The organism is uncultured Tateyamaria sp., assembly GCF_947503045.1.
In the GTDB taxonomy this organism is placed as follows: domain Bacteria; phylum Pseudomonadota; class Alphaproteobacteria; order Rhodobacterales; family Rhodobacteraceae; genus Tateyamaria.
The window spans coordinates 226,068-282,364 of sequence record NZ_CANNCF010000004.1 but is presented as its reverse complement, the minus strand read 5'-3'; the positions used below and the strand labels follow the sequence as shown (position 1 = coordinate 282,364).

52 protein-coding genes and 1 tRNA gene (1 of these 53 only partly in view) are annotated in these 56,297 nt (G+C 61.4%); 26 read left to right on the top strand and 27 right to left on the bottom strand.

All coding sequences use genetic code 11. The features are described from left to right. From Q1A89_RS17605 to pyrH, 9 genes are all read right to left on the bottom strand, one after another. Positions 1 to 79 carry the start of an OmpH family outer membrane protein gene (locus Q1A89_RS17605; protein WP_299731354.1) on the bottom strand. It extends 491 nt beyond the left edge of the window, so 79 of the gene's 570 nt are visible here — the first part of the coding sequence; its start codon is at positions 77 to 79; its stop codon lies beyond the left edge, outside the window. A gap of 3 nt (positions 80 to 82) precedes the next feature. Next, a complete protein-coding gene (gene bamA, locus Q1A89_RS17600; protein ID WP_299731351.1) occupies positions 83 to 2,458 on the bottom strand; it encodes an outer membrane protein assembly factor BamA in 2,376 nt (791 codons plus the stop codon). 104 nt (positions 2,459 to 2,562) lie between these two features. Further along, entirely contained in the window at positions 2,563 to 2,688 is a 126-nt protein-coding gene (locus Q1A89_RS17595; RefSeq protein ID WP_299731348.1) for a hypothetical protein, read from the bottom strand. Positions 2,689 to 2,786: 98 nt separating this feature from the next. After that, positions 2,787 to 4,136, bottom strand: a complete 1,350-nt coding sequence (gene rseP / locus Q1A89_RS17590; RefSeq protein WP_299731345.1) for an RIP metalloprotease RseP — start codon at positions 4,134 to 4,136, stop codon at positions 2,787 to 2,789. A 4-nt stretch (positions 4,137 to 4,140) separates the two neighbouring features. Continuing rightward, a complete protein-coding gene (gene dxr, locus Q1A89_RS17585) occupies positions 4,141 to 5,307 on the bottom strand; it encodes a 1-deoxy-D-xylulose-5-phosphate reductoisomerase (protein WP_299731342.1) in 1,167 nt (388 codons plus the stop codon). Next, positions 5,304 to 6,089, bottom strand: a complete 786-nt coding sequence (locus tag Q1A89_RS17580; RefSeq protein WP_299731339.1) for a phosphatidate cytidylyltransferase — start codon at positions 6,087 to 6,089, stop codon at positions 5,304 to 5,306. The genes dxr and Q1A89_RS17580 overlap by 4 nt, the downstream gene beginning before the upstream one ends. Beyond that, a complete protein-coding gene (gene uppS / locus Q1A89_RS17575) occupies positions 6,086 to 6,826 on the bottom strand; it encodes a polyprenyl diphosphate synthase (RefSeq protein ID WP_299731966.1) in 741 nt (246 codons plus the stop codon). Before uppS ends, Q1A89_RS17580 begins: the two co-directional genes overlap by 4 nt. A 102-nt stretch (positions 6,827 to 6,928) precedes the next feature. Beyond that, positions 6,929 to 7,492 carry a ribosome recycling factor gene (frr, locus tag Q1A89_RS17570; RefSeq protein WP_299731337.1) on the bottom strand — a complete coding sequence of 188 codons (564 nt, stop codon included), beginning with the start codon at positions 7,490 to 7,492 and terminating at the stop codon, positions 6,929 to 6,931. Positions 7,493 to 7,585: 93 nt separating this feature from the next. Further along, positions 7,586 to 8,317: a UMP kinase gene (gene pyrH / locus Q1A89_RS17565; protein ID WP_299731334.1), complete on the bottom strand. Its 732-nt coding sequence runs from the start codon at positions 8,315 to 8,317 to the stop codon at positions 7,586 to 7,588. 75 nt (positions 8,318 to 8,392) lie between these two features. Here pyrH and miaA point away from each other — a divergent pair, with 75 nt between their 5' ends. From miaA to Q1A89_RS17540, 5 genes are all read left to right on the top strand, one after another. Beyond that, on the top strand, positions 8,393 to 9,271 hold the full coding sequence (gene miaA / locus Q1A89_RS17560; RefSeq protein ID WP_299731963.1) for a tRNA (adenosine(37)-N6)-dimethylallyltransferase MiaA: 879 nt from the start codon (positions 8,393 to 8,395) through the stop codon (positions 9,269 to 9,271). A gap of 103 nt (positions 9,272 to 9,374) precedes the next feature. Then, a complete protein-coding gene (locus Q1A89_RS17555) occupies positions 9,375 to 10,142 on the top strand; it encodes an AraC family transcriptional regulator (protein WP_299731331.1) in 768 nt (255 codons plus the stop codon). Between the two features lie 369 nt (positions 10,143 to 10,511). Then, positions 10,512 to 11,597, top strand: a complete 1,086-nt coding sequence (locus Q1A89_RS17550) for an ABC transporter permease (protein WP_299731328.1) — start codon at positions 10,512 to 10,514, stop codon at positions 11,595 to 11,597. A gap of 16 nt (positions 11,598 to 11,613) precedes the next feature. Beyond that, on the top strand, positions 11,614 to 13,065 hold the full coding sequence (locus Q1A89_RS17545; RefSeq protein ID WP_299731326.1) for an ABC transporter permease: 1,452 nt from the start codon (positions 11,614 to 11,616) through the stop codon (positions 13,063 to 13,065). Positions 13,066 to 13,272: 207 nt separating this feature from the next. Further along, positions 13,273 to 15,360 (top strand): ABC transporter ATP-binding protein, encoded by a 2,088-nt coding sequence (locus Q1A89_RS17540; RefSeq protein ID WP_299731324.1) that lies wholly within the window; start codon positions 13,273 to 13,275, stop codon positions 15,358 to 15,360. Here Q1A89_RS17540 and Q1A89_RS17535 read toward each other — a convergent pair. From Q1A89_RS17535 to Q1A89_RS17525, 3 genes are all read right to left on the bottom strand, one after another. Next, the gene (locus Q1A89_RS17535; RefSeq protein WP_299731322.1) at positions 15,341 to 15,856 is read right to left on the bottom strand and encodes a hypothetical protein; all 516 of its coding nucleotides are present in this window, start codon (positions 15,854 to 15,856) and stop codon (positions 15,341 to 15,343) included. The two genes, Q1A89_RS17540 and Q1A89_RS17535, sit on opposite strands and share 20 nt — an antisense overlap. 156 nt (positions 15,857 to 16,012) lie before the next feature. Continuing rightward, positions 16,013 to 16,522, bottom strand: coding sequence for a hypothetical protein (locus tag Q1A89_RS17530; protein WP_299731319.1), 510 nt, complete (start codon positions 16,520 to 16,522; stop codon positions 16,013 to 16,015). Positions 16,523 to 16,694: 172 nt separating this feature from the next. Continuing rightward, positions 16,695 to 17,282, bottom strand: coding sequence for a lytic transglycosylase domain-containing protein (locus tag Q1A89_RS17525; protein WP_299731315.1), 588 nt, complete (start codon positions 17,280 to 17,282; stop codon positions 16,695 to 16,697). A 170-nt stretch (positions 17,283 to 17,452) separates the two neighbouring features. Between Q1A89_RS17525 and ssb the strand changes: the two genes are divergently transcribed. Then, positions 17,453 to 17,953 carry a single-stranded DNA-binding protein gene (gene ssb, locus Q1A89_RS17520; protein WP_299731312.1) on the top strand — a complete coding sequence of 167 codons (501 nt, stop codon included), beginning with the start codon at positions 17,453 to 17,455 and terminating at the stop codon, positions 17,951 to 17,953. Positions 17,954 to 18,041: 88 nt separating this feature from the next. Here ssb and aroB read toward each other — a convergent pair whose 3' ends face one another. Together aroB and Q1A89_RS17510 are read right to left on the bottom strand one after the other, a co-directional pair. Continuing rightward, positions 18,042 to 19,154, bottom strand: a complete 1,113-nt coding sequence (aroB, locus tag Q1A89_RS17515) for a 3-dehydroquinate synthase (RefSeq protein ID WP_299731309.1) — start codon at positions 19,152 to 19,154, stop codon at positions 18,042 to 18,044. Further along, positions 19,147 to 19,743: a shikimate kinase gene (locus tag Q1A89_RS17510; RefSeq protein WP_299731307.1), complete on the bottom strand. Its 597-nt coding sequence runs from the start codon at positions 19,741 to 19,743 to the stop codon at positions 19,147 to 19,149. Before Q1A89_RS17510 ends, aroB begins: the two co-directional genes overlap by 8 nt. A 92-nt stretch (positions 19,744 to 19,835) precedes the next feature. Here Q1A89_RS17510 and Q1A89_RS17505 point away from each other — a divergent pair, with 92 nt between their 5' ends. The 4 genes from Q1A89_RS17505 (at position 19,836) to Q1A89_RS17490 (ending at position 23,913) form a co-directional block, all read left to right on the top strand. Then, entirely contained in the window at positions 19,836 to 19,985 is a 150-nt protein-coding gene (locus Q1A89_RS17505) for a hypothetical protein (protein WP_299731305.1), read from the top strand. Then, positions 19,975 to 21,510 (top strand): hypothetical protein, encoded by a 1,536-nt coding sequence (locus Q1A89_RS17500; protein WP_299731303.1) that lies wholly within the window; start codon positions 19,975 to 19,977, stop codon positions 21,508 to 21,510. Before Q1A89_RS17505 ends, Q1A89_RS17500 begins: the two co-directional genes overlap by 11 nt. After that, complete coding sequence (locus Q1A89_RS17495; RefSeq protein ID WP_299731301.1) at positions 21,510 to 22,478, top strand: site-specific tyrosine recombinase XerD; 969 nt, start codon at positions 21,510 to 21,512, stop codon at positions 22,476 to 22,478. The genes Q1A89_RS17500 and Q1A89_RS17495 overlap by 1 nt, the downstream gene beginning before the upstream one ends. A gap of 124 nt (positions 22,479 to 22,602) precedes the next feature. After that, on the top strand, positions 22,603 to 23,913 hold the full coding sequence (locus Q1A89_RS17490; RefSeq protein WP_299731299.1) for an HlyC/CorC family transporter: 1,311 nt from the start codon (positions 22,603 to 22,605) through the stop codon (positions 23,911 to 23,913). A gap of 3 nt (positions 23,914 to 23,916) precedes the next feature. Here Q1A89_RS17490 and Q1A89_RS17485 read toward each other — a convergent pair whose 3' ends face one another. From Q1A89_RS17485 to Q1A89_RS17475, 3 genes are all read right to left on the bottom strand, one after another. Next, the gene (locus tag Q1A89_RS17485; RefSeq protein ID WP_299731297.1) at positions 23,917 to 24,747 is read right to left on the bottom strand and encodes a LytTR family DNA-binding domain-containing protein; all 831 of its coding nucleotides are present in this window, start codon (positions 24,745 to 24,747) and stop codon (positions 23,917 to 23,919) included. Between the two features lie 136 nt (positions 24,748 to 24,883). After that, complete coding sequence (locus Q1A89_RS17480) at positions 24,884 to 27,304, bottom strand: FAD-dependent oxidoreductase (RefSeq protein WP_299731294.1); 2,421 nt, start codon at positions 27,302 to 27,304, stop codon at positions 24,884 to 24,886. Between the two features lie 110 nt (positions 27,305 to 27,414). Further along, complete coding sequence (locus Q1A89_RS17475; protein WP_299731291.1) at positions 27,415 to 28,701, bottom strand: DUF2254 domain-containing protein; 1,287 nt, start codon at positions 28,699 to 28,701, stop codon at positions 27,415 to 27,417. A 135-nt stretch (positions 28,702 to 28,836) separates the two neighbouring features. On the opposite strand from Q1A89_RS17475, the gene Q1A89_RS17470 reads away from it, so the two are divergent. Next, positions 28,837 to 31,254: an FAD-dependent oxidoreductase gene (locus Q1A89_RS17470; RefSeq protein WP_299731288.1), complete on the top strand. Its 2,418-nt coding sequence runs from the start codon at positions 28,837 to 28,839 to the stop codon at positions 31,252 to 31,254. A 12-nt stretch (positions 31,255 to 31,266) separates the two neighbouring features. Next, positions 31,267 to 31,863, top strand: coding sequence for a nucleotidyltransferase family protein (locus Q1A89_RS17465; protein ID WP_299731285.1), 597 nt, complete (start codon positions 31,267 to 31,269; stop codon positions 31,861 to 31,863). Here the strand turns inward: Q1A89_RS17465 and Q1A89_RS17460 are convergent. The 3 genes from Q1A89_RS17460 to Q1A89_RS17450 all read right to left on the bottom strand — a co-directional run bounded on the left by Q1A89_RS17460 (position 31,856) and on the right by Q1A89_RS17450 (position 38,124). After that, complete coding sequence (locus Q1A89_RS17460) at positions 31,856 to 33,718, bottom strand: Hint domain-containing protein (RefSeq protein WP_299731282.1); 1,863 nt, start codon at positions 33,716 to 33,718, stop codon at positions 31,856 to 31,858. The two genes, Q1A89_RS17465 and Q1A89_RS17460, sit on opposite strands and share 8 nt — an antisense overlap. 320 nt (positions 33,719 to 34,038) lie before the next feature. After that, a complete protein-coding gene (locus tag Q1A89_RS17455) occupies positions 34,039 to 37,116 on the bottom strand; it encodes a Hint domain-containing protein (RefSeq protein WP_299731280.1) in 3,078 nt (1,025 codons plus the stop codon). 922 nt (positions 37,117 to 38,038) lie between these two features. Beyond that, positions 38,039 to 38,124 (bottom strand) — tRNA-Leu (locus Q1A89_RS17450). A 58-nt stretch (positions 38,125 to 38,182) separates the two neighbouring features. Here Q1A89_RS17450 and Q1A89_RS17445 point away from each other — a divergent pair. Then, positions 38,183 to 38,884 carry an exopolysaccharide biosynthesis protein gene (locus Q1A89_RS17445; protein ID WP_299731278.1) on the top strand — a complete coding sequence of 234 codons (702 nt, stop codon included), beginning with the start codon at positions 38,183 to 38,185 and terminating at the stop codon, positions 38,882 to 38,884. A gap of 61 nt (positions 38,885 to 38,945) precedes the next feature. Next, a complete protein-coding gene (locus tag Q1A89_RS17440) occupies positions 38,946 to 39,404 on the top strand; it encodes a disulfide bond formation protein B (RefSeq protein ID WP_299731275.1) in 459 nt (152 codons plus the stop codon). Here the strand turns inward: Q1A89_RS17440 and Q1A89_RS17435 are convergent. Continuing rightward, a complete protein-coding gene (locus Q1A89_RS17435) occupies positions 39,401 to 39,826 on the bottom strand; it encodes an Lrp/AsnC family transcriptional regulator (protein WP_299731273.1) in 426 nt (141 codons plus the stop codon). The genes Q1A89_RS17440 and Q1A89_RS17435 overlap by 4 nt on opposite strands. A gap of 105 nt (positions 39,827 to 39,931) precedes the next feature. Here Q1A89_RS17435 and rocF point away from each other — a divergent pair, with 105 nt between their 5' ends. After that, the gene (gene rocF / locus Q1A89_RS17430; RefSeq protein WP_299731271.1) at positions 39,932 to 40,855 is read left to right on the top strand and encodes an arginase; all 924 of its coding nucleotides are present in this window, start codon (positions 39,932 to 39,934) and stop codon (positions 40,853 to 40,855) included. A gap of 24 nt (positions 40,856 to 40,879) precedes the next feature. After that, positions 40,880 to 41,932: an ornithine cyclodeaminase gene (locus Q1A89_RS17425; RefSeq protein ID WP_299731268.1), complete on the top strand. Its 1,053-nt coding sequence runs from the start codon at positions 40,880 to 40,882 to the stop codon at positions 41,930 to 41,932. Between the two features lie 207 nt (positions 41,933 to 42,139). Here the strand turns inward: Q1A89_RS17425 and dksA are convergent, their stop codons facing one another. After that, positions 42,140 to 42,562, bottom strand: a complete 423-nt coding sequence (gene dksA, locus Q1A89_RS17420) for an RNA polymerase-binding protein DksA (protein WP_299731265.1) — start codon at positions 42,560 to 42,562, stop codon at positions 42,140 to 42,142. Positions 42,563 to 42,745: 183 nt separating this feature from the next. On the opposite strand from dksA, the gene Q1A89_RS17415 reads away from it, so the two are divergent. The 6 genes from Q1A89_RS17415 to Q1A89_RS17390 all read left to right on the top strand — a co-directional run bounded on the left by Q1A89_RS17415 (position 42,746) and on the right by Q1A89_RS17390 (position 47,837). After that, on the top strand, positions 42,746 to 43,585 hold the full coding sequence (locus Q1A89_RS17415) for a MoxR family ATPase (protein ID WP_299731262.1): 840 nt from the start codon (positions 42,746 to 42,748) through the stop codon (positions 43,583 to 43,585). A gap of 284 nt (positions 43,586 to 43,869) precedes the next feature. Then, positions 43,870 to 44,325 carry a GNAT family N-acetyltransferase gene (locus Q1A89_RS17410; protein ID WP_299731259.1) on the top strand — a complete coding sequence of 152 codons (456 nt, stop codon included), beginning with the start codon at positions 43,870 to 43,872 and terminating at the stop codon, positions 44,323 to 44,325. A gap of 5 nt (positions 44,326 to 44,330) precedes the next feature. Then, the gene (locus Q1A89_RS17405) at positions 44,331 to 45,689 is read left to right on the top strand and encodes a DUF2927 domain-containing protein (RefSeq protein ID WP_299731960.1); all 1,359 of its coding nucleotides are present in this window, start codon (positions 44,331 to 44,333) and stop codon (positions 45,687 to 45,689) included. Between the two features lie 34 nt (positions 45,690 to 45,723). Beyond that, a complete protein-coding gene (locus Q1A89_RS17400; protein ID WP_299731256.1) occupies positions 45,724 to 45,894 on the top strand; it encodes an apolipoprotein acyltransferase in 171 nt (56 codons plus the stop codon). A 1-nt stretch (position 45,895) separates the two neighbouring features. Further along, complete coding sequence (locus tag Q1A89_RS17395) at positions 45,896 to 47,083, top strand: VWA domain-containing protein (protein ID WP_299731253.1); 1,188 nt, start codon at positions 45,896 to 45,898, stop codon at positions 47,081 to 47,083. Positions 47,084 to 47,147: 64 nt separating this feature from the next. Beyond that, a complete protein-coding gene (locus tag Q1A89_RS17390; protein WP_299731250.1) occupies positions 47,148 to 47,837 on the top strand; it encodes a M48 family metalloprotease in 690 nt (229 codons plus the stop codon). Here Q1A89_RS17390 and Q1A89_RS17385 read toward each other — a convergent pair. From Q1A89_RS17385 to Q1A89_RS17365, 5 genes are all read right to left on the bottom strand, one after another. After that, entirely contained in the window at positions 47,834 to 48,382 is a 549-nt protein-coding gene (locus tag Q1A89_RS17385; RefSeq protein WP_299731247.1) for an RSP_2648 family PIN domain-containing protein, read from the bottom strand. The genes Q1A89_RS17390 and Q1A89_RS17385 overlap by 4 nt on opposite strands. Continuing rightward, positions 48,379 to 49,596, bottom strand: a complete 1,218-nt coding sequence (locus Q1A89_RS17380; protein WP_299731244.1) for an RSP_2647 family RNA methyltransferase — start codon at positions 49,594 to 49,596, stop codon at positions 48,379 to 48,381. Before Q1A89_RS17380 ends, Q1A89_RS17385 begins: the two co-directional genes overlap by 4 nt. A 39-nt stretch (positions 49,597 to 49,635) precedes the next feature. Beyond that, positions 49,636 to 50,295: a DUF6778 family protein gene (locus Q1A89_RS17375; RefSeq protein WP_299731242.1), complete on the bottom strand. Its 660-nt coding sequence runs from the start codon at positions 50,293 to 50,295 to the stop codon at positions 49,636 to 49,638. Positions 50,296 to 50,419: 124 nt separating this feature from the next. After that, on the bottom strand, positions 50,420 to 50,698 hold the full coding sequence (locus Q1A89_RS17370; protein ID WP_299731239.1) for a hypothetical protein: 279 nt from the start codon (positions 50,696 to 50,698) through the stop codon (positions 50,420 to 50,422). Then, the gene (locus Q1A89_RS17365) at positions 50,695 to 53,466 is read right to left on the bottom strand and encodes a glutamine-synthetase adenylyltransferase (protein WP_299731236.1); all 2,772 of its coding nucleotides are present in this window, start codon (positions 53,464 to 53,466) and stop codon (positions 50,695 to 50,697) included. Before Q1A89_RS17365 ends, Q1A89_RS17370 begins: the two co-directional genes overlap by 4 nt. Before the next feature lie 78 nt (positions 53,467 to 53,544). Here Q1A89_RS17365 and Q1A89_RS17360 point away from each other — a divergent pair, with 78 nt between their 5' ends. The 4 genes from Q1A89_RS17360 to Q1A89_RS17345 all read left to right on the top strand — a co-directional run bounded on the left by Q1A89_RS17360 (position 53,545) and on the right by Q1A89_RS17345 (position 55,959). Beyond that, on the top strand, positions 53,545 to 54,012 hold the full coding sequence (locus Q1A89_RS17360) for a YbaK/EbsC family protein (protein ID WP_299731233.1): 468 nt from the start codon (positions 53,545 to 53,547) through the stop codon (positions 54,010 to 54,012). Positions 54,013 to 54,153: 141 nt separating this feature from the next. Then, positions 54,154 to 54,561, top strand: a complete 408-nt coding sequence (locus Q1A89_RS17355) for a DUF2852 domain-containing protein (protein WP_299731230.1) — start codon at positions 54,154 to 54,156, stop codon at positions 54,559 to 54,561. A 77-nt stretch (positions 54,562 to 54,638) separates the two neighbouring features. Beyond that, positions 54,639 to 55,073 (top strand): RDD family protein, encoded by a 435-nt coding sequence (locus Q1A89_RS17350; protein ID WP_299731227.1) that lies wholly within the window; start codon positions 54,639 to 54,641, stop codon positions 55,071 to 55,073. Positions 55,074 to 55,140: 67 nt separating this feature from the next. Beyond that, positions 55,141 to 55,959, top strand: coding sequence for an arginyltransferase (locus Q1A89_RS17345; protein ID WP_299731224.1), 819 nt, complete (start codon positions 55,141 to 55,143; stop codon positions 55,957 to 55,959). Positions 55,960 to 56,297: the final 338 nt, after the last annotated feature.

The following is a 56,297-nucleotide window of genomic DNA, read 5'->3' as shown; positions in this document are numbered from 1 at the left end:
CGCTGGTGAACGCAACCGGACCGGCCACCGCCCCCGATAGGGCGATCGCCAAACACAGCCTGCGCAGCCAATCGCCCATCGCTCAGAACGTGGTCGAAATGGTCAGATCAAAGGACTGCTCTCGGTCGAAGTCTTCTTTCTTGATCGCGTTGGAAAAGTTCAGACGCAGCGGACCAATGGCGGTGTCCCAGAAGATCGAGAATCCAATCACGTGGCGGAAGGACCCGCCCTCGCCCACGACATTGCCGCCCGTCAGATCCACATCGTCCAGATCCCAGAGGTTGCCCACATCGTAGAAGACGCCGCCGGTGATCCCAAGCTCTTCGGGCAGACCCAGCGGGAATTCCGCCTCGAAACGGGCTGCGAGATAGAGATTGCCGCCCAGCGGGTCAGAGTCACCCGGCGCACTCAAATCGCGCGGGCCAATGCCTCCAGGCTCAAATCCGCGCAGGATACGTGGGCCAACATTGAACCGATCCACAGTGCGGTTTGTGCCATTTCTCCACGTCAAAAGGCCGCCTTCGAGTGTGGCCCGCAGGGTCACTTCGTTGCTGAACGCCAAGCGCTGACCAATAACCTTTGCGGTCGTCCGGATATATTCGCTATCCCCGCCCAAGCCCGCGAAATCCTGACCAAATTCAAACAGCCATCCGGCATCCGGGTTCAACCCGCCAGTGCGTGAATCGTAGGTGTAGGTATAGCCGAGTGACGTGGTTGACTGTGCTCCGGAATTGATTTCGTTCTGTACGACAGCGCCGTTTTCAGATGGGTCACGCGCCTGCATTTCCACATCTGAATAACTAAATCGAACATTCAGACGCCCACGTTCGCTGACCGGAAAGGTCAGGCTGGGGACAAATTGAAAAGACTCCGCGTCAAAATTCGCAAAGCTGGAATCGCTTTCGCTGTAGCGCAGGTTCAAACCAAAGGCGACGTCGCGCCCGAGAAAGGCGGGTTCGACAAAGCTAATGCCATATTGTTCGCTTTCCTCGGCGGAGGAAAATTCAAAGCCCAGCGTCTGACCGCGTCCCAGAAAGTTGCGCTCGGTAAAGCTGACCACGAGGCCGAAACCGTCGTCAGCCGAGAACGCACCACCAAAGTTCAGCGACCCCGTTGGTTTTTCCTCGACGTCCACATCGACAACAACCTGATCTGGGCGAGATCCTTCGCGCGCATTTACGTTCGAGGTGGCGAAAAAATCGAGCGCACGGATGCGTTCAGCTGAATCGCGGATTTCGCGCGGGTTGAACGGGTCACCTTCTGCGATCCGGAACTGGCGGCGCACAACGCGGTCGAGCGTGGTTGTGTTGCCTTCGATGTCGATGCGTTCGACAAAGACGCGCGGTCCGCGGCTGAGTACCAGTTCGACGTCCAGCGTCAGATCACGGTCATTGCGCACCACGCGAGGCTCTACCCGCAGGAAATCGACGCCATCGCGTTGCCCCTGCCGTTCAAGACGTGTGATTTCCTCGTCCACCAGCGTCGGCGAATAGACAACGCCGGGGCGCGCCTTGACCAGACCCTGATAGAAATCGACGTCGATCTCGGGCAGGTCACTGCTGACCGTGACTTCGCCGAATTTGAATTGCTGGCCTTCCTGTACGTTGAAGACGAGGAAAAAGCCGTCGCGTTCTTCGGTCAGTTCGGCATTGGTGCCCAGCGTGCGGAAATCCACGTAGCCGCGAGAGAAGTAGAAATCGCGCAGCACCTGTTTGTCGAACTCGATCCGGTCCTCGACCAGCGTGTCGGTGCGGATCAGGGTGCGGAACAGGCCCGCCTGTTTGGTCTGCAGCACGCGGCGCAGACGGCGGTCGGAATAGACGCGGTTGCCGACAAAGCTGAGGCGCTCGATCTCGACCACGTCACCTTCGAAAATCTCGAATACCAGATCGACGCGGTTGTCAGAGCGGCGAATGATGCGCGGTGTGACGCGCGCGGCGATCCGGCCCTGACTGCTATAGGCCTCGGCCAGCCCGCTGGCGTCACGATCAACCTGTGCGGGGTTCAGAACGCGACGTTCCTGACTTTGGATGATTTCGGCAAGGGCGGCATCGTCGATCCGGCGGTTTCCTTCAAAGGAGATGCGGTTGATCGTCGGCAATTCGACCACGGTGATACGCAGTGTTGAGCCTTGCGGTTCGACCCGTACGGTCTCGAACAATCCGCTGGTTTGCAGGTTCTGCAAAGCGTCGTTCACCTGCCCTGCGCTGACCGTTTGGCCGGGGGCGATTCCTGCCCGCGTCAGGATCGCGGCGTCGCCGATCCGTGTGTTGCCGTCGATTATGATCCGGTTGAACTGGAAATTCTGCGCCTGAACCGGGCTTGAAAACCCTGTCCAACCCACTGAAACCAGTGTGATAATCAAAACCGCCCTCAGAACCCGTCGAAAGCCGGTTTCAGCCATCAGACGCGCGCCACTCATCCCCAGTCCCATGGTGTTCCCCACGTGTTCAGACATACATTATCAATGGGAGTAACGGCATTGCGGCGCGTTGTCAAAAGCACAAAACCCGCGACGTTGCGCGGGCATGGCTACTACATCTGTAAAAAGGTGTCGAAAACTCAGAGGCTGCCGATCCACGCACCAGCGGCCAGCGCCGTGGCACAGGTGGCAACATAAAGCACGCGATCCCAGTTCAGCATCATGATGAGGCTCAGGCCGCGATATCCGCTTTGAATCGTCTGCATTGGTCCATCCTTTTCCTGAATGGAGATATAGCCCGCGATTGCGGCGCGAAATTGGACCAAATGTGGCAAAATCTGGGCGCAGCGCCGTTAGATGCTCTTTATGGGCAGAAAATGTCGTTTCCGAGGGCAAAAATCATCAGGGACAACACCAGCGCAAGGCCCACGGCCATCAGGATGCGCAAGGCACCGTCACTGGGCGGTTTGCCAGTCACAGCCTCATAGGCGTAAAACACCAGATGACCGCCATCGAGCGCCGGAATCGGAAAGAGGTTGAGCAGACCGACGGCTGTCGACAGGACAGCGATGAACCAGATAAAGCTCTCCAGCCCCTGGCTCGCCATTGTGCCCGACACCTGCGCGATGCCGATGGGCCCGGAGAGGTTGCAGGTGCTGATTGCGCCTGTGACCATATAGCCGAGCCCCGAAATCGAGCCCGAAATGATCCGCCAGGTCTGCGCGACACCTCCCGTGATGGCCTCGCCCACGCCGGGGGCTTGCGTTGCGGGTTCAAATGCGTTGCCGCTGGCAATCCCGATGCGCCACTGGGTGGCAAAGCCGCCCTCGGGCTGGGGTTCGTCCACGCGTTTTGGGGTCAGCACCTTTTCGCTGACTGTCCCGTTACGCCAGACGGTGAGGTTCAGGCTGCGCCCGTCCGAGCCTTCCACGGCCTCCTTGATTTGCCCGAAGGCAAAGATCGGTGCGCCGTCAACTGCCGTGATCACGTCGCCGCGTTCCAGATCGGCGGCAACGGCCGCACTTTGCGGGCTGACGCCGCTGACCAGTGGAGGGCGCAAGTAGGGGCCGGTGACCACGCGTTCGGCCCCGTCCCGCTCGACCGTGTAGGCCAGCTGCGGTTTCTGGGGCAGTTCGTTCATGAAATCGCCGTAAGCGGCGTCGTTGATGCTGGGCACGGTCTGCCCTTCGATGGCGAGGACCACGTCCCCCGATTGCAATTCCTGCACTTCGGCAGGCAGCGGGCGCAATTCACCCACCGTGAGGGGGTCACGGATCACGCCATTGGAATAGCCCACAAGAGCAAAGACCATGATCGACAGCGCGAAATTGAATACAGGGCCTGCAGCAACGGTCGCCGCGCGCGCCCAGAGCGGGGCGCCATGCATGGTGCGGCGCAGGGCGGCGGGGTCGTCGGCGACCTCTTGCATCGCCTCTTCGTCCTTGCCGGAGGCCGCGTTGGCGTCGCCTGCAAACTTGACGTAACCGCCAAAGGGCAGTGCGGCGATCTGCCAGCGGGTTCCGCGCTTGTCCATACGGCTCCACAAGATGGGCCCAAAGCCAATCGAGAACACATCCGCCTGAATGCCCGACCAGCGCCCGACGATGTAATGCCCGTATTCATGGATCGCGACGATCACGCTGAGGGCAACCACGAAAAAGAAAATGGTCCATGCCGTGCCGCCAAAGGCGGAGATAAAGGCCGAAATATCCAAAGTTTTATCCTGTTTTTTGCTCGATGACGCGCGCTGCGGCTTGTCTCGCCATGTGGTCCGCTTGCATCACGTTATCAAGGGTCATTTGGGCATCAATATGGCTGGGGTCCAGCGAATTGAGCACATGATCCACCACTTCGGCCATCTGGGGAAAGCGCAAATGGCCGTCGATAAAGCCACTGAGGGCCGTTTCCTTGGCCGCGTTGAAGACGGCACCCGCCAGCCCGCCGCGTTCCATCACTTCGCGCGCAAGGCGCAAGGCGGGCCAGCGCACCTCGTCCGGGGGACGGAAGGTGAGCGCGCCGATGGCCGCGAGATCAAGCCGTTCGACCGGCAGGGCGCGCCGTTTGGGCCAGTGCAGCGCATAGCCGATGGCGTGGCGCATATCGGGTGGCCCAACATGGGCCATCAGCGCGCCATCCTTGAAACCGACCATCGCGTGAATCATGGATTCCGGGTGCACCAGCACCTCGATCTGTTTCGGTGAAACGCCAAAATACTCACGTGTTTCAATGAGTTCCAAGGCTTTGTTGAACATGGAGGCCGAGTCGATCGTGATCCGTTGACCCATGTCCCAGTTGGGATGGCAGGAGGCCTGATCCAGCGTCGCATGGGCCAGATCCTCAAGCGGCCAGTCGCGGAAGGCCCCGCCGCTTGCGGTGATGATGATCCGCTCGACCGCATCCATGTCCTCGCCCACCAGCGCCTGAAACACAGCGGAATGCTCGCTGTCCACGGGCAATAGCCGCGCCCCATGTTGCTTTGCGGTGCCAAGGATCAGCGCGCCTGCGCAGACCAGCGATTCCTTGTTGGCGAGCGCCAGTGTCGCGCCCTGTTCCAGCGCGCAGATGCCCGGTTGCAGACCTGCCGCACCAACGATGGCCGACATCACCCAATCGGCGGGACGCTGCGCGGCCTCGATCAATGCGCCCTGCCCGGCTGCGGCGTCGACGCCGCTGCCTGCAAGGGCCACGCGCAACTCCTCCAGCCGGTCCTCTTCTGCGGTGACGGCCACATTAGCCTTGAGGCGGATCGCATCGGCGGCCAGCTGCGCGATGTTGCTGGCCCCGGTCAGCGCCACCACGTCATAGGCATCCGGATCGCGCGCAATCAGATCAATGGTGTTCTGCCCGATAGACCCCGTCGCCCCGAAAATCGACACCCGCCTCATAGGGCAAGCCACGGAAAGCCGAACAGGAATTCGATCATCAGGAACGCGACCGACGCGCCCAGCATCCCGTCAAAACGGTCGAGCACGCCGCCATGGCCCGGGATCAGGTGCGAGGAATCCTTCACACCCATTTTGCGCTTGATCGCGCTTTCGGCGATGTCGCCCATCTGGCTGGAAAAGGACAGCACGATCGAGGCGAGCATCACGGCGCCCCAAACCCCTGAATTGATGGCGAAAATCGCACCTACAATGGCCGCGCCGATCCAACCTGCGGCGGTGCCGGACCACGTCTTTTTCGGGCTGACCTTGGGCCAGAACTTGGGCCCGCCCAGCATGCGCCCTGCGAAATAACCCGCCACATCCGTGACCACCACGATCAGCACTAGCCACACCAGCCACGCAAATCCCAGATCATCGCGCACATGCATCATGCCGTAGCTTGCGGCCAGCACCATGACCGTGAAAGCGCCAAACAAGAGGCGATGTACCTTGAGCTGGCTCGCCCCGACAAAGGCGGGCGCGACCAGCAAGGGGGCCGCGTAGATCACCGGCAGATAGATCGCCATTAGAACGGCCAGTGCCGCCACGCCGCCCAGTTGCACAGCCAAACCGGGCGCATCGGGCGCGAACATCCGCGTGAGTTCCCAGATCATCAGACCGCAAATCAGCGCGACCACGACGTGAAACACATCCCCGCCCAACCAGATCGCCAGAATGCCGACCACAACCATCAGCGCGCCAGACCCCATGCGCACAGCAAGGTCTGACCAGCGCTCGCTCATGGTTCGACACCGCCAAAGCGACGTTCCCGCCCGCCGTAACTGGCACAAAGGGCCGTAAATTCCTCGCGCCCGAAATCAGGCCAGAGCGTGTCGATGAATTCATATTCCGAATAGGCCGACTGCCAGAGCAGAAAGTTCGAGATCCGCGCCTCACCGCTGGTGCGGATCACAAGGTCTGGATCGGGTAAAACGTAGGTATCAAGGTACTTTGGCAGAGTTTCTTCATCTACATTTTCCGGCAACAGCTTGCCGTCGGCCACGTCCTGCGCCAGCCGCTTGGTGGCGCGGGCCACTTCGTCGCGCCCCCCGTAGTTCAGCGCGATGGTGAGGTTCACAACCGAATTGCCCGAGGTCAGCTCCTCAAGCTCGTTCATCAGATCGATCAGCTTGGCATCGAGCCGTACCCGGTCCCCGATGAAGCGCACGCGCACACCGAAATGCTGCAGGGCGCGCGCCTCTTTGATGATGTAGCGGCGAAACAGGTTCATGAGACCTGCAACCTCGACCTGTGTGCGCTTCCAGTTCTCGGTCGAGAAGGCAAAGATGGTGAGGTATTTCACGCCGATATCGGGGCAGGTTTCAACCACCTCGCGCACCCGCCGCGCGCCTGCGTGGTGCCCGAACAGGCGGGGGCGGCCACGCTGCGTGGCCCATCGTCCATTGCCGTCCATGATGATGGCAACGTGGCGGGGGCCTTTATGTGGTTCGTGTTTGATGAGGTTGTCCTTGGTTGGGATGTTGGGGTGGCCTTTGGGAGTGCCTTTTAAGTCGGGGCTCCGCCCTTTAATGACCCAAACGCTCCTCCGGAGCGTTTGCCGGACCTGGGCCCGGTGCGGTCATTAAACCTGCATGATCTCGGATTGTTTGGTTTCCAGTGCGGCGTCCACGGCCTTGATGTACTTGTCAGTCATCTCCTGCACTTCTTCTTCCCACAGCTTTTGATCGTCCTCGGACATGCCATCGGCCTTGCCCTTCTTGATCTGGTCCATCCCGTCGCGGCGCACGTTGCGCACCGACACACGGGCGTTTTCAGCATAGGAGCCGGCGACCTTGCTCAGCTCGCGGCGGCGTTCTTCGTTCAGTTCGGGGATCGGCAGCATGATGATCGTGCCATTGAGCTGCGGGTTGATCCCCAGCCCGCTTTCGCGGATCGCCTTTTCGACCTTTTGCACCAGCCCCTTGTCCCAGACGTTGATGGTGACCATGCGCGGTTCGGGTACGTTCACCGTCCCGACCTGATTGATCGGGGTCATGGAGCCATAGGCATCCACCATCACCGGTTCCAGCATCGAGGCCGAGGCGCGACCCGTGCGCAGCGACGCAAATTCGGTTTTGAGATTGGCCATCGCGCCATCCATGCGGCGCTCAAGGTCGTCTGTGTCGAGCATGAAGTCGTCTGACATGGTATTCCCCGTCTTGTCCTGTGGCCTTTCCGGCCGATTGGGTTCGGGTATAGATCATGCTGGCGGCAAAACGCCAGCACCAGTTGTCCGCGCTTAACCCTGAACGCGGGTGAAGGTGCCTTGCCCTTCGAGGATCGCCTTGAACCCGCCCGGTGTGTCCAGCGGGAAGACGATCAGCGGCAGGTTGTTGTCGCGCGCAAGGGCGATGGCACTGGCATCCATCACGCCAAGGCGTTTTTGCAGCACCTCGTCATAAGTCACCGTGTCATAGCGCACCGCGTCTGCGTGCTTGGCCGGATCCTTGTCATAGACCCCGTCGACCCCGTTCTTGCCCATGAAAATCGCCTCGCAGGACATCTCGTTGGCGCGCAGGGTCGCGGCGGTGTCCGTGGTAAAATACGGATTGCCCGTTCCGGCGGCAAAGATGCAGACCCGCTTTTTCTCGAGGTGGCGCACGGCGCGGCGGCGAATGTAGGGCTCAGCCACTTCGTTCATGGTGATGGCGGATATGACCCGCGTGAACACCCCGACCCCTTCGAGGGCCGATTGCATCGCCAGCGCATTCATCACAGTGGCGAGCATGCCCATGTAGTCGGCCGTCGTGCGCTCCATCCCCTGGGCCGAGCCTTGCAGGCCGCGAAAGACGTTGCCGCCGCCAATTACCATGCAAATCTCGACGCCCATGTCGTGGACAGCCTTCACTTCGCGTGCGATCCGTTCGACCGTTGGCGGGTGCAGACCATAGCCCTGATCCCCCATCAGCGCCTCGCCGGATATCTTCAACATCACCCGTTTGAATGTGGCTCTGGTCTCGGTCTCGGTCATGGCGCGCCCCCGCTCTTTCATTTCGCGCGCAACCTGTCCTAAAAGGAGCGGGGTTTCAATGGAATACACGGCATGATGCGCGACCTGATTTCTGCCCTGCCCGCAAATTTGCCCGTGCTGATTGCCGGCCCCACGGCATCCGGCAAATCTGCGCTGGCGCTGGCCATTGCCGAGGCACAGGGTGGTGTGGTGGTAAATGCCGATGCCAGTCAGGTTTACGACTGCTGGCGCGTGCTGACGGCGCGGCCCTCGCCAGAGGAAGAGGCAAGCGCCCTTCACCTGCTTTATGGGCACGTCCCTTATGATGCACCCTATTCCACCGGGCATTGGCTGCGCGAGGTTTTGCCGTTTTTGCAAGGTGCGCGCCCGATCATCGTGGGTGGTACGGGTCTTTACTTTGCCGCCCTGACCCAAGGGCTGGCCGATATTCCCGAAACCCCGCCGGAGATTCGCGCGCAGGGCGACGCTTTGGGCCTTGCCGACATGGCCGCTGTGCTGGACGCGGAAACAGTCACACGCATAGACATGGCCAACCGCGCCCGGGTGCAACGCGCCTGGGAGGTGCAGCAGGCCACGGGCCGCCCCTTGGCCGCATGGCAGGACGACACAGGCCCGCCGGTGCTGGAGCCGAGAGCCTACAGCGGAGTTGTGCTGGACAGTCCCAAAGAGTGGCTGAACCCGCGGATCGAGACCCGGTTTGATCAGATGCTGCGCGGCGGCGCGCTGGAGGAAGCACGCGCGATGGCGAGCCGCTTTGATACCGCCCTGCCGTCCTGTCGCGCCATTGGGGCGCAGGAGGCAATGGGCGTGCTGAACGGCAGCCTCACCCACGAACAGGCGGTTGACTCGGCAGTGACCGCCACCCGCCAATATGCCAAGCGGCAGCGCACGTGGTTTCGCGCCCGGATGGCGGAATGGCGCTGGGTTGCGGCCCCCGACCTTGCGCGCGCTTGACTTAATTTGCTATTTCAGCATCAAATCGTCCCTGAATCTGGGTTCAAAGTTTACAGTTTCGAACAAATAGAGCACGCTGATGTCGCTTGCGCCCATCCGGGTCATGACCCTTTCACAACTGTCAGGCGCGCAGGACTGGCGCCTGTCGCTGGCCCATGATCGGGCCGCGCACCTGCTGATCTGGGTAACACGGGGACAGGGGCGGCTGTTGCTGAACGGGACCCGGCGTGGGGTTGGCACGCATAACGCGATTTCGATTCCCGCACAGACGTTGTTTTCCCTCGAACTGGGGCGGCAGGGCATGGGTCTTGTGGCCGTTATTCCCGATGGAAGCGACCTGCGCCTGCCACTTGGGCCGCGGCAATTGCGGATGCGCGATGTGTCGGCCATCAGTGAATTGACCAGTCTGTTCGAGGCGGCGGTGCGCGAGGATTCTTCGGGGCGCGAGCTGTCCCAGGATGCGCTTGATGCCCATATCGCGCTGATGTCGGTCTGGTGGCGGCGCCAGATCGCTCTGCCCGACAACCTGCCTGTGCGCATGAATGCGGCCGCGCGGCTCAGCGCCGCCTTTTGCCAGCGCATCGCACAATTCTACACCACGGGGATGAGCATGGCTGATCACGCCGCCGCGCTGAATGTCACGCCGACCCATCTGACACGGGCGTGCAAAGCCGCCTCGGGGCGCACGGCGGCTGATCTGCTGACCGAACGGGTGCTTTATGCCGCGCGCATCGCACTCAGCGAAACAGACGTGGCCATTCAGGATGTCGCCCGTCATCTGGGATTTGGATCGGCGGCCTATTTCACCCGCTTTATCCAGCAGCACACCGCAAAAACCCCCACCGCCCTGCGCCAATCCGCCCGCCGTTAAGCGACGGGCGCTGCGAGTCGTTTCCCCGCCGCGACCCGGTGATGTCGCAAACGGGATGGTTTAATGTCGCTAACATACAAAAATTTTACGACGCTCCCCGTTGACCTGAAGGTGGTTCTGTTGCCTCATGAGTGCAGGGAACTGAAAAACGCAGTCGAAGTTGGCAGGAGACAACCTGTCACCAGATCACAAAGGTCTGACACATCGCACAGCGAAACCGGTGCAGGGGAGCAGCCGAAACACAACAATCCGACGCATATTTGCGATGGTCCGACGGGACCAATTTTTGCGAGGCGCTTTGAATGCCGCCCGCATCTGATCACTGGCAGCAAAGACTGCCGCTAGCCACCAACAGGGGCGATTAAATTTATGGGACTATTCATCCTCAGACGACTGGGCGTGATGTTGTTGACGGCGATCTGCCTCACCTTCCTCGTGTTCTTTCTGACCAACCTCTATCCCAACCTCGAAAAACTGGCCAAGACCCAAGGCAACTTCCGCATGTCGGACGAAGCCGTGGCAAGCTGGCTGGGGGATCGCGGATATGTGGACAACACTTTTGTCAAATACGGCCGCTGGCTGGGTGTCGCGCCGGGATGGGTGAACGAAGACGAGGATGGTGCGGTTACGGGCCAGTGTTTTGCCCCAGATACGCCCGAGGACGAACGCCGCACCTTTTGCGGGATAATTCAGGGCGATTGGGGCTATTCACTGGTGTTCAAGGATGAGGTCAGCAACATCGTTGCGATCCGGCTGGCCGCCACGGGCAAGCTGATGGGCTTTGTCCTGCTGGTGATGGTGCCACTGTCGCTGATTGTTGGAGTGCTGGCAGGCATGCGCGAGGGATCGGGTCTTGACCGGTCGCTGTCGACCTTCTCCATCGCCACAACGGCGACCCCGGAATATGTGTCGGGCGTTGTGTTCATCGCCCTGCTCGCCTCGTCCAAGTTCGGACTGTCCCCGCTGCTGGCCGACTGGGGCTGGATCGAGGGCAAAACGCTGTTTTCGGGATCGGCCACCAAGGCCATCGAGGATGCGACATTTGCCAACTTCACCCTGCCGGTGCTGACCATCGCCCTTTACGGCATGGGCTATATCGCGCGGATGACGCGGGCCTCGATGACCGAGGTGATGACGGCGCAATATATCCGGACCGCACGGCTCAAGGGGGTCAGCTTTGGTAATATCGTGATGAAACATGCGCTCAGGAATGCGCTGATTGCGCCGTTTACGGTGATCATGTTGCAGATCCCGTGGCTGCTGAACGGCGTTGTGATTGTCGAGACCCTGTTCAACTACAAGGGCTTTGGCTGGCTTCTGGTGCAGGCCGCGTCCAACAACGACATCGAACTACTTCTGGCCGTTTCGGTCGTCTCTGTGGTCGTGGTGCTGATCACGCAGCTGATATCTGATATCGGCTACGTGTTTCTGAACCCACGCATCCGCATTTCTTGAACGGAGGGTCAGAACCATGGAACCTTTGACGTGGACAGGTGGGCTCGGCACCGTTCTTGATCCGATACTTTATGCGGTCATGGGGGTGTTCATCATCGCCGTACTGGCGCAGATCGTTCTCAGCATCATCTCGAGCGGCGATCGTGTGGTCACCAACCCCGACGGCACTCTGAGTTCTGCCGGCGGCCTCTATGGGATGTCATCGATGGCAACCCGCTGGATCGGGATCGCCCTTGTCGGCATCCTGTTGGTCTACCTTGTTGTCGGGGCTCTCGGCGGCACCAGCACAGCCGGGATCGTCGGCGGTATGAGCCGGCAGCTTTTGCCCGTCTGGATCGCGCTGATCCTGACCTACGTGCTGTCGATCAAGTTCAAGCGCAAGCTGGGTCTCTACGGCAAACTCTTTGACTCGACCGTCGGTATGATCGGTTTTGGCCTAGTGATGTTCTGGATTTTTGCCGGGGTCATGGCCGGTGTGTTCGATCTGATCATCACCCACGACACGCTGAGCCAGGTGTCGGGGATGAAGAACAAGCTGCCCGGCACGCCGCTGTTCGGGGCCGAAGAGGGCGAATATGACTGGTATCTGCTGGGTGGCGACAACCTTGCGCGCGACGTGTTCTCCCGTCTGTTCAAGGGCGCGTGGGTCGTGGTGCAGATCGCCCCTCTTGCGACGCTCTTTGCCTTTATGGTCGGGATCACGCTGGGTCTGCCCGCGGGCTATTACGGCGGGCGTCTGGACACCATCCTGTCCTTCCTTGCCAACCTGATCCTCGCCTTTCCGGTTATCCTGCTGTTCTACCTGCTGGTCACACCGGAAATCGTGGCAACCGGCATTCCCAACTACATGGCCACCGTGCTGTTTGTGTTCCCGCTGGTGTTCCTCGGGGTGCTGCTGAATTCGCGCTACTACACACAGCCGAGCTTTCGCACGCCGCTGTTGATCGTGGTGTTGGGGATCATGGGATGGATTTACCTGTCGCTGATCTCTTCACCCGGCAGCAAGGTGTCGATCCTGCCCGAGTTCCTTGATCTGTTCGAGATTCCGGCCGGTATTCTGGTGGTGTTTGTATCGGTGGTGTTCGTGAACGCGCCCACCGTATTCCGGATCGTGCGTGGCCTCGCGCTGGACATCAAGACGCGCGACTATGTCGCCGCCGCCCAGACCCGCGGCGAGGGCCCGTGGTACATCATGCTTTGGGAAATCCTGCCCAATGCACGCGGCCCGCTGATTGTCGATTTCTGTCTGCGCATCGGCTACACCACCATCCTTTTAGGCACTTTGGGCTTTTTCGGTCTGGGACTGGAAAGCGAGAGCCCGGACTGGGGTACGACGATCAACACCGGTCGCCAGCTGATCCGCGCCTATATCCACCCGCTTTTGCCGCCTGCCCTGTCGCTGATGACGCTGGTGCTGGGGTTGAACCTGCTGGCCGATGGCCTGCGCGAAGAAAGCCTGAAGGACTAAGCGCGGGGCGTGCCCCGCGACGGTGGGGTGAGCGTTTTTCTCTGAAAGGCGCGGCCCCTCACAAACGAAACCTGGGAGCCTGACATGGCAAACGGAGAGACACTTTAGCAATGGCGGACCGGGGGCCAGCCCCCGGACCCCCGGGATTTTTTGAAAACAGAGAAGCAGGGGACAATGTATCCCCAACCTCCGACAGGGAGACACAACATGGCCAAATCGGATTATGACGGACCGATCCTCGAAATCGACAAGCTGTCGATCTCGTTCTTTACCCGCCTGCGCGAAATTCCGGCGGTCATGGATTTTTCCGTCACCGTTAAGCCCGGTGAGGCCGTTGGCCTTGTGGGCGAGTCCGGATGTGGCAAGTCCACTGTCGCTCTGGGCGTCATGCAGGATCTGGGTAAGAACGGGCGCATCGTGGGCGGGTCGATCAAGTTCAAGGGCCGCGATCTGCAAGAGATGAGCGCCGAAGAGTTGCGCGACATTCGCGGGTCCGAGATCGCGATGATTTATCAGGAGCCCATGGCCTCGCTGAACCCGGCCATGAAGATCGGCAAGCAGCTGATGGAAGTGCCGATGATCCATGCCGGCATGAACGAAAAGGACGCCTATGACCGCGCCCTGCAGGTGGTGACGGACGTCAAACTGCCGGACCCCAAGCGCATTCTCAATTCCTTTCCGCACCAACTGTCCGGGGGCCAGCAGCAGCGCATCGTGATCGCCATGGCGTTGATGTCCGAACCTTCGCTGTTGATCCTGGACGAGCCGACAACCGCGCTTGATGTGACGGTCGAGGCGGCGGTGGTCGAACTGGTCAAGGATCTGGGCAAGAAATACGGCACCTCGATGCTGTTCATTTCCCACAACCTCGGCCTTGTGCTGGAGACATGCGACCGCATCTGCGTGATGTATTCCGGCGAAGCGGTCGAACGCGGCAGCATCGAGCAGGTGTTTGACGAGATGCAGCACCCCTACACGCAGGCCCTGTTCCGCTCGATCCCGCTGCCCGGTGCGGACAAGAATGCCCGGCCCCTTGTGGCCATTCCCGGCAACTTCCCCCTGCCCCATGAACGCCCGCCGGGCTGCAATTTCGGCCCGCGCTGCGACTATTTCGAGGACGGGTTGTGCAACGAGGACAAGCCGATCCCGATGTTCCCGGCCAATGAGGATTCCAGTCATGAATCCCGCTGTCTGAAGTTCAAGGACATCGACTGGAACGCACCGATGGAGCTGGCGGACGTCAAGACCAAAGGCGAGATCGGCGATGTGGTTCTCAAGATGGACAACCTCAAGAAATATTACGAGGTCGCCGCCTCTGCCCTGTTCTCGTCCGGCGCCAAGAAGGTGGTCAAAGCCAACGAAACCCTCAGTTTCGAGGCGCGGGAATCCGAAACCCTCGCCATTGTGGGCGAGTCTGGCTGTGGCAAATCCACCTTCGCCAAGGTGTTGATGGGGCTGGAGACGGCCACCGAGGGCACGATCACGCTGGGCAACAAAGCCATTCAGGACATCCCCATCGAAGAGCGCGACACCCAGACCGTCGCGGATGTGCAGATGGTGTTCCAGAACCCGTTTGACACGCTGAACCCGTCCATGACCGTGGGCCGCCAGATTGTGCGGGCCCTCGAAATCTTCAAGGTCGGCAAGAACGAGGCCGAGCGCTGGCAGCGTATGCTGGAACTGCTCGATCTCGTCAAACTGCCCCGCGCCTTTGCCACCCGGATGCCGCGCCAGCTGTCTGGCGGGCAGAAGCAGCGGGTCGGGATTGCGCGCGCCTTTGCCGGGGATGCCAAGATCGTGGTGGCGGATGAACCCGTATCGGCGCTTGACGTGTCCGTTCAGGCCGCCGTTACCGATCTGCTGATGGAGATCCAGCGCGAGCATAAAACCACGCTGCTGTTTATCAGCCACGATCTGTCCATTGTCCGCTATCTCAGTGACCGGGTGATGGTGATGTATCTGGGCCATGTGGTCGAGTTGGGCAGCACCGATCAGGTGTTCTCGCCGCCCTATCACCCCTACACCGAGGCGCTGCTGTCAGCGGTGCCCATTGCCGACACCAAGGTGCAAAAGCAGCATATCGTGCTGGAAGGCGACATTCCGTCAGCAATGAACCCGCCCTCGGGCTGTCCGTTCCAGACGCGGTGTCGGTGGAAATCCGAAGTGCCGGGAGGCCTGTGCGATCAAGAGGTGCCGCCGGTGCGCCATCTGGCCGATGGCCATCAGGTCAAGTGCCACCTCGCCGACGATATCCTTGCGCGGATGGAGCCTGTGATCAAAATTGCGGCTGAGTAGCTGCGGCCTCGTTCACCACGTCGGCGGCTGAGGTATAGGCGCCGACATATTCCCAAAAGCCGGGAATGATAATGAATTCGACCACGTAGCGTACTTCGATATGGTTCGCGGCCAGCACGCCGACGCAATAGAATATCCAGAACTGGAACCCGCGTTGTGCGCGGTTGCTGAAGATCAGCGCAAACAGGAACCCAACTGGGCCGAGAGCGCAGGCGGCCATGTAGGCGCCCAGTTTGTAATCGGCCAGAACCAACCCCTGCAGGGTCAGCCAGTCGAGCGAAAGCAGGAACAGCAGCCCGATGTTCTGGGAAAAGAGCGTGCCCGCCACAGCGCCAGCGAGCCCACCGGCCAGGATCATGTCCAGATGGAACGAGCGGGCTTTGCCGGAGCGGCTGATCAGACCTCTGGTCTTCACAACCACGTCGCTTGCGTTCTTGGTCTTTCCAGAGTTGATGCGCGACACGCGCTCATCAAACGTTGATTGTCCCGGTTTCATGGCCCACTCCGTACTTGCATGCGTTCCGCCCTGTCAGGGCATGGGTGTACGGCAGCGTTTGTCACAAACAATCTTGGCGGGAATGGGGCGATGCGCGGGTAAAAGCGCGCCATGGGTGGTGCCACGGCGCGCTTTGTGATCGATATTCGAGTCGCGTCAGTTGGTCTGCGCGGCGTCGATGTCTTTCGGCATCTTCTCGATCACGCGGGCGGCGGTGCTGGCAATCAGGGCCTTGTAGAACTCCGGCGCATTGGGATCCACCAGAATGGCATTGGCGGGGGCAATCACCTCGGCCTTGGTCGCGCTCATCCGGATCGGATAGATCTTGGACGGAAAGGCGTTGTCGGGATGCGAGTAGTCGACGGTGATCCGCATCTCGTTGAACACCTCACTGTCGGGGGCGATCTTGCTGCCATCCAGCAGCAGTTCGATCACCTGCACTTCGATCCGCGAATCCGTGTCCAGACCGGTGGTGACAACCCCGGCCTCGATGGCGGATTCCAGATCGGCGGAGATATTGGGAAAAAAGGTGTAGGACGCGGCCCCTTCAATGCCGGGCGTGCGCGTTTCGACCACCACATCGCCCAAGGGTTCAGCAGCGTAGGCGGCGGTCAGACCGGTGGCAATCGCGACGGCCAGTGCGGTGCTTTTCATCAGCTGTGTCATATCTCTTCCTTTCGTTTCATCGTCAGTTGCGTGGCCCCGAACGGGCGGTCCTACTGTCGATTTTGTTTCGCTGGAGAGAGAACACCAAAAGCGCGCAAAGCGTTCCAACGCCTGCCCTACCGCAGGCACGAATCCGCCACGTCGTGGAATTTTTGGATTTCCTTACAGAGGCTTAGCTGCCCCAGATCACCCGCACGTAATTGCGCGTTTCGCGGTAGGGCGGCACACCACCATGCTTTTTCACAGCCCCCGGCCCCGCATTGTAAGCCGCCAGCGCAAGGCGCCAACTGCCAAAGGTCAGGTATTGCTGTTTGAGGTATTTCGCCCCGCCATCAAGGTTTTCCACCGGGTCATTGCGGTCCACACCAAGGGCGCGCGCGGTGGCTGGCATCAGTTGGGCCAGCCCATAGGCGCCCTTGTGCGAACGCGCCTTGGCGTTCCAGCCCGATTCCTGCTGCACAAGGCGCAGGAACAGATCAACCGGCACCCCGTGACGGCGCGCGGCGTCCTTGGCCACACTCAGGTAGGGCCCGGAATACTTGCCACGAAATTTTGGTGTTTCGGTGTCCCACTTGGTCGGGGTCACCACCTTGGGCGGCTGCAGCCGGACCGAATTGCTGTATTGTTTGGCGGCGCGTGAATCGAGCACTTTGGTTTGCGAATTGAACAATTTGCTGCGGTTGCGCGACGACAGCGTCTGCGCCAGCCCTGCTTCTGCCACCAGTGCCAGGATGATGGCCCCTGCCCATACTGCCCGCATTGTTGTCCCACACCCCAGTTGACGGCGTTTCCGCCATTGGCGGCACTATATACGGATTTTTCCGCTTTGATCCAGCCTCTGCGGTTTAAGTGTCCATTAACCACGTATAGTCTAGCCAGCAACGCACGCGCCGACCGGAATCAGCGGTGCACAGGACAAAGGGGAAGAACATGGCAGGCTCGGTGAACAAGGTCATTCTGATCGGTAATCTGGGGCGGGACCCAGAGGTGCGGAATTTCCAGAACGGGGGCAAGGTGTGCAACCTGCGCATCGCCACATCCGAGACGTGGAAGGACCGCAATACCGGCGAGCGCAAAGAGCGGACCGAGTGGCATTCAGTGGCGATCTTTTCCGAACCGCTCGCACGCGTGGCCGAGCAATACCTCAAAAAGGGCTCAAAAGTGTATATCGAGGGCCAGCTTGAGACCCGCAAATGGCAGGACCAGTCGGGCCAGGATCGCTATAGCACCGAGGTGGTGCTGCGCCCTTATTCATCCACTCTGACCATGCTGGATGGGCGTGACGGCGGCGGCGGTGGTGGCGGCAACTTTGGCGGCGGCGGCGGGTCGGCTGATCAGATGGGCTATGATGATCGCGGTGGCAGCAGCGCCGGTGGCAGCGGGTCGAGCCCGGCGCCTTCACGCGATCTGGATGACGAGATTCCGTTCTAAGAAGCGGATATTGACGCAAATTCCGGGCCGGAAACCAACGTGGTTTCCGGCCCTTTTTTGTGAACGTTCGTACTGTGCGGAAACCGTATCAGTTTCCGGCCAACGCGTCCTCTAGCACGCCCAGCACCACATCGCCCGGCACCTCTGATGTGACAAAGGCCTGACCAATCCCGCGCGCCAGCACGAAGTTCAGCGTACCGGCCACGACCTTCTTGTCCTGACCCATCAGGTCCAGCAGCGCCTCCGCCCCCGGCAGATCGCCGGGAATGTCGCGGATGTCCGTCTTCATCCCCATCGCCTTGAGATGCGCGCGCACCCGGCTTGGGTCTTCCTGAGGGCACAGGCCCAGTCGCGCCGACAGCTCAAACGCCAGCCCACAGCCAATCGCGACCCCCTCGCCGTGCAGTAAACGGTCCGAATAGCCCGTTGCCGCCTCAAGCGCGTGGCAGAATGTGTGACCCAAATTCAAAAGGGCGCGTTCGCCCTGTTCCGTTTCGTCCCGTGTCACGATCTCGGCCTTCATCTCGACCGAACGTTTCACTGCCGCCACGCGCAGAGCCATGTCACCCGCCGCCATCGCCGGGGCATTGCCCTCGAGCCATTCGAAAAAGACGGCATCCCCCAGCAGCCCGTATTTCATCACTTCGCCGTAGCCTGCCAGAAAATCACGCTCGCTGAGCGTCGCAAGCACATCCGTATCGGCCAGAACGAGGCTCGGCTGGTGAAAGGCGCCCGCAAGGTTCTTGCCTTGTGCGGTGTTGATCCCGGTCTTGCCCCCGACCGAACTGTCCACTTGCGCCAACAGCGAGGTTGGCAATTGGACAAACCGCACGCCACGGCGCAGAATCGCGCAGGCAAAGCCCACCAGATCGCCGATCACGCCGCCGCCCATGGCCACAACCACATCGCGCCGCTCGATCTTTTGATCGAGCAGCCATTCGGTGACTTCGCCCAGATGGGTCCAGCTTTTGGTGGCCTCGCCGGGGGGCAATTCCAGAACGACGCAGTCGATCCCGGCCGTCGTTAATCCGGCCTTGAGCGCCGCAAGATGCAAGGAAGCCACGCGAGTTTCGGTTACCACCGCGACGCGCGGGCGTGGCAGCAGCGGCGCGATCAGTGCACCGGATTCCGCAATCAGGCCAGGGCCGATCAGCACGTCATAGGCGCGCGCGCCCAAGGGAACATGGACGGTTTCACGCATCTGCACTCTCCAACACATCGGGGCGTTCGGCCAGCAAGGTCGCGATGACCCGGTTGACCATATCGTCAATCGACACGTCCGGCAGCGACTGGACGGACACATCCGCCAGCGCATAGAGCGGCACGCGCGCGTCATAGATTTCCGCCAACGTGGCGCGCGGATCAGGGGTGCGCAGCAAGGGGCGTGTGTCCTTGTGGCGCACGCGCTGCCAGAGCAGGTCAAGGTCCGCATTCAGCCAGACAGAGACCCCACGGGCCGAGATGTTTTCGCGGTTTTCCTGCGCCAGAAACGCGCCGCCCCCGGTCGACAGAATACCGCGTTCCGCATCCAGAAGGCGGGATATCACCTGGGTTTCCTTGGCGCGGAAAAACGGCTCGCCGTCGCGGGCAAAGATCTCCTGAACCGTACGGCTGGCGGCGGCTTCTATCTCGGCATCGCTGTCCAGAAACGGCACGCCGAGCCGCTGCGCAAGCGCGCGCCCTACGGCGGTCTTGCCGGCGCCCATCATACCCACCATCACGATGGTTTTCTTCAAATGGTACTGCGTGCTCACGGGTATTTTTGTCTGATTATGCTGTTTTTCGCTCATTGCGCTGTCAATGACGTGATTTTCCGAAAAAGGCCATATATGCTTTGCACCAAAACAAGAAACCGCGCAAACGTCATCGAGGCAGTACATTCATGTTCCGACTCTTCAAGCTGTTGATCTTTCTTGCGATCATCGGGTTCATCGGACTCGTGGGCTATGCCTATGTGGGTGAGTACTTTGGCGCCAACTTTTCGCCGCCCCAGGACGAGGTGCGCGTGCCCGTGACACTCGATGCGGAATAGGCTGACATCCCTGGTCTGTCTGGCCGCCTTTGCGGCTGCCACGCACGCGCCCGCGCAGGAACCTCCCGAAGCGCCCCTGAACGTAATTGACTGGCTGGACGGGCAAGCGCTGCAACCAACGGCGCTGAGCGTGGAAGAACCCGGCGTTGTCACCTCGGGCAACGTGCCAAGCGTGACCGTCCGACCACTGGGAACGGCGGCGCCCAAACGGGTTGGACTGGCCCCGCCCAGCGTGACCGGCCTGCCCGATACGCTGTGGTCCGGCAGTGACGGCGCGGCCCTTGCCCGCTCCATTGCGGATATGCCCGACCTGCGTCTGCCTGCGTTGCAGTCGCTGTTTTACACCATCCTTCTGGCCGAAGCGCAGCCCCCGACCGGGCGTGTGGCCGCCTTTGATCTGGCACGCATCGACGCGCTTGTCGGCTTGGGCGCGCTGGACCCTGCCCTTGCGCTGCTGGAACAGGCAGGGCCCGAAACCTCGCAGGCGCATTTCGCCCGCTACATGGACATGTCCCTGCTTGCTGGAACGCCGCAGCGGGCCTGTTCCACCTTGCGCGCGCGCCCTGCCCTGTCCCCCGGCAAGGCGCATGAGGTTTACTGCATCGCCCGGGCCGGAGACTGGAGCACAGCGGCCCTGCAACTGGGCACCGCCCGCGTTTTGGGCCTGATCGATGCGCCGACCGTCGCAGCCCTTGAACGCTTTCTCGACCCCGACCTGTTTGAGGGCGAGCCGCCCCTGCCCGTCCCGACCCAGCCCGACGCGCTGATGTTCCGCCTGTTCGAGGCCAACGGCACCCCGGTCCCGACACGCAGCTGGCCCGTGGTTTATGCCAATGCCGATCTCGCCGACACCGCTGGCTGGAAGCCGCAGATCGAGGCCGCCGAACGGCTGGCGCGCACCGGGGCTGTGCCCGATAACCGTCTGCTGGGCCTCTACACGCAACGGCGTCCGGCCGCGTCTGGTGGTGTCTGGGACCGGGTGGCGGCCTTGCAGCGCTTTGAAACCGCTCTTGGCACTGGCAGCCCGGCGGCCGTGTCCAAAACCCTGCCCGAGGCGTGGCGCGCGATGCAGGCCACCCGGCTGACCGTGCCGTTTGCTGCACTGTTTGCCGACGATCTGGCCGTAATGACCCTGAGCGGACGCACGGCGGATGTTGCCTTTGACGTGTTGCTGCTGTCGCCCGACTACGAGCGCGCCGCACAGGTCTTTCCGACACGGGCGCTACGACGCCCCGACCTTGCCGCCGTGGCCGCGGGCGAAATCCCCGCGAACCTGCAAGCGCAGGGCACTGCCGGTGCGGTTCTGGCCGCCTTTGACGGCGGCGCACCTGATCCGCGCATCGTGATCCGCGCGCAGGGCGGCGCGCTTGGGGCGGCCCTGCTTGACGCACTTGCCCTGACGCTGGAAGGCGCCGAAGGGGACGTCGCACGCCTCACCAGCGGCCTTGCGACCTTGCGCGCCCTTGGTCTTGAGGACGTGGCGCGCCGCGCCGCACTGCAGGTCATGTTGCTGGAGGACACCTAATGAGCGGCAGCACATGGATCGCCACCTTTCTTGACGCGCAGGCCGCCGAGCTTGGGGCCGCACGCAACACGCTGTTGGCTTATGGGCGCGACCTGATCGATGCGCAAAGCTGGCTCGCGGGCCAGAACACCGACTTTGCCGCCGCAACCCAGGCCGATATCGAAGGCTACCTGATCCATTGCGACGCCCAGGGCCTTGCCAAATCCACGCGCGCGCGGCGTTTGTCGGCGCTGAAACAACTGTTCCGCTTTGCCTTTGAGGAAGGCTGGCGTGCCGAAAACCCCGCCATCCAGATCGCAAGCCCCGGACAGGACAAGCGTCTGCCCAAGACGCTGGACGAGGCCGAGGTGGATCGTCTGCTGGTTGCGGCCCGCGACTATGGGCGCAACGCCAATGACCGCGCACGTGACACCTGCCTGATGGAGCTGCTTTATGCCACCGGCATGCGCGTGACCGAACTGGTCAGCCTGCCGGTGAGTGCAGCGCGCGGTGATCCGCAGATGCTGCTGATCCTTGGCAAGGGCGGCAAGGAACGGATGGTGCCGCTGTCGCCGCCCGCGCGCGTTGCTCTGGCCGCGTGGCTCATCGTGCGGGACACCGTCGAAGAAGCAGCCGTGGCCAAGGGTGCGCCGCCGTCACGCTTTCTCTTTCCCTCGCGCGGTGTGCTTGGGCATCTGACGCGGCACTGGTTTTACGCCCGGATCAAGTCGCTGGCTGCGTTCGGAGATGTCGCCCCGGACAAGGTCACACCGCACACGCTGCGCCACGCCTTTGCCACCCACTTGCTGGCCGGGGGCGCGGATCTGCGCGCCATCCAGACGATGCTGGGACATGCGGATGTGGCCACCACGGAAATCTACACCCATGTGGTGGATGAGCGGCTGACGCAACTGGTGCTGGACCACCATCCGCTGACCAAGGCTGACACCCGGCCTGCCAATGGCACATCCTCAATCGAGAGTGACTAGGCCCGAAAAACGCAGGCAAGCTTTCATGCAATTGCCGATGTCCGGGCGGTCCCGCGCGGGTGATCCCTTGATTGCGCCGCGCCGCACCCCCATAACCCTGTCCTGACCAAAGGAAAAATTTCGAATGGACGACCCTTCTACCGTTTTCGATGCCGCGTTCTGGACAACAGCCGGATTCATCCTGTTGTTGCTGGTGATGTCGGGGTTCTTTTCGGGCTCTGAAACCGCGCTGACCGCAGCCTCGCGCGGCAAGCTGCGCACGCAGGCGGACAAGGGGTCGCGCGGGGCGGAACGGGCGCTCGATATCACCGAAGACAACGAACGGCTGATCGGGTCGGTCCTGTTGGGCAACAACCTTGTGAACATTTTGGCCGCCTCGCTGGCCACCAGCCTCTTTACCCGCGCCTTTGGCGAAAGCGGTGTGGCGCTGGCGACGCTGGTGATGACCCTGCTGGTGCTGATCTTTGCCGAAGTGCTGCCCAAGACCTATGCCATCACCAATTCGGAAAAGGCGGCAGCCCTCGTGTCGCGCCCGATCTCGCTGGTGGTCACCGTCTTTTCGCCTGTCGTCTCTGCCGTGCGGCTGCTGGTGCGCGCCTTGTTGCGCGTGTTTGGCCTGCAGGTTGATCCCGACAGCCACATCATGGCGGTGCGCGAGGAAATTGCCGGTGCCCTGCAACTGGGCCATTCCGAAGGGGTGGTCGAAAAAGAGGACCGCGACCGCATACTCGGCGCGCTTGATCTGGGGGATCGCACGGTCGAAGAGATCATGCTGCACCGTTCGGGCATCGAGATGATCAATGCCGATGACGACCCGCAGACCATTCTGGAACAGTGTCTGAAATCCAGCCACACCCGCCTGCCCGTCTACAAGGATGAACAGGAAAACATCACCGGCGTGATCCATGCCAAGGACCTGCTGCGCGCCATGTATGACGTGGTGGGTGGGCCGGATGGCGATGCCGCCGCGCTCAGGTCCTTTGACATCACTGCCGTGGCGATGTCGCCCTATTTCGTGCCTGAAACCACGACGCTCGACGAACAGATGCGCCAGTTTTTGCGGATTCGCAGCCATTTTGCGCTGGTTGTCGATGAATACGGCACCTTGCAGGGGCTCATCACGCTTGAGGATATCCTCGAAGAAATCGTGGGCGAGATCACGGATGAATTCGACCCCGACGCAGACCAGCCGGTGATCCAGAGCGAGGACGGCCACTATCTGGTGGACGGCGCCACAACGATCCGCGACCTCAACCGCGCGACCGATTGGAACCTGCCGGATGACGAGGCCAACACCATCGCAGGTCTCGTGATCCACGAGGCACAGATGATCCCGACCGTCGGTCAGGTGTTCAGCTTTCACGGCTTTCGCTTTGAGGTGCGGGAACGCGACGGCAACCGCATCACGGTGCTGCGGATCAACGCGCTCGAATAGGGCTCAGGCGACCTCACCCGGATCGTTGCGGGCCTGCAGCCAGTCGCGCACGGCCTCAAGCCGCCCGCGCGCGACAGGTATCTTTTCGCCGCAGGTCAGACGCAGTTTAGCGCCGTTCAGCGTGGCGGCCCGGCATCCGGCCACCCAATGCGAGCGGTGCGTCTGAATGCCGTCACTGGGCGAGACCTGTTCGAGAAAGGTCGACATGCGTTCGCGGATCACTTCGATACCGCTTTCCATGTGCACTTCGAGGTAGTGCTCGGCTGCCTTGACCCGCCCGATCTCGGCCAGGACAAAGCGGCGTCCGGCCAGCGTCACGGTGGGCTTGCCCTGGTTCTTTTGCTTGCGCTGTCGCTGGGCCGGGATCAGCCACAGCAACGCGGCGGTTTCAAACGCGTGGGCGACCAGCACGTTTCGCACGTTCATCTGCCAGGACATGATGCTGAACGGCGCGCGGTCCGGTTCGAACAGTACGCTCAGGATGGCCCCGGCGACATAGGTCGATCCAAGGACCAGCGGAGCCGACAACAGGATCAGCGGGATCGCCTTGCCAAACAGGCGGTGCCACATCTTGCCTGTGAGTTGCGAATAGAGATCCGAGGTCAGCATGTAGATGAACAGCGCCACGAACCAGAACGCCATGCGCAACCCAAAGCTGTCAAATTGCGGCAGGGTGATCGGATGCCCCGTCGACATGATGAAAAAGCCTACGGCGATCAGCACCCACATCTGCCAGGACCGGTACAGCTCATGCATTTCACGCAACGTGAAATGCACAATGCTGCCGTTTGAGACATAAACGTGCACTTGATGATCAAGAGACTTCGCAAACATGCTCAAGCCCTATCATGTGACGCCAATTAGAGTAAACGGACCACGAGGCCTGATTGGGGTGTGGTGAAACGACCAGTCGGTATCAGTTACAGGCCTGAAACGATGAGTCACGTCGCCCTGCCACACCCCACCAGCCTTAGCTGCGCAGCCGTTTTCCATCTGCATCAAACGGCGGTGCGCCAAGTATTATTGCCTTATGCGGGCGTCCCAGCACCATGACATCGACGCGGTCTCCGGGTCCGACATCTTTGACATAAGCCAGCGCGAGGCTCATCCCGACCGAATAGCCATAGGCGCCTGACGTTACGCGACCCACGCCCTTGTTACCGGCAAAAACCGGCTCACCCCCTGTGGCATCGGCGTTTGAGGCCACCGCGTCGGCCTCATCAAGTTGCAAAATCACCAATGATTCGCGTCCAGGCTGTGTCAGCACCTTGGCCACGGCGTCCTTGTTGAGGAAGTCCTTGTCCATCTTGATCAGCCGGTCGAGGCCCACCTCCTGTGGCCAGTACTCAGGGCTATATTCACGGCTCCACGAGCCATAGCCCTTTTCGACGCGCAGGCTCATCAACGCGCGGCTGCCAACAGGGCCAATCCCCATGTTGCGCCCGGCCTCGATCAGGGCCGCATAAAGCTGGAGTTGGTCTTTTTCGTCGCAATGCAGCTCCCACCCCAGATCGCCTGTGAAAGACACCCGCAAGGCCAGCACTTCGATCCCTGCAAGGGTGATCCGGGCCGAACGCATGAAGGGGAAGTCTTCGTTGGCAAGCGAAGTGTTGGTCATCCGCTGCAGCATCGCGCGCGCATCCGGCCCCGCGACGTTAAAGCCGCACATCGCCTCGGTCTGGCTTTCAAAGCTTGTCCCCTTGGGCAGCGGCACCTGTTTGAAGAAACGCTGGTGATAGCGTTCGGCCATGCCCGATCCGATGATCCAGAATTCATCCTCGCCCAGCCGGGTGACGGTGAAATCCCCGGCAATCCCGCCGCGTTTGGAAATCAGCGGTGTGAGGCAGGACCGCCCCACAAGACGGGGCATGCGGTTGGCAAAGACCGCGTTCAGCCAGTCCTCGGCCCCCGGCCCCTTGCAGACGTATTTGGCAAAATTCGAAATATCGATGATGCCGCCGGTCTTGCGCAGCATGCGGCATTCATCGCCCACCGGCCCCCACCAGTTCTGCCGGGTAAAGCCGTCGGTGTCCTGCGTTCCCGGCGCGTCCGAGAACCACAACGGATGCTCCCAGCCGTAGTTCAGACCCATGACCGCGCCCATCTTGCGCTGCATGTCATATGCGGGGCGCGTGCGCACCGGACGACCGGCGCTGCGTTCCTCATTGGGGAAGTGGATTTTGAAACGGTTGGCATATTGATCACCAACGCGCGCCTTGGTGAAGGCTTTGGACGCCCATGTGCCGAAGCGCGCCATGTCCCACGGAAACATGTCGTACTTGGTTTCGCCCTCGATGATCCATTGCGCCGCCAGCAGGCCCATGCCGCCCGATTGGGAAAAACCCGGGATGATGCCGTTGCAACAGAAATACCCCGTCAATTCCGGCACGGGGCCGAACAGCACGTTGGAATCCGGTGACCAGATCATCGGGCCATTGATGACCCGCTTGATCCCGGCCGTCCCCACAACCGGCACCCGGTCGATGGCGCGCATCATGTTGTCCTCGATCCGCTCCAGATCATCGGCAAACAGCTCGTGGCCAAACCCGTGGGGTGTGCCGTCCTCCGCCCAAAAGCGATAGTCTTTCTCGTAGGCACCGACCAGCAGCCCCTTGCCCTCTTGCCGGAGGTAATACTCGCCATCGCGATCCGCGACAGATGGCAGGCGGCGGTCCATCGCGTCGATTTCGGCGATGGTTTCAGTGACGAAATACTGATGCTCGGTCGGTTGCAACGGCAGGGTAACGCCCGCCATCGCCGCCACTTCGCGCCCCCAAAGACCCGCGGCGTTCACCACCCAAGGGGTTGAGATGTCTCCTTTTTCAGTGCGCACGATCCATGTGCCGTCGGCTTTCTGTTCAGTGCCGGTGACGGGGCAAAAGCGAATGATCTCGGCCCCGTTCGCGCGCGCACCGGCCGCATAGGCGTTGGTCACGCCCGACGGGTCTACGTTGCCGCCCTCGGGTTCCCACATGATGCAGCGGATGCCATCGAAATCGACCAGAGGGTGCAGACGTTCGGCCTCCGTCCGGTTCACCTCGAAAAAGTTCATGTCGTATAGCTTGGCCTTGGCGGCCTGCAGACGCAGCTGGTGTTCGCGCGCTTCAGTTTGGGCAAGGTACAGCGATCCAGGCTGGAACACGCCGCAGCCCTGCCCGGTTTCCTGCTCCAGCTCCTTATAGAGGCCCATGGTGTAGTGCTGGATGCGGCTGATATTGGTGCTGTCATGCAGCCCGTGGATATTTGCCGCCGCGTGCCAGGTGCTGCCGCTCGTCAACTCGTCCCGTTCAAGCAGGACAACATCTTTCCAGCCCAGTTTGGTCAGATGGTAAAGGATCGAACAACCGATGACGCCGCCACCGATGACGACAGCCTGTGCGTGGGTGCGCATGTGATTTTCCCGCCCTTACGTTACGTGCTGCACCACAAACTGCGCCCGGTAATATGGATGCGATAGCCCGCCCGCGACAAGATACGTCGCTTAATCACCACGAAATCGGATTAGTCGCGCAATCGCGGCGCCGTTTTCGCCAGCAGGCGATCACGGTCCGGCGCCCATGTGATGGCCTCAAGCGCGCGGTTCAGATATTCGCGGCCCAGTGTCTCGGCGGCCTTTTGCAGCCCCTTGTCGGGGTGCTGCAGCAACCCGTTCAGGCAGCGCTGCAGACGCTGTTGAACTTCGACGTCGCCCGCGCCGTCCCGCGCAATGCCACTATAGGCATCCGTGATCAAATCGACCGGGTCGATCGGTTGCACGCGCAAACGATCATAAAGCGGCGCGGCCTCGCCTTCGGTTTCATCCTTGTAAAGAGACAGAATACGGGCACAGCGGTTAAGCACGTCGATGGCGGTGCCCGGATCGTTCACGCCCGGTGACAGGGCCTTGCTGCCAATCTCGGACATGATCAAGAGGCCAAAACGCGGGTCCTGATCGTAGGTGCGCACGTCACCCATAACGGTGAGGCTTCGCACCTCATCTTCGAACGCATCACGGTCATCGACCGGGCCCTCCACCCAGACAAGCGGTTCATTCAGAAAGACAAAACTGCCGATCGCACTGCTGAGGAACAGCGTGACGTCCGCCTTTTCGGCCAGTTCCTGCAGCGCCTCTGGATAGATGTGCTGGACGTAACCACTTTGGCGCGCACGGATCGGGGTGGCTGTCCCGGGCACGGTGCCGTCCCATGCCTGCGCGCCAAGGCATGGCGTGTCGAGGCGTTCGCGAAACTGGGTGCAGGTGATCTCTTCGACCTGCCGCGTTGTGTGGATCAGGCTGCCCAGAGTTTGCAGATGCAGAACCCAGCGGATCAGCGACCAGACCACATAGGCCAGCACCAGCACAGTGACCCAGAACAGCACAATGGCGCGGTCATCAACATAGACACCGGTTTCGCGCAAGATGATGGCGACAAGCGCAAAGACATAAGCTCCGATAAAGGCCGCCAGCGTATTTTGCGTCACGCTGTCCTGCATGATCAGTTGATGGACCCGTGGCGTCCATTGCGACGAGGACGACTGGTACACACTGACCATGACCGTCAGCGAAAATGTCGTGACCGCAAGCATCGCGTTGGCAATGACGTTCAGCAACCGGTCCGCAGCAGCACCGGGCACGGTTTGCGCCAGCCTGTCCGGCACCATCACCTCGACCAGTTGGGTCGACCCAAGCGCGACAAAGGCCAAAAGACCCATCAGCGCCACCCGAACATGCAGCTTGCGCCAGTAGTAGCGCGCCAGTTGCATCAGGGTCTGTGGCAGGCTGCGCAACAGATCAAAGTCTTTCATCATGCCTGTACTCTCGTCGCTTCGGGGATCGGCATTCGCGACATCACGTGTCGCTTGCGGTCGCTCAATGGGTTTGGTCTCGGAAATAGAGTGGCGCTGAGTACGTGAAATGACCAGCGCAATGTCATGAGGTTCCCTATGAAATCTACCACCAGAGTGGCCGTTATCGGCGGCGGCGTTGTCGGCGCTTCCGTGTTGTATCACCTGACCAAACTTGGGTGGTCGGACGTGATGTTGATTGAACGCTCCGAACTGACATCGGGTTCCACGTGGCATGCAGCCGGCGGCTTTCACACGCTCAACGGCGACACCAACATGGCCGCCCTGCAAGGCTATACCATTCGCCTTTACAAGGAGTTGGAGGAAATCACCGGCATGTCCTGCGGGCTGCATCATGTGGGCGGCGTGACACTGGCCGAGGATCAGGACCGGTTCGATATGCTGTTGGCTGAACGCGCCAAGCATCGCTTCATGGGGTTGGAGACCGAGATTGTGACCCCCGAAGAGATCAAAAAGATCGCACCTGTCACCAATGTCGAGGGCATCGTGGGCGGGTTATATGACCCACTGGACGGCCACCTTGACCCCTCGGGCACCACCCACGCCTATGCGCGCGCGGCCAAGATGGGCGGCGCGACCATCGAAACCCACACCATGGTGCAGGAAACCAACCAGCGTCCGGACGGCACATGGGACGTGGTCACTGACAAGGGCACGGTCCACGCCGAACATGTGGTCAACGCAGGCGGCCTTTGGGCGCGCGAAGTGGGCGCGATGGCAGGCATCTACTTCCCCCTGCACCCGATGGAACACCAGTATCTGGTGACCGAAGAAGTGCCGCTGATCGCCGAAATGACGCGCGACGGGCACGAACATCCCCATGTGATGGACCCGGCGGGCGAAAGCTATCTGCGCCAGGAGGGCAAGGGATTGTGCATCGGATTTTACGAGCAAAAGTGCCGCCCGTGGGCTGTGGACGGCACCGCGTGGTCATTCGGGCAGGACCTGCTGCAAGACGATTTCGACAAGATCGAGGATTCCATCGCCTTTGCCTATCGACGCTTCCCCGATCTGGAACGCGCAGGCGTCAAGAATGTGATCCACGGCCCTTTCACCTTTGCCCCCGATGGCAATCCGCTGGTGGGTCCGGTGCCGGGTGTGCGCAACTATTGGGCGGCCTGTGGTGTCATGGCCGGGTTCAGTCAGGGCGGCGGCGTGGGTCTGATGCTCGCGCAATGGATGATCGAGGGCGAGACGGAGCGCGACACCTTTGCCATGGATGTGGCCCGCTTTGGCGACTGGATCAGCCCGGGCTACACCCTGCCCAAGGTGATCGAGAACTATCAAAAGCGGTTTTCAGTGTCCTACCCGAACGAGGAACTGCCGGCCGCCCGGCCCAACCGCACAACGCCGATGTACGACATCTTCAGCGAAATGGGGGCCGTCTGGGGTCAGCAATTTGGGCTGGAAGTGCCGAACTATTTCGCTCAAGGCGCCGAGCCCACTTACGAAACCCCGTCTTTCCGCCGCTCGGACGCCTTCGCCGCCACCGCGCGCGAAGTGGCCGCCGTCCGTAACGGTGTCGGCATCAACGAGGTGCACAATTTCGGCAAATACCGGGTCACCGGGCCACGTGCACGCGCTTGGCTCGATCGCGTCATGGCGGGGCGCGTGCCGCAACAGGGGCGGATTTCGCTCACCCCCATGCTCAGCCCCAAGGGCAAACTGATCGGGGATTTCACCATCTCTTGCCTGTCCGAGCAGGAATTCCAGCTGACGGCGTCCTATGGCGCGCAAGCCTTCCATATGCGCCATTTCCTGAATGAGGTCGAAGACGGGATGGCCATCGAAAACATCTCGGACGCGCGTACAGGGTTTCAGATCGCAGGCCCCAAGGCGCGCGACGTGCTGCAGGCCTGCACCCGCACGGATATCTCGGGGATGAAGTTTCTGGACGTGTGGCGCCTGACCGTGGGCATGACTGACTGCATCGTGCAGCGGGTCAGCTACACAGGTGATCTGGGGTTTGAGATCTATTGCGATCCCATGGCGCAGCGCCAGTTGTGGGCGACACTGTGGGATGCAGGCCAGCCCCATGGCATTACGCCATTCGGGATGCGGGCGATGATGTCACTCAGGCTCGACAAGTTCTTTGGCGGTTGGTTGCTGGAATTCGGGCCCGACTATACGGCGACCGAAACCGGGCTGGACCGGTTCATTTCATGGAAGAAGAACACCGACTTCATTGGACGTGCCGCCGCCGAGGCCGAGCGGGCCAAAGGCCCTGCACGCAAGCTTTGTGCCTTTATTGTCGAGGCCGAAGATGCGGATGTGCAGGCCTACGAACCGATTTGGCTGGGGGACGAAGTTGTTGGGTTCTGCACCTCGGGGGGGTATTCGCACCATGCGCAAGTCTCTGTCGCGCAGGGTTTTTTGCCCGTGGATCGTATCGTCGAAGGGTTGGAGGTCGAGATCGAAATCCTTGGCCACATGCGCCCGGCGCGCCTTGTAACCATTCCCTTGTTTGATGCGGATGGCGCCCGGATGCGGGGGTGATAGACTAAGCGGATGATGCCGATCCTGATCCTGGCCGCTGGTGCGTCCTCCCGTATGGGCGGGGTGGACAAGTTGCTGTGCGAGGTCGACGGGCAACCGCTGCTGGCACGGCAAGCGCGGATGGCGCGCGGGGTCAGCAATGACGTGCGCATCGCCCTGCCCCCGCGCCCACATTCGCGATACGCGGCGCTGGAAGGGTTGGACGTCCGCGCGGTTGAAGTGGCGGAGGCATCCGAAGGGATGAATGCCAGCCTGCGCGCCCTGTTTGCCACGCTTCATCCGGACACCTCGCACGCCATGCTGCTGCTGGCCGACCTTCCGGACCTCACTGGCGACGACCTGCGCCGGGTAATAGCAGCCTCAGAGGCGCATCCCGACGCATTGATCTGGCGCGGGGCCACGACAGGCGGCACTGGCGGACATCCGATGATCTTTGCGGCAAGGCTTTTCCCCGCCTTTCAGAACCTCAGCGGGGACAGCGGCGGGCAGTCCATCGTCGCAAGCGTCGGGGACGCCGTGCACCTTGTGCCTTTTGACAATGACCGCGCGCGGCGCGATCTGGACACGCCCCAGGATTGGGCGGCATGGCGTGCGGCGCGCACTATCTGAGACGGTCGACGATCACTTCTGCCTCGTGCCGTTTCAGCGACAGGCGGGCCGCACCATAGGCATCAAGCCCCTCGGCATCGGCAAGTTCGGGGAACAGCGACAACACCTCGTCGCGTTGGTCTGTTCCGATCCCGGCCAGCGAATGATCTCCGGGCTGAAAGCTTTCGGACCATGCGCCATCGGCGAGGATTACCTCGTGATGATCAAACATCAGGTGCATATAGCTGACCGCACCCGTGCGCACGGCATCCACCCCGTCAAGGCCGGTCAGATGCTTGGCCGCGACCAGCACTTCGCGTTCGTCAAACATCACCGCGGCCACGTCTGACGTCACCAGCATCCGGTGCTGGGGTGATACCAGCATGTCACGCTCGGGCAGATCGTTGCCTAGGGCGCCTTGGCGGATCAGGATCGGCTGGTTTTGCGGGGCGGTCATCAACTCAGTTGGACCCAGATCGCGACGCCCCACCCAGCGCAATTCCTGCACGCCGTTGTCCCGGGTAAAGATGCGGTCCCCAGCGCGCAGCTTTTCGACCGCCACTTCGCCCTTTTGGGTGGCGATGCGGGTGCCGGGGGTAAAACAGATGATCTGCTCGATCTCGGAATACTCAACGCGGCGCGCCACGTTGCCATTGGCATCAAGCAACTCGATGGTGCCGGATTCGGGTCCGGTGCGGATCACGTTGGCATCAACACCGCTGAGGTCGATCACATCGATGTCTTCGCCGTCGAGATCCTCGCCACCGATGATGGTGTGGTTGCCCAGACCGTCAAAGGTGAACAGATCGGAATCAAAACCACCCTCGGCGCGGTCATTGTCGGGACCGAGGATCAGCTGGTCTTCGCCGTCGCCGCCAAAGAGACGGTCATCGCCCTGCCCACCGGACAGGATGTCGTCGCCTGCACCACCGTCCAGCGTGTCCTGACCCTGACCGCCTTCCAGCGTGTCATCGCCCTCGCCGCCTTCGATGCTGTCATCGCCGTCGCCGCCCAGCAGGCTGTCATCCCCGCCCTGGCCAAAGATCAGGTCCTGACCGGCACCGCCTTCGATGGTGTCGTTGCCCGCCTCGATGGGTGTGACCACAGCGTCGTCGATCAGATCGCCGGAAAAGGAGAAGCCCGAATTGGAGGTGCGGGCCTCGAGCGTGAATTCAATGAACTCGCGGTTTTCGAACGAGGCAGAGAACCACGCGTCCTGATCGGACGGGTTGTTCTGTTCGGTGCCCGCCGCCGTGACGGTGCCAGTGCCGGTGGAGACGGCCAGCGAGGTGTCAGGGTTGGTGGCAAAGGCAGTGAACCCGGCTGTGTTGAAGGTAATCGATTCCTGATCGCCCACACTGTTGCGGTCGAGATCATTTACGGTGGCCGTCGAATTCAGAGCGACGGGCGTGCCGGTTGTGGCGTTCGGCGTGTCGGGGATGAAGAACTCCATCCGGAAGCTGGCCGTATCGCCTGTGCCGTTGCCGTTCATCAGGATTTCGGCACCCGTCGGGCCGGACAGGTCCACGGTCAGATTGGGATCGGATTTGGACACCAGCACAATGCGGGCCGACACCTGGGTGCCGTCCTCAAGCTGCGCGACATTGCTATAGACCGCGACGTCATCGGGTTGGTTGTTCGAACTGTTGGGTGTGACGCGGTTGCCCGAGGCGATCACCAGCGGCGTGGCATCATTGCCGGGGGCGGTGCCATCGCCCACGTCGCCGAACAGGGTGTCATTGCCCTCACCGCCCAGAATACTGTCGTCACCGCCTTCGCCCGACACCAGATCCTGACCGTTGCCAGCATTGATGGTGTCGTCTTCGTTGGTGCCCTGAAGGGTGTCGTTGTTTGACGTTCCGTTGATCACCGGCATGGCAGTTGCCCTCACACATTAATGTACGGTTGGACCGCGTCATGCCATCCCCCGACGAGACAACACGGCTGAAGGGTAATTTATTCAATTTTCAGGAAAACTCAGGGGGAATATTAGAGATTGGTAAACCATGACGCAGCGACGGGCGGATTTATGCTGCAATGCGGCGCCATACGCTGCCGTTTTAGAAACAATCCTGCATTATAGAACACATTGAACACAAAAAACGGGTGCAGCCCCCTGCCCCGTTTTTCGCGTCCCGCGCGAATCACGCGCGGAATGCTGCACATATACGTGTATGGTTATCCCGGCCCGAAACCTTACTGCGTCAGCAGCTTGGCTTCGTGCTTTTTCAGGCTCCGCCGGGCTGCGGCATAGGCCTGAATCCCGACCTCTGTCTCCAGTTCCGGGAACAGTTCGAGAATTTCAGCGCGGGGTCCGTCGCCCATCGAAGCCAGGGTCTGATCGCCGGGCTGGAAGCTTTCGGTCCAGGTGCCGTCAGACAGGATGACCTCGTGCTGGTCGAACATGACGTGGATATATGTCGTGTGCGACACCTCGACCACGTCAATCCCTTCCATGTCGGTCAGGTGCTTGGCCGCCACCAGCACTTCGGCCTCGTCAAAGTAGAGCGCCGTCTTGTCGCTGGCCATCAGCACGCGGTGCTGTGGAGAGACGAGCATGTCGCGCTCTGGCAGACCTTTGCCCAAGGCACCCTGACGGATCAGCACGGGGCGCAGATGCGCGGCCTTGGCCAGATCCGACCCGGACATGTCGCGGGTACCAACCCAGCGGATTTCCTGGATGCCGTTGTCGCGGGTGATGACCCGGTCGCCGACTTTCAGGTCCTGCACAAGGCGCTCGCCGCTGGCCGTCGCGATCATCGTGCCCGGGGTAAAGCAGGGGATGATGTCCTCGATCTCGGTAAAGGTCAGGCTGCCCGCGGCGTTGCCGTCGCTGTCAAAGTAGTTGACCACACCGTCAAAGCCGTTGCCGTTCGAATCCGGCCCGGTGATGTCGATGGTGAACGACCCACCCTCCGGCGCGGAGCCCGTCAGATCGAGCACGTCAAAGTCTGTACCGGTTGTGGCTTCAGAACCACCATCGACCACATCACCTGCGTTCACGTTGATGAACAGGTCTTCATCCGCGCCGCCGGACATCTCGTCTTCGCCGATGCCGCCGTCGATCGTGTCCTGACCGTCGCCGCCCATCACCGTGTCATTGCCCTGACCGCCGCGCAGCGAGTCATTGCCCGTGCCGCCATCGATCAGGTCGTCATCGATTTCACCGTCGATGGTGTCGTCGCCTTCTTCACCGAACAGCACGTCATCATCATCGGCGCCAAAGATAACGTCGTTGCCTTCGCCACCGAACACGGTGTCCAGACCGTTGTCAGGGCGCAGGTCCGGGCCAAACCCGTTAATGTTCGATCCGTCATCTTCGATGTTCAGGAAATCAAGGCCAAGGACGGGGTCATTGCCGGCAAAGATCGTGTCATTGCCGTCGCCGCCTTCGATCAGGTCGTTGCCTTCGCCACCGACAATCCGGTCCGCGCCGTCATCGCCCGAAATTTCATCGTCATCGATGCCGCCATCAATCACGTCATCGCCAGTACCGCCAACAATCGTGTCACGGTCATCGCCGGTCGAGATGGTGTCGTTGCCCGCGCCGCCATCGACAAAGTCGCGTTCGTTCTCGGCCTCGGGCGTGCCTTCTTCACCTTCAAAGATGAAGGGATAGCCCTTGTCGATCAGCAGGTCATTGTCGGGGTCGCTGGAAGTGATCAGGTCGTTGCCGCCGCCACCCAGAATGCTGTCCGAACCTTCGCCGCCATTGATGACGTCATCGTCGTCGCCGCCGTCGATGGTATCATCGCCCGCGCCACCGTTGATGGTGTCTTCGCCTGCGTCGCCGTTCAGGATGTCATCGCCGGGGCCGCCGTGCAGCTGATCGTCTCCTTCGCCGCCGGAGACGACGTCGTCGCCTTCGCCACCTTCGATGGTGTCGTCGCCCAGACCGCCATTCAGCGTGTCATCGCCCGCCGCGCCATCATCCACCACAGGGGCGTCGAAATAGACGTCCGTGACGTTGATGCCGGAGTTGTTGCCGCCGTCCTGATCATGTTCGATCACGATCCGGGACACAGGACCCGGGATGCTCACGAGGACAGAATATTCCTCGCTCTCGTCGCTCAGGTAGCCGCCGTTGCTGTCAGCCGTGTCGTTGCCCGCCACACCGTCGGTGTCGCTCAGGGTCAGGCGGTCGCCGCCTTCGAGGTACACGACAATCGGGTTGCCCGCGGAATCGAACGCCTTGACGCGCACAATGCCGTCGCCATCCACGTCGTTGATGCGGAAGGACACGTCCTCGACCGGCGCGGAAAAGTCGAGCTGGTAGTCGGCCTCGTTGCCCTGCCCGTTCAGAACGCTGTCGAGCGAGCTGTTGTTGTCAGGATCCGTGCCGTCATCGTCGATGTTCTGCACGTTCTGGTCATCGGTTGAAAACTCGGTGTCGGCAGCACCGGTCTCGCGGATGATCGAGAATGTCACATCCACGTTGCCCGTGTTCTGGGTAAAGCCGGACACGTCCTCGCCATCACCAAAGCCCGCCTCGTCCCACTCAAAGCTTTCGCGCACGGTGGCGCCCGCATTGGGTCCGGAATAGTTGGCATCGCCAAGGATCAGGTCATTGCCGTCGCCGCCATCAACGCTGTCACTGCCGGACCCGGCATAGACTTCGTCATCGCCTGCGCCCGATTCGATGGTGTCGTCGCCACCAAAGGCGTCCACGATGTCGTCATCGGGACCTTCGCCCGGCAGGATCGCGTCGCCACCGTCGATGACGTCGCCATCGGGATCGTCCAGATAAGCGGCGTCAATCAGGTTGCCCTCATTGTTGCCCTCAACCACGCCGTCCGCGCCGGTGTCGTCAAAGACAAGGTTGTCGATAGCGCCCGAGCCATAAAGCGTGACGTCCATCCGCGCGACACCCGCCACGTCAAAGTCCATGATCACCTGACCATTGTCTTCAGTCGGGCTCACGTGCACGGTTTTGATCAGGCTGCCATCTTCGGCAAAGAATTTGACCCGCGCGCCTTCCTCGATATCGAGGAAGGTCAGCCGGTTGATGTCGGCCAGATCGTCAAAGGCAAATTTGAACGTGCCGCCGGATGCGTTGTCATCGGGATCGTGGCTGTTGCCGTCTTCGGAGATGATCAGCGCCTTGCCAAGGTTTGTGGTCCGCAGATCGGTGTCGCCACCTGTCGGGTGTGCTGTGTTAAAGATCATCGCCTTGTTGGAACCGCCAACCGCAGACACTGTCACACCTTGCGACGAGAATTCGTTGTCGACCACTGTTCCGGTCGAAAGATCATTGAAATCAATAAATTTTGTCATGCTCGGTTACTCCTAGGCGGTGTTGCGGTCGGCGCAGAAAGCCGCCGAAAAGGTGTCAAATGGGATGGACGGACGAGCCGAAAATGCAGCAGCACAGTCCAGACCCCGATCCGGATTGCTGTTGGCTGCGCCTTGCGACGACTGCTTCATTCGAACGTCTCCATCACTCAATTACTCGTCACCCTCAAAAGCGATGCGTCAAAGCCCAGGCGACCGACACACGTGCTTTACCCGACAGGAGAATGATGATTGCTCGACGTGACCGGGGCGTTCGTCAAAACGAACCGCACCGATTGCACACACTGATACAACAGCGCCGCGAACACACATTCTCCGTACCAATCGGCACGTTTTGTGCGGTCGCCCCCGTGACCTTACAAACATCGCCCCCCAGTTGGGCTCCTTTGTCTTACGAAGTGAATTGAGGCAAACAAAGGGAAAAATGTACGAAAAACATCGCTATCTCGCTGGCGTATGGCACTCACCCGGTGGCGTATCGTGAACAATACGCAACCGTGGGTAGCGGATATCCTCCGACGCATGGCACAATTTTCGGCAAAAAACGGCGCAAGACCCAATGCAGTAGGGCTTTGCCCAAAAACCGCTTTCAAGCCCCACTCAACGTCTGGTTTTCCAATTTGGAAACAATCAAACGGCTTCGTATTGTGTCAAAACCCGTTCACCTTCGTGTCAAACTTGTTCACGCAAGGTGATCAATGCCCCTAATTTGCGCAAATTGGCGCTGTTTTGGGGGGGCAACCGCCACAATTTACGAATCGCTCTGGCCAAAACATGGCGGAAATGTGCCCTTCGGACACCGGAGACGGCGCAACCCGCACATCTCGCCTTATTTCGCGCTGTGGTCAGGGCGCGGGCACGGTCAAACCGACCGCATCACCGCATCATCATCACTGTCAGAGGCTGGTACCCAAGGCCGGACTCGAACCGGCACGCCCGCAAAGGCGGGGGATTTTGAATCCCCTGCGTCTACCATTCCGCCACTTGGGCCTCGCGCCTCCACTACACCGAGCCTTTGTCCGGGGCAAGCGGCGCAAACACTCTGAGAATGACATTTTTTGCGCCCCCGTTCCCGGGCGCTGGCGCATCCGACATTGATTTGATACGCGATGCCGGAATTGCAGGAGATGTCGACAGCATGAACACTGTGGCGCAGGACATGGCGATCTCGGATCGGCTGGCACAGTTGGTCGCTGACAGCGACGGCGATGCAGTCTCACTGGCGTGGATTCTGGAACAGTTGCACGAGCGTGCCTTTGGCCTATTCCTGCTTGTGCTGGCGCTGCCCTGCTGCATCCCGTTTCTCTACGGCATTCCTCAGATTGTTGCTCTGCCGCTGATGTTCGTTTCGGCCCAGATCCTGCTGGGTCGCCGCGTGCCCTGGCTGCCGCAAAAACTGGGCGCGCGCGCGGTCTCGACCGAGGGCCTCGGCAATCTGTCGCGCCGTTCGGCCCCCTGGCTCAAACGGATCGAGGCGGTGAGTCGCCCGCGCCTGACCGCTTTGACCCAAGCACCTGCCGACCGGTTGGTGGGCCTCGGCCTTGTGTTGTTCAGCGCCTCGATCCTTGTCCCCTTGCCCGGCACCAACACTGTGCCCGGCTTCGCCGTTGTGGTCGTCGCCATGGGCCTGTTGCAGCGCGACGGCGTGCTGGTCATCCTGGGCACGTTGCTGGGCACCGCATGGATCGGAACGCTGCTGGTGGCCGGGGCAACGCTGGCGAGCCTGATCAAGAACTGGATCGGCCTGTGAGTATTGGGCCCCTTCATCTGCGCCTCCCTGCGGCTTTCAGCCGGCATCAAGGAAACCCGTCATGACCCGTCAGCACTATATCGTCCTGGCCGCCGGCGGCTCAGCCGCGCTGCTGCTGGGTGCATTTGCCTTTCAACATCTCGGCGGGCTGGCACCGTGCAAGATGTGCATCTGGCAACGCTATCCGCATGTTGCGGCCATTGCGCTTGGGGCCATCGCCCTCCTTATCCCCCTGCCCGTCCTTCTGGCCCTAGGGGCACTGGCCGCGCTGGCAACGGCCGGAGTCGGAGCTTACCATGTGGGCGTCGAACAGGGCTGGTGGGAAGGGCCAAGCAGTTGTTCCTCGGGTGCAATCGACAATCTCGATCCCGACGCCCTGTTTGACCAGATCATGGCCGCCCCGCTTGTGCGCTGTGACGAGATCGCGTGGCAGTTTTCCGGGCTCAGCATGGCCGGGTGGAACATGGTGATCTCGCTGGTCCTCGCCGGTCTGTGGCTGGCGGCCCTGCGCGCCCGCTAGGCCGATTTACGGGTCGACAGCAGCAGCGACGTCTCCGACGACATCACCCCCTCAAGCCGCCTGATCCGGAACAGCACTGCATCAAAGCGTTCCAGCGTATCGGTGCCGATCTCGACAATCACATCCCAGCGGCCGTTGGTGGAATAGACATGGCGGACCTCGGTCATGCCCTGAAGCTGGCGGATGATCCGTTCGGTCCCGCGCCCCTCGATCCCGATCATCATCAGCCCGCGCACCGGGTCGCGCAGCGTGTCTTCGCGCAACACCACGCTGAAGCCGACGATTTCGCCGCGATTGCGCAGTTTTTCGATGCGCGTGCGCACGGTTGTGCGCGACAGGCCCAGCAAGACCGACAGATCCGACAAGGAGGCGCGTGCGTCGTGCCGCAAGGCCGAGATCAGGCGTGTATCCGTTTCGTCCATACCTACATTCCGTTTTGACTATTTAGGGTTCGATACGGCCAATTTGTCGGCTTGTCCACGCATCACTTTGGGCAGACATCTGACCCAAGCCCACAGGAGAACAAGATGACACCTCAAGATATCCAACTGATCGGCGTACCGATGGACAGCGGCAAATCCCGGCGCGGCTGCCTGATGGGGCCCGATGCCTATCGCACGGCAGGTCTGGCCGAGGCGCTGCGCGGTCTGGGCCATCAGGTGGGCGATGCGGGCAACGTCACACCCGGCGCCTATGATGCGACACCGCATCCGCGCCTGCACGCGCTCGGTGAAACCATCGCCTGGACCAAGGCGCTGTCTGAGGCGGCACATGCGGCTTGCGCGAGTTCCCTGCCGATCTTCATGGGGGGTGATCATGCGCTGGCCCTTGGCACCGTGCACGGTGCCGCCGCCCATGCTGCTGAGGTCGGGCGCCCGCTGTTCGTTTTGTGGCTCGATGCCCATACCGATTATCACACGCCGCAAACCACGGATTCAGGCAACCTGCATGGCACGCCCATGGGCTATCTCACCGGGCGCGACGGCTTTGACGACTTTCCACCGGTGCCCCACCCGATTCCGCACGCACAGATCGCGATGCTGGGTCTGCGTTCAGTCGATGCGCAGGAACGCGCAGCGCTTGAAGAGACGGATGTGACCTATATCGACATGCGCCACATTGATGAGCACGGCATCGCCAAACCACTTTCGGCCTTTCTGGAGCGCGCGGCGGCTCAAAACGCGCTGCTCCACGTCTCGCTCGATGTCGATTTTCTCGATCCCTCCGTCGCCCCTGCTGTGGGCACCACTGTCCCCGGTGGTGCGACCATCCGCGAAGGGCACCTGGTGATGGAGATGATCTGCGACAGCGGCCTGCTCACCTCACTCGATCTGGTCGAGTTGAACCCCTTTCTGGACGAGCGTGGACGCACGGCACAAGCGATGGTCGATCTGACCGCCTCTGCCTTTGGGCGGCGCATCTTTGATCGCCCCACCCGCGCCTATTCCTGACCCTGTTTGCAAAGGACACCGTACATGACCAACCTCGCCCCGTCCGACAAAGCCCTCGTGCCCTTCGTCTCGGTCGATCACATGATGCAGCTGATCCACCATGTCGGCATGGCCGAGATGTTGCGCGGGCTTGCCACCTATATCGAGGATGATTTCAAGCGGTGGGAGCTGTTTGACAAGACACCGCGCATTGCCAGCCACTCGGCCGAGGGCGTGATCGAGCTGATGCCGACCTCGGATGGCGAAACCTACGGGTTCAAATATGTGAATGGGCATCCCAAGAACACCGCCGATGGGCTGCAGACGGTCACCGCATTTGGGCTGCTTGCGGATGTGGACACCGGCTATCCGGTATTGCTGACCGAGATGACATTGCTGACGGCAATGCGCACCGCCGCCACCTCGGCCCTTGTGGCGCGCACCCTCGCGCCCAAGGGGGCAACCACCATGGCGATGATCGGCAACGGCGCACAGTCCGAATTCCAAAGCCTTGCCATGCAGGCCATCGCGGGCGTGACACATGTGCGCCTATACGACATTGACCCTGCTGCGACCGAAAAATGCACGCGCAATCTGGCCGGTACCGGTCTGGTGGTGACGCCCTGTTCCAGTGCCGAAGAGGCCATTGAAGGCGCACATATCCTGACCACCTGCACCGCGGACAAGGCCTATGCCACGATCCTGACCGACAATATGGTCGGCGCGGGCGTGCACATCAACGCCATCGGCGGCGACTGCCCCGGCAAGACCGAGATCGCGCCCGCCATCCTGCAGCGCGGTGACATCTTCGTCGAATACCCGCCCCAGACCCGTGTTGAAGGCGACATCCAGCAGCTTGATCCTGATCATCCGGTGACCGAAATCTGGCAGGTGCTGAGCGGTGCGGCAACCGGGCGGACTTCTGACAAGCAGATCACTATCTTTGACAGCGTGGGATTCGCGATCGAGGACTTTTCCGCGCTGCGCTATGTACGCGACGCGATTGAGGGGACGGCGCTGTTTCACCCGCTGGATCTGCTGGCGGATCCGGATGATCCGCGAGATCTTATGGGGATGGTGATGCGTTCACTGGGGTGAACGCATCAGGTGGCAAGGACTGCTTTTCAATGAAAAGCTGTCAGCCACACAGACGATACGTAAGGTGCAACTAAAAAGGCGCACCATCAGGTACGCCTTACGAGTGGTTTGCTGCTTTTGGTGCCTGATTTATCAGCGGTGTGACTGGTCGCTTTGCTCTGCAAAGCAACCCTTGCCGCCGTTTGAATTCACCGTCGTGAATTCAAACTAATCGTCGCGATGCACTTTCTCACGCCGCTCATGCTTTTCCTGAGCCTCAAGGCTCATCGTCGCGATGGGCCGTGCGTCCAGACGCTTCAGCGAAATCGGCTCGCCCGTGACCGAGCAATACCCGTATTCGCCCTCGTCGATGCGGCGCAGGGCGGCGTCGATCTTGGACACGAGCTTGCGCTGGCGATCGCGGGTGCGCAGTTCCAGCGCGCGATCTGTCTCTTCACTGGCGCGGTCTGCCACGTCAGGAATGTTGCGCGTGCCGTCCTGCAAGCCTTCGATCGTATCGCGGCTGCCTGCCATCAGCTCGGCCTTCCAGCCCAGCAATTTGCGGCGGAAATATTCCACCTGACGTTCGTTCATGAACGGTTCGCTCTCGGCTGGGCGATAGTCGTCCGGCAAAAACGTTTCCTGTTTCATTTGCTTCCCCTCAACTCGACTGACGTTGGCCATATGCGGTTCCCTGAGGTCTCCGGTTCACTGCCCCACCAGCTCCCTGCCGCAGCATTTATCGAAGGCAAAGGGGATTGTCACTACCCATTCCCATGACAACTTAGGTAAAAGCAGCGTGATGAACAAAACAGCGCAACAGGGTGAACTCACATGAAATTCCAAGGCACCGACGCCTATGTCGCCACCGACGACCTCACAATTGCCGTCAATGCCGCCGTCACCCTTGAGCGGCCTTTGCTGGTCAAGGGCGAACCGGGCACGGGCAAGACGGAACTGGCCAAACAAGTGTCGCGGTCATTGGGACTGCGCCTGATCGAATGGAACATCAAATCGACCACCCGCGCGCAGCAGGGCCTTTACGAATATGACGCCGTCAGCCGGCTGCGCGACAGCCAGCTGGGCGAGGACAAGGTGCATGATGTTGCCAACTACATCAAAAAGGGAAAGCTGTGGGAGGCCTTTGAAGCGGACGAAAAAGTCGTGCTGCTGATCGATGAGATCGACAAGGCTGATATCGAATTTCCAAACGACCTTTTGCAGGAACTCGATAAGATGGAGTTCTTTGTTTACGAGACCGGCGAGACCATTCAGGCCCGTCACCGCCCCGTGGTCATCATCACATCGAACAATGAAAAGGAACTGCCCGACGCTTTCCTGCGCCGCTGTTTCTTTCACTACATCCAGTTCCCGGACATGGACACGATGAAGCGGATCGTCGCCGTCCATCACCCCGACATCAAACAGGCGCTGCTGACCACCGCCCTGACCCAGTTCTTTGAAATCCGCGACCAGCAGGGGTTGAAGAAAAAGCCATCTACCTCCGAAGTGCTGGACTGGCTGAAACTGCTGCTGGCCGAGGATATGAGCCCCGAAGACTTGAAACAGGGCGGTGCCAACAGCCTGCCCAAGTTGCACGGGGCACTTTTGAAAAACGAACAGGACGTGCATCTGTTCGAGCGGCTGGCCTTCATGGCGCGCGGGCAGCGCTAGCAGAAACTGCGACACGCAACTCGGCAGAACGACAGCGGCCATCCGTAGGTGACGTGTAGTTAACCAGAGCGCGCCGCCTCAAGTGCCGCCAAATCGCGTCAAAACGAGACAAAAAAGCCCGTTTTTTGCGGGTCATTTTGGTCACAACCTCCCGTGGCATGGCTCAACGCGGCCAGCCTGTGGATAAAATGTCTTTCTTTTGCCTGAAATGCTCCATAACCTGTCCTTGATGAGAGGTGAAAACACCCGCATCCAATATGCTAAAAGGCAGGCAGGCAGTATAAATGAATGGTTCAGACGCACTGACAGTGCGCCCTCTCTCTTTGTCGGATCGTACCGCGTGGGGCGATCTGTGGACGGCCTATCTTGCGTTTTATGAAACGTCTCGTCCCAAATCTCTTTTTGACACCTATTTCGAACGGTTGCTGGGCGATGACCCGCAGGACTTTTCCGGTCTTGTTGCGGAACGCGCAGGCAAGCTGGTTGGCCTGACCCATTTCCTGTTTCACCGCCATGGCTGGCGGGTCGAAAATGTGTGCTACCTGCAGGACCTCTATGCCGACCCGGCTGTGCGCGGTGAAGGTGTCGGGCGCAAGCTGATCGAAGGCGTCTATGCCGCGGCTGATGCGGCAGGCTGCCCGTCGGTCTACTGGCTGACGCAGGATTTCAACGCCGAAGCGCGCAAGCTTTATGACCGCATCGGCAAACTCTCCCCCTTCATCAAGTATGATCGGGGATGAGTATGATGCGCCGCTTTGTTTTGCCCCTCGTTCTTGCGCTAAATGCCTGTGTGCCCGTCACCCCCGGCGACACACCTACACGTGCCCTGCCCCAAACCAGCGACCTGCCCCCGATGAAGACCTTTGGCGCGCCCCATCCCGGCGCCCCGATCCGGTCTAACAACGATCTGGCTCTCGACTTTATCGAGCTCAGCTTTCAACTGGAATCAGGTCGCGACCTGCCTGTCTTTACCCGTTTTGAAGGGCCGATCTCCGTCCGGGTCACTGGCGCGCCGCCAACCTCGCTTGGCACTGATCTGCGCCGCCTGATGCACCGTTTGCGCGACGAGGCGGGAATCGACATCTACGAGGCCGCGCCCGGCAATGCGGCGAATATCACCATTCAGGCGGTCAGCCGTGCCAAGATTCGGCGCGCCCTGCCCCACGCAGCCTGTTTCGTGGTGCCCAACATCACCGATATCTCGCAATACAAGCCCAACCGGCGCAGCGCGCGCACCAGCTGGTCCAACCTGCGCACGCGCAAGCAACTGGCCATCTTCCTGCCCAATGACGCAAGCCCGCAAGAGGTGCGCGACTGCCTGCACGAGGAACTGGCGCAGGCCATCGGCCCGCTCAACGACCTCTATCGTCTGCCGGATTCGGTGTTCAACGACGACAACGTGCACACGGTGCTGACCGGCTTTGATATGCTGATCCTGCGGGCCTATTACGCGCCCGAACTGCGCTCGGGCATGACGCGTGGGCAGGTTGCGGAACGACTTCCCGCGATCCTGGCCCGCATCAATCCGGAAGGCGAAGGGCTGCCTGCCCAATTTGCCACCCGCACCCCCCGCGCCTGGAGCGTGGCCGTACAAACCGCGCTTGGCCCCGGTGCCAGCCCCGCCCAACGTCGCGATGCCGCCACCAAGGCGCTGGAAATCGCACAAGCCATGGGGTGGAAAGACCACCGCCGTGCATTTGCCCATTATGCCAATGGCCGTCTGCTGCTCGCCTCTGATCCGCAAGCCGCACAGACCCATTTCCGCGCAGCCGACCAGTATTATGCCGCCACCAAGGGCGCGCGCCTGCACCGGGCCTATGTGGCGACACAACTTGCCGCGTACGCGATCACCCGCGGCGATGGCGACGGGGCCTCTATTCTGCTGGCGCCGCATATCGATCAGGCCGCACGCAACGAAAACGCAGCCCTTCTGTCCACACTCCTGCTTTTGCGGGCCGAGGCGCTTGATCTGCAGGGCCGCTCGGCCGAGGCGCGCACCGTCAGGCTGGACAGTCTGGGATGGGCGCGCTACGGATTTGGCCCTGACTGGGCGGTCCGGGCCAAGCTGCGGGAAATCTCTTCACTCAATCCGCTGAATGGTTGAACTTGCCGCCCCAACGCATTGAGAGGCAAGGCAAATGATAGTCATCGCAGCGGCCCTGATCGGCGCGCTCATCGGCGGAATGACGGCACGCAAACGCGGCGGCAACAAGCTTGATATCGCGCAATATGCCGCAGGCTATGCACTGGCCTTTGTCATCGTTGGCCTCATCGCCACCGTTGTGATCGACCGCACCCTGAGCGCCTGAGATGTTCCTGCCCTTCCTTGAGCATTTGCGAAAAAGTGGCGTGCCGGTGTCCCTGCGCGAATTCCTCGCCTTTCTCGAGGCGATGAAGGCGGGTCTTGCGACCTACGATTTGGAGGCGTTCTACTATCTCGCGCGCACGTCCATGGTGAAGGACGAGCGTAACATCGACAAGTTCGACCGCGCCTTTGCTGCCGCCTTTGAAGGGCTGGAACAGATCAGCATCGAACAGGTGCTCGAGGCCGTGGACATTCCAAAGGACTGGCTGGAAAAGCTCGCCGAAAAGCATCTGAGCGCGGAAGAGCGCGCCGAGATCGAGGCTTTAGGAGGCTTCGACAAGCTGATGGAAACGCTCAAGAAACGGCTTGAGGAGCAAAAGGGACGTCATCAGGGCGGCAACAAGTGGGTTGGCACTGCCGGCACCTCGCCTTTTGGGGCCTATGGCTACAATCCGGAAGGCATTCGAATCGGTCAGGACAAGTCGCGCCACCAACGCGCGGTCAAGGTCTGGGACAAGCGCGAATTCAAGAACCTCGATGACACGGTCGAACTGGGCACGCGCAACATCAAGGTTGCCCTCAAGCGCCTGCGCCGCTGGGCCCGTGACGGCGCGGCAGACGAGTTGGACCTCAACGGCACCATCCGTGCCACGGCAGAACACGGCTATCTCGATGTCAAGACGCGACCTGAACGAAGAAACGCCGTCAAGGTGCTGTTATTTCTTGATATTGGTGGGTCCATGGACCCTCATGTGAAGACGGTCGAAGAATTGTTTTCGGCGGCCAAATCCGAGTTTAAGCATTTCGAACACTTCTATTTCCACAACTGCCTCTACGAGGGCGTGTGGCGTGACAACCGCCGCCGCTGGGATGCACAAACCCCGACCCACGAGATCCTGCGCACCTATGGTCCTGACTACAAATGCATTTTTGTGGGCGACGCCAGCATGTCCCCTTACGAAATTGCCTATCCGGGTGGCGCGAACGAACACTGGAATGCCGAGGCCGGACAGGTCTGGCTCGAGCGGGCGCGCGATCAGTGGGCCTCGCATCTGTGGATCAATCCGGTGCCCGAGAAATACTGGGGCTACACCCATTCCATCGGCATGATCCAGGAGATTTTCGGCGCTGAGGCGATGGTGCCGATGACGCTGGAGGGGCTCGGTCGCGGTATGAAAACACTGACGCGTTGATGCACGCGTTGCTGTCGCACTATCACGCTGGAAAATCACGCCCTCGCACCCCATATCGTGGAACATGATCAAGTTCGCACCCATTCTGCTGGCCATCGCCTACGGCCTTGTCATGTATCGCTTTTCGGTCTGGCGCACCGCGCGCAGTCTGGATGCGCAATCGACCGAACTGGCCGACCCGATGTTGCGCCAGATGTGTGATCAATTGGCCGCCGCCCTCGATCTGCCCCGGATCAAGGTGCACATCTATGAAATTGAGCCTGTAAACGGCCTCGCCGCCCCCGACGGGCGCATTTTCATCACCCGTGGGTTCTACAACCAGTTTCGCAAAGGTGCCGTGTCGGCCTCGGAAATGGCCAGTGTGATCGCGCATGAGCTGGGCCATGTGGCGCTGGGGCACAGCCGCCGCCGCATGATCGACTTTTCCGGTCAGAACGCGATGCGCGCGGCCCTTGGCATGGTGCTGTCGCGCTTCATACCCGGATTTGGCGTCTGGATTGCCAACGGGCTGACCACACTGCTGGCCGCGCGCCTGTCCCGCCAGGACGAATACGAAGCGGACGCCTATGCCGCCGCCCTGTTGACCAAAGCGGGCATCGGCATTGCGCCGCAAATCTCGCTGTTCGAAAAGCTGGAGGGGTTGACCAAATCCCGTGGTGGTGCCGCCCCCGCATGGTTGATGAGCCACCCCAAAACCACCGAGCGGATCAAGGCGCTGCAAAGCCTTGAGGCCAAGTGGCAGGTCAGTCCCTAGCCCAGCCGCTCCACCGCCTTGCCAAAGCGCGGCAGGCGGGCCTTTTTCATCAAAGCCCGCAAGGTCCAGTCCTCGCCTGACAGGCGCTGTGCCTCGGCCAGCACCGCATGGGCGACGGGCGCGACGAGGTCGGGATTGGCCTCGACGCAGCCTTGCAGATAGCTGTCGGGATCGACGCGGTGCAGCCCTTCCTCGGTCAGGACATTGCGGGGAAAATCCTTGGCATTGACGGTCATGATCGCGTCCGACGATCCGGCCACAGCGGCAGCCAGCACGTGGACATCATTTGGGTCGGGCAGCCACAACCGGTTTTCCAGCTCGGGCGGATGGCGCACTTCAGCGCTCGGCCAGGCGGCTTGCAGCATCGCAATCTCGCCGCGCGCCTGCGCCTCTCCCTCTGGTCCCAGTTTCAGCGCCGCCCGCGCCCATTCCTCGAGGATACGCGGGCTCCATTGCGGGGTGAACAGGCCCGCGCGCGCCACACCCAGCACCACTTCGCGCATAACAGTGGGGTAGAGAACGCAGGCGTCGATCAGGATTTTCATAGACGGAAAAACAACGCCTTGAGGTAGCCGCTTTCGGCCAGCAAGGGATGCAGCGGATGGTCCGGCCCCGCAGTTCCGGTGTGGATCAGCGCCGCAGTCCGGCCCGACCGCCCGATGCCGCGCACGCAGGCGCTGCGGAACTTGTCGAGGTCAACGGCATGCGAGCAGCTGCACAGCACCAGAATACCGCCCTCAGCGACCAGTGGCACGGCCAGCCGTGTGATCCTCTCATAGGCGCGCACGCCCGCATCCACCGCCGCCTTGGCGGGCGCAAAGGCGGGTGGGTCGCAGATCACGATATCGAACTGTGCCCCCTCTTCGCCCAAGGCCCCCAATACGTCGAACGCATCCCCCTGACGGCTCGTGAACCGGTCCGAGGCCCCCATGGCGGCGGCCCCTTGCGTGGCCAATTCCAACGCAGGGGCCGAGCCGTCAACGCAGAGGGTCGAGGCCGCTCCACCGGCCAAGGCCGCCAGACCAAAGCCACCGACGTGCGAGAACACGTCCAGCACGCGGGCATCGCGCGCCATGGTCTTGGTCAGGGCGTGGTTGGGACGCTGGTCATAAAACAGCCCCGTCTTCTGCCCCCCGGCGATGTCGGCCATGTAGGTGGCGCCATTCATTGGTACGGGGATGGGCGCATCAGGCATCTGGCCGGCCAGCACCTGGGTCACGTCATCAAGGCCCTCAAGGCCGCGCGCCCGCCCGCCTGCGTTCTTGATCAGGGTGGTGGCCCCTGTGACCTGCATGGCCGCCTCGGCCAGAATGTCGATGCGGCTGTCGGCCCAGGCCGCGTTGGGCTGGATCACCAGCACATCGCCAAAGCGGTCGATGATCACGCCAGGCAGACCGTCCGCCTCGGCATGGATCAGCCGGTAGAACGGCGCATCATACAGTCGCTCTCGCAAGGACAGCGCGCGGGAAAGACGCTGCGCAAACCAGTCCACGTCAACCCGCGCCTGAATGTCCATGTCGACCACGCGGGCGATGATCTTGGAATTGGGGTTCACTGTGACCAGCGCCATCGGGCTGCGGTGTTCATCCTCAAGCACTGCAAGCGTGCCGGGGGCGAGTGCTTTGGTGCGCCGGTCGGCCACCACCTCGTTGGCATAGGCCCAGGGAAAGCCGTGGCGGATGCGCCGCGGGTCCATCTTGGGACGCAGGCGGACGACGGGGCGGGTCTGGGGCTCAGATGTGAGTGAGGGCGCTGTCATAGCGCCCTCCTCTAGTGTGTTCCGTGATCGGGTGAAAGATCAGAGTTGGTTCAGCGCCTGAATGAGACCCAGCTTGGGGTTCTGGAACCCGCTTGGCGTGGTCAGTTCCTGACGGATCGCCTCGGCCAGCAAGTTGGTGATGCGCACCTTCTGGGTCTCGCCCCGGGCTTCGGCCTCAAGCGCCTGGCGGCCTCCAAAGGCGTGGATGTCGGCGCGCACACGACGCGGCTCGCCCAGTGGGGCGCCGGTCTTGGCATGGCGCAGGGAGAGGATAAAGTTGATGTTGTGCACGCCGCCCGTGGTATAGCGCGCGCGCTCGGTCAGGGCGTGAAAGCGGGTGACTTCGATGTCCATGAACACCGGGGTTGCGCCGTTCAGCGGCTCTGTGCCCTTGTTCATCGCATCATAAAAGATCGCACCGATCTGAGCATGACGATCGCCCATCGGATCACCGCGCCACACGATGTCGGTCGAGGGCAGATAGCCGTTGCCTTCGGACACGCGCAGGGTGCGTGGAACGCGCACGGTGATGTTTTCCACCCGCACATCGGTGTTGTAGGCGCCAACGGGTGCGGAGGCTTCGGCAAACGGCAGTCCCGCCTCCTGGAAAGGCGCGTTGCGTGTCGTGGTGCCGGTTTGCGCGCAGGCCGACACAAGGGCGGCGGCGGCCAGCAAAAGACCTGTTCTGAAATATTTCATCTGTCTCTCCGTCCTGCGCGGTTTGGTCCACGCATTACATTTTTCGTCCCCTCCAATGTGGCGGCGGACTTGGGCGGAATTGCGACAAATTTGGTTCAATTGCGCGATTGTTTCGCGACTGCGATCATTCTGGGCGGCTGCGGCTGCGCCATCCTCCGCGCCGTTTTGGGCGGGCAATGCTGCGCCGTCCTTCGCCCAGCACTTCGGTCATCGGGTGGTCGGGATGGGCCTGCCCGTATTGGCTCAGCAGCACGTCGATGGTGGCCACTGGGGTCAGCGCATCGGGCAGGCTGAGCGCCCAGTCCAGAAAGATCGTGCGGCATTCGGATTTGGTGATGCCGTCGATGCGGTAGGCCTCATAGATCAGGCCCTTGGGGTCGTTCTGGTCACCCTTGGCACTCATGGTGCGGCCTGCGCCTGCAATCCGCGCGCGATGGCGGCGTCAATCACGTCGCTGGCCGCGGTCTGAGCGGCTGCCAGCAGTGCCTCGGCGGCGTCCCGATCCCCTGCCCCGGTTGTCCGTATCAAAACCGTCAATCCCCTTGATCCGACATCATCCGCGTCCACCGGCCCGGTGCTGAGCAGGCGCGACGCCATCTGCACGCGCCACAGCATCGCATAGGTGTCGCGCAGAACCTGCGCCTCTGCGTCACTTATCAGCCCCGCAGCGACGCAACCCGCAAGCCCGCCCGCCACATCACTTGGCGCACCGCCCTGAAACAACAGCGCGCCGGTTTGCGAGAACAATTCGATGTCCTGCATCCGCCCCGGCCCGATCTTGGCGTCCCAAAGCCCTGCCGGGGCCTTGGCGCTGGCGATGCGGCTGCGCATCTCGGACAGATCGCCCATCACCTCCCTAAGATCACGGGGCCGCGTCAGCACCTCGTGCCTGAGGGCGGCGATGTCATCGCCAAGGTCCGCAGGGCCCGCCACAAGCGAGGCCCGCACAAGCGCCAGATGCTCCCACAGCCACGCCTCGTTTTTCTGATAAGTCTGAAAGGAGGCCCAGCTGGTGGCCACAGGCCCCTGATTGCCCGACGGGCGCAGACGCATGTCGGCCTCATAAAGCCGCCCTTGGGCGGTTTGTGCGGTGATCGCCGTGATCATCGCTTGCGTGAGACGCGCATAGTAGGTGCGCACCGGCAGTGGCTTTTTGCCCTCGGACATGTCCGCCGTGCCGGGGTCATAGATCACGATCACATCGAGATCGGATTGCGCCGTCAGCACCCCGGCCCCGAGACTTCCCATGGCCAGAATGACTGCTCCCCGCCCCGGCGGCGGCCCGTATCGCTGCGCGAACTGCGCCTGCACGACGGGCCAGAGGGCAGCAAGCGCCGCGCGGGCCAGGTCGGCATATTGCCGCCCCGCCTCATCCGCAGGTGTGAGGTCGCGCAGATGGTGCACGCCAATGCGGAAATGCCAATCCTTGGCCCAGGCCCGGATCGCGTCCAGCTTGGCCTCGTAATCGGACTCGGCCGCCATGCGCGCGCCTGCCTCGTCCGCAAGGGCCGCCTGCCCCGGCCAGTCGGCAAAAAAGCTGCCCCCGATCACCGCATCCAGCACCGAGGCATTGCGCGACAGATACCGCGCCAATGCAGGCGAGGTGCTGACGATATCGACCAGCAGATCGACCAGTTGCGGATTGGCTTCGAACAGCGAAAACAACTGCACCCCCGCAGGCAGGCCTGCAAGGAAGGCGTCAAAGGCCGATAGCGCCTCTTGCGGCTTACCGGCGGCCCCGAGTTGCGCGAGCAGGGCCGGTTCGATCCGTTCAAACAGTGCCGCCCCCCGTTCCGAGCGCAAGGCGGGATAGCTGCGCCAGCGCGCGCGCATGCTGGCATCAACCTCGACCGCTGCGGCTGCAGGCTCGGCACTGCTGGGCGCAAAGAACCCTTCGGTTTCGGCATGGACGGCGGACAGCCGTTCGACCAGTTCGGTTTCCAGTTGCGCGCGGTCCGTGTCCATCATCGCCGCCAGCCGCTCGAATTCTTCTTGGGATGTGGGCAGGCTGTGGGTCTGCGCATCACGCACCATCTGCAACCGGTGCTCGACCGTGCGGGCAAAGCGGTAGTGGTCGCTGAGTGCTGCGGCCACAGGTGCGTCGATCCAGCCCTTGTTGGCCAGCCGGTCAAGCCCCTCGACGGTGCCGCGCACCCGTAAATCCGGATCGCGCCCACCCGAAATCAACTGCCGGGTCTGGGTGAAAAACTCGATCTCGCGAATGCCACCCCGCCCCAGTTTCATGTTGTGGCCAAGTAGCGTGATCGGCCCGCCCGTACCTTTGTGCTGGCGGATGGCAAGGCGCATATTGTGGGCATCCTGCACGGCGGCAAAATCGAGGTGACGACGCCACACGAAGGGACGCAGATCGGCAAGAAACCGGTTGCCAGCCTCCAGATCACCCGCACAGGCGCGCGCCTTGATATAGGCCGCCCGCTCCCATGTCCGCCCGAGGCTTTCGTAATAGCGCATCGCAGCCCCGGTCGACAAAACCACAGGCGTCACCGCCGGATCGGGGCGCAGACGCAGGTCGGTGCGGAACACATAGCTGTCCGCCGTCAGATCGCTGAGCATACCCGACATATCCTGCACCGCCCGCACCAGCGCCTTGCGGATCGAGGCGTGATCGCCCGGCGCGTGGCGGGTTTCATCAAACAGGCAGATCAGGTCGATATCCGAGGAATAGTTCAGCTCGTGCGCGCCCATTTTGCCCATGGCCAGTACAAACAGGCCCGGGTTCTCATCCGGCAACTTGCCGCGCCGCACCTGATGGGCGATGGCCGCATCAAGGGCGGCCGTGCAGGCCATATCCGCAAGCTCTGTCAGCGGCCCGGTGACCTGTTCCAGCGACCAGGCACCCCCCAGATCGGCGAGCCCGGCCAAAAGGGCCACCCGCCGTTTGGCCACCCGCAACGCCGGGCGCAGCGTTTCCATGTTCCCTTCGGGCGCACGCAGCACGTCGCGCAGGGCGGCATCTGTGTCCTCAAGCGCCTGCGGCAACCAATCGGCCTCTTGCGCGATCAACCCGGCCAGATAAGGACTGCACGCCGCCGCCCCGTGCACGAGGTCCCGCAACGGCCCGCTCAGGCCCGGCACCGCGTCCACAGCATCCTGCCCCCGTTCAAGCTCGAACGGGCGGGGCACGCGGGTCAGGTGGTCTTGCAGGCGCATGGGGCCACAATCATCAGGGGCGCGGGGCGGCGTCAATGCCCCTTGCATCCCAAAGGCGTGGGCGGCACCAATGCGACCATGAGCAAAAGCCTGAAACGTGTCCGCGCCGCCCTTGAGGGTGCGGGCATCGACACCGAAATTCGCGAAACCCCGCTGGCCCGCACCGCAGCGGACGCAGCCCGCGCAATTGGCTGCGAGATCGACCAGATCGCCAAGTCGATCATTTTTCGCGGGCAAAGCAGCGGATTGGCCATCCTGTTTGTGACCGCAGGGGGCAATCAGGTGGATGCAGACAAAGCCATGGCCCTTGCGGGCGAACCGCTGGGCAAGGCGGATGCCGCCCTGATCCGGGCGCAAACCGGCTTTGCCATCGGGGGCGTGTCGCCGGTCGGACACGTCAATCCGATCACCGCTTTCTTTGATCCGCGCCTGCAGGATTTCGACGTGATCTGGGCCGCAGCAGGCACACCGCACCATGTTTTTCGGGCCAGCCCGTCTGATCTGATGAAAATTTCTGACGCGCAAGCTGCTGATTTCACAACCTAATCCAAGAATATGTAAAAAACATTCACATTAACTCTTGCAGCGCCCGCCCAAAGTGCCAATTTATGCAATGTGAAAGACATTCACATATGCAAACAGTCACAAGAGGGGCACCCCGCCCCGCATCCCGCGAAAGGTTTGAAAATGGCAACCATGTCCACCACAGCCCCGGCCGCCCAAAGCACCGGCAACTGGTTTACCAAGACCGAACGCTGGCTTGACGACAAGGGCAAAGGTGCCTGGATCGCGGCCATGGTTCTCGGCTTCATCTTCTTCTGGCCCGTTGGCCTCGCCCTTCTGTTCTACATGATCTGGAGCAAACGCATGTTTTCGAAATCCTGTACCTCGCGCCGCATGAGCACCACGATGAACGCCATGCGTCCCACCGGCAACGCAGCCTTTGATGCCTACAAGTCCGACACGCTGCGCCGCCTCGAAGACGAACAGCACAATTTCGAGGCCTTCCTCGAGCGTCTGCGCGAAGCCAAGGACAAGTCCGAATTCGACCAGTTCATGGATGAACGGGCCAAGGCCGCCAAAGCCGAGGACTGATCCCATCTGACCCGACCAACCGGCCCCTGCATCCCACAGGGGCCGCAGCCCTGTCTGACCCGGAGCTTGAGCAAGACATGCACCTCGCCGATCCCCTCACCCAGCCCCAGTTTTACCGCGACGTGGCCGCCAAACGGTTTCTGGCCTGGATCATCGATACCATCGTCATCGCCCTGTTCAGCCTGCTGATCGTGCCGTTCACGGCCTTTGTTGCGCTGTTCTTTTTCTTTGGGCTGATGGCGGTGGTGAGCTTTGTCTACCGCGTCATCACGCTTGCCACTGGCTCGGCCACATGGGGCATGCGCCTGATGGCGGTCGAGATCCGCGACGCGCGCGGCGCGCAACTTGATCTGGGGCAGGCCTTCTTGCACACGTTGGGCTACACGATCAGCTGGGCCATTGCCCCGTTGCAGTTGATTTCGATCGTGTTGATGGCCACATCAAACCGCGGCCAGGGCCTGACGGATGTCGTGATGGGCACAGCCGCCCTCAATCGCAAGGCCCGGGCCTGAGGCCGACACGTTATACTTGCCTCGCGGCGCAGCATCGGTATCATCCGCGCAACCACTCGGGAAACCCATGCGCCACACCCTACCTCTTGCTCCGCAGTTTTACGTGACTGCGCCACAGCCCTGCCCCTATCTGGAGGGGCGGATGGAGCGCAAGTTGTTCACGGCGCTGCAAGGGGACAATGCGGACAAGCTGAATGACAGCCTGAGCCAGCAAGGGTTCCGCCGCTCGCAAAATGTGCTCTATCGCCCGTCCTGCGCCGAATGCTCGGCCTGTCTGTCGGCGCGCATCGACGTGTCCGCCTTTGGCCCCAGCAAAAGCCAGCGCCGTACTCAAAACCGCAACACCGATCTTGAGAGGCGCGCCACGTCCCCGTGGGCGACCGAGGACCAGTACGAGCTGTTTCGCACCTATCTCGACAGCCGCCATGCGGATGGCGGGATGGCGGACATGGATGTGTTCGAATTCGCCGCGATGATCGAGGAAACACCGATCCGCAGCCGGGTGATCGAATATACTGAAAAAGACAGCCGCAAGCTGGTTGGGGTCAGCCTGACGGATGTGCTTTCGGACGGGCTGAGCATGGTCTACAGCTTTTATGCGCCCGACGCACCACAGCGCTCGCTGGGCACCTACATGATCCTCGATCATGTCCGCATCGCGCGCGAGGCGAACCTGCCTTATGTCTACCTGGGCTACTGGGTGCAGGGCAGCCAGAAGATGGGCTACAAGTCCAACTTTTCCGGGCTCGAGGTCTATCTCGGCGGCAGCTGGCAAAAAATGAAAGACCCCAAGAATTTCCGCCCCAACACGCACCCCTTGTCGACCGATCCGATTGCGGAACAGGTCGCCAATATCTCGCTGCCCGACACCCGGCCCACACGCTGAGGATCTGGCGTGTCCCAGCGTGGGACAGGACTCCGCACACGCAAAATCAATGGGTTACAGAGGCGGATTAGGAGTCCGTTAAGACTTGGCCCTCAGCATCGAGAGACAAACCGTTGCCGACAAACGTGGATCGCGTCGACGGCTGACACGTGCCGAGAAGGGTGATTTTGAACCTATTGCGACTGTGCCGCGCCGATCCATTGCCAGTCCGCGGTATGGCGAGGCTACGCTGTTTCCCGTGCAATTTATGGATCAAGGTTATCTCTCCGCTGCCATGTCGCGACAAAACCATCCAAGCCGCCAGCCCGTCATGCCAAAGGCATGCCGACCTATCATAG

What these genes read in the sequence shown, in the direction of transcription:
- bamA (WP_299731351.1), bottom strand. Translation starts at nt 2,458, where the DNA reads ATGTCTGAACACGTGGGGAACACCATGGGACTGGGGATGAGTGGCGCG.
- Q1A89_RS17595 (WP_299731348.1), bottom strand. Translation starts at nt 2,688, where the DNA reads ATGCAGACGATTCAAAGCGGATATCGCGGCCTGAGCCTCATCATGATG.
- dxr (WP_299731342.1), bottom strand. Translation starts at nt 5,307, where the DNA reads ATGAGGCGGGTGTCGATTTTCGGGGCGACGGGGTCTATCGGGCAGAAC.
- Q1A89_RS17580 (WP_299731339.1), bottom strand. Translation starts at nt 6,089, where the DNA reads ATGAGCGAGCGCTGGTCAGACCTTGCTGTGCGCATGGGGTCTGGCGCG.
- frr (WP_299731337.1), bottom strand. Translation starts at nt 7,492, where the DNA reads ATGTCAGACGACTTCATGCTCGACACAGACGACCTTGAGCGCCGCATG.
- pyrH (WP_299731334.1), bottom strand. Translation starts at nt 8,317, where the DNA reads ATGACCGAGACCGAGACCAGAGCCACATTCAAACGGGTGATGTTGAAG.
- miaA (WP_299731963.1), top strand. Translation starts at nt 8,393, where the DNA reads ATGCGCGACCTGATTTCTGCCCTGCCCGCAAATTTGCCCGTGCTGATT.
- Q1A89_RS17555 (WP_299731331.1), top strand. Translation starts at nt 9,375, where the DNA reads ATGACCCTTTCACAACTGTCAGGCGCGCAGGACTGGCGCCTGTCGCTG.
- Q1A89_RS17550 (WP_299731328.1), top strand. Translation starts at nt 10,512, where the DNA reads ATGGGACTATTCATCCTCAGACGACTGGGCGTGATGTTGTTGACGGCG.
- Q1A89_RS17545 (WP_299731326.1), top strand. Translation starts at nt 11,614, where the DNA reads ATGGAACCTTTGACGTGGACAGGTGGGCTCGGCACCGTTCTTGATCCG.
- Q1A89_RS17540 (WP_299731324.1), top strand. Translation starts at nt 13,273, where the DNA reads ATGGCCAAATCGGATTATGACGGACCGATCCTCGAAATCGACAAGCTG.
- Q1A89_RS17535 (WP_299731322.1), bottom strand. Translation starts at nt 15,856, where the DNA reads ATGAAACCGGGACAATCAACGTTTGATGAGCGCGTGTCGCGCATCAAC.
- Q1A89_RS17530 (WP_299731319.1), bottom strand. Translation starts at nt 16,522, where the DNA reads ATGACACAGCTGATGAAAAGCACCGCACTGGCCGTCGCGATTGCCACC.
- Q1A89_RS17525 (WP_299731315.1), bottom strand. Translation starts at nt 17,282, where the DNA reads ATGCGGGCAGTATGGGCAGGGGCCATCATCCTGGCACTGGTGGCAGAA.
- ssb (WP_299731312.1), top strand. Translation starts at nt 17,453, where the DNA reads ATGGCAGGCTCGGTGAACAAGGTCATTCTGATCGGTAATCTGGGGCGG.
- aroB (WP_299731309.1), bottom strand. Translation starts at nt 19,154, where the DNA reads ATGCGTGAAACCGTCCATGTTCCCTTGGGCGCGCGCGCCTATGACGTG.
- Q1A89_RS17510 (WP_299731307.1), bottom strand. Translation starts at nt 19,743, where the DNA reads ATGAGCGAAAAACAGCATAATCAGACAAAAATACCCGTGAGCACGCAG.
- Q1A89_RS17505 (WP_299731305.1), top strand. Translation starts at nt 19,836, where the DNA reads ATGTTCCGACTCTTCAAGCTGTTGATCTTTCTTGCGATCATCGGGTTC.
- Q1A89_RS17500 (WP_299731303.1), top strand. Translation starts at nt 19,975, where the DNA reads ATGCGGAATAGGCTGACATCCCTGGTCTGTCTGGCCGCCTTTGCGGCT.
- Q1A89_RS17495 (WP_299731301.1), top strand. Translation starts at nt 21,510, where the DNA reads ATGAGCGGCAGCACATGGATCGCCACCTTTCTTGACGCGCAGGCCGCC.
- Q1A89_RS17490 (WP_299731299.1), top strand. Translation starts at nt 22,603, where the DNA reads ATGGACGACCCTTCTACCGTTTTCGATGCCGCGTTCTGGACAACAGCC.
- Q1A89_RS17485 (WP_299731297.1), bottom strand. Translation starts at nt 24,747, where the DNA reads ATGTTTGCGAAGTCTCTTGATCATCAAGTGCACGTTTATGTCTCAAAC.
- Q1A89_RS17480 (WP_299731294.1), bottom strand. Translation starts at nt 27,304, where the DNA reads ATGCGCACCCACGCACAGGCTGTCGTCATCGGTGGCGGCGTCATCGGT.
- Q1A89_RS17475 (WP_299731291.1), bottom strand. Translation starts at nt 28,701, where the DNA reads ATGATGAAAGACTTTGATCTGTTGCGCAGCCTGCCACAGACCCTGATG.
- Q1A89_RS17470 (WP_299731288.1), top strand. Translation starts at nt 28,837, where the DNA reads ATGAAATCTACCACCAGAGTGGCCGTTATCGGCGGCGGCGTTGTCGGC.
- Q1A89_RS17465 (WP_299731285.1), top strand. Translation starts at nt 31,267, where the DNA reads ATGATGCCGATCCTGATCCTGGCCGCTGGTGCGTCCTCCCGTATGGGC.
- Q1A89_RS17460 (WP_299731282.1), bottom strand. Translation starts at nt 33,718, where the DNA reads ATGCCGGTGATCAACGGAACGTCAAACAACGACACCCTTCAGGGCACC.
- Q1A89_RS17455 (WP_299731280.1), bottom strand. Translation starts at nt 37,116, where the DNA reads ATGACAAAATTTATTGATTTCAATGATCTTTCGACCGGAACAGTGGTC.
- Q1A89_RS17445 (WP_299731278.1), top strand. Translation starts at nt 38,183, where the DNA reads ATGACATTTTTTGCGCCCCCGTTCCCGGGCGCTGGCGCATCCGACATT.
- Q1A89_RS17440 (WP_299731275.1), top strand. Translation starts at nt 38,946, where the DNA reads ATGACCCGTCAGCACTATATCGTCCTGGCCGCCGGCGGCTCAGCCGCG.
- Q1A89_RS17435 (WP_299731273.1), bottom strand. Translation starts at nt 39,826, where the DNA reads ATGGACGAAACGGATACACGCCTGATCTCGGCCTTGCGGCACGACGCA.
- rocF (WP_299731271.1), top strand. Translation starts at nt 39,932, where the DNA reads ATGACACCTCAAGATATCCAACTGATCGGCGTACCGATGGACAGCGGC.
- Q1A89_RS17425 (WP_299731268.1), top strand. Translation starts at nt 40,880, where the DNA reads ATGACCAACCTCGCCCCGTCCGACAAAGCCCTCGTGCCCTTCGTCTCG.
- dksA (WP_299731265.1), bottom strand. Translation starts at nt 42,562, where the DNA reads ATGAAACAGGAAACGTTTTTGCCGGACGACTATCGCCCAGCCGAGAGC.
- Q1A89_RS17415 (WP_299731262.1), top strand. Translation starts at nt 42,746, where the DNA reads ATGAAATTCCAAGGCACCGACGCCTATGTCGCCACCGACGACCTCACA.
- Q1A89_RS17410 (WP_299731259.1), top strand. Translation starts at nt 43,870, where the DNA reads ATGAATGGTTCAGACGCACTGACAGTGCGCCCTCTCTCTTTGTCGGAT.
- Q1A89_RS17405 (WP_299731960.1), top strand. Translation starts at nt 44,331, where the DNA reads ATGCGCCGCTTTGTTTTGCCCCTCGTTCTTGCGCTAAATGCCTGTGTG.
- Q1A89_RS17400 (WP_299731256.1), top strand. Translation starts at nt 45,724, where the DNA reads ATGATAGTCATCGCAGCGGCCCTGATCGGCGCGCTCATCGGCGGAATG.
- Q1A89_RS17395 (WP_299731253.1), top strand. Translation starts at nt 45,896, where the DNA reads ATGTTCCTGCCCTTCCTTGAGCATTTGCGAAAAAGTGGCGTGCCGGTG.
- Q1A89_RS17390 (WP_299731250.1), top strand. Translation starts at nt 47,148, where the DNA reads ATGATCAAGTTCGCACCCATTCTGCTGGCCATCGCCTACGGCCTTGTC.
- Q1A89_RS17385 (WP_299731247.1), bottom strand. Translation starts at nt 48,382, where the DNA reads ATGAAAATCCTGATCGACGCCTGCGTTCTCTACCCCACTGTTATGCGC.
- Q1A89_RS17380 (WP_299731244.1), bottom strand. Translation starts at nt 49,596, where the DNA reads ATGACAGCGCCCTCACTCACATCTGAGCCCCAGACCCGCCCCGTCGTC.
- Q1A89_RS17375 (WP_299731242.1), bottom strand. Translation starts at nt 50,295, where the DNA reads ATGAAATATTTCAGAACAGGTCTTTTGCTGGCCGCCGCCGCCCTTGTG.
- Q1A89_RS17370 (WP_299731239.1), bottom strand. Translation starts at nt 50,698, where the DNA reads ATGAGTGCCAAGGGTGACCAGAACGACCCCAAGGGCCTGATCTATGAG.
- Q1A89_RS17365 (WP_299731236.1), bottom strand. Translation starts at nt 53,466, where the DNA reads ATGCGCCTGCAAGACCACCTGACCCGCGTGCCCCGCCCGTTCGAGCTT.
- Q1A89_RS17360 (WP_299731233.1), top strand. Translation starts at nt 53,545, where the DNA reads ATGAGCAAAAGCCTGAAACGTGTCCGCGCCGCCCTTGAGGGTGCGGGC.
- Q1A89_RS17355 (WP_299731230.1), top strand. Translation starts at nt 54,154, where the DNA reads ATGGCAACCATGTCCACCACAGCCCCGGCCGCCCAAAGCACCGGCAAC.
- Q1A89_RS17350 (WP_299731227.1), top strand. Translation starts at nt 54,639, where the DNA reads ATGCACCTCGCCGATCCCCTCACCCAGCCCCAGTTTTACCGCGACGTG.
- Q1A89_RS17345 (WP_299731224.1), top strand. Translation starts at nt 55,141, where the DNA reads ATGCGCCACACCCTACCTCTTGCTCCGCAGTTTTACGTGACTGCGCCA.